This is a genomic window from Bizionia myxarmorum, assembly GCF_008086205.1.
Classification (GTDB): Bacteria; Bacteroidota; Bacteroidia; order Flavobacteriales; family Flavobacteriaceae; genus Algorimicrobium; species Algorimicrobium myxarmorum.
This window is the reverse complement of the sequence record NZ_VSKK01000006.1, coordinates 1-57,671: the sequence shown is the minus strand read 5'-3', so window position 1 is coordinate 57,671 and position 57,671 is coordinate 1. Positions and strand designations below refer to the sequence as shown.

General features: G+C 34.4%; 56 protein-coding genes and 4 pseudogenes (1 of these 60 running past the window's edge). 36 read left to right on the top strand and 24 right to left on the bottom strand.

Annotated features, from left to right (window positions below; genetic code table 11):
* Positions 1-195, bottom strand: partial view of an Hsp20/alpha crystallin family protein gene (locus tag ES674_RS14880; RefSeq protein WP_148405352.1) — the 5' end (the start) only. Its footprint begins 282 nt before the window's first position; the window shows 195 of its 477 coding nt (coding positions 1-195); it begins with the start codon at positions 193-195; the stop codon falls past the left edge of the window.
* A 556-nt stretch (positions 196-751) separates the two neighbouring features.
* Between ES674_RS14880 and ES674_RS14875 the strand changes: the two genes are divergently transcribed.
* The 3 genes from ES674_RS14875 (at position 752) to bilR (ending at position 4,045) form a co-directional block, all read left to right on the top strand.
* Positions 752-1,210: a GbsR/MarR family transcriptional regulator gene (locus ES674_RS14875; RefSeq protein WP_148405351.1), complete on the top strand. Its 459-nt coding sequence runs from the start codon at positions 752-754 to the stop codon at positions 1,208-1,210.
* A gap of 117 nt (positions 1,211-1,327) precedes the next feature.
* On the top strand, positions 1,328-2,041 hold the full coding sequence (locus ES674_RS14870; protein WP_148405349.1) for a GIN domain-containing protein: 714 nt from the start codon (positions 1,328-1,330) through the stop codon (positions 2,039-2,041).
* 81 nt (positions 2,042-2,122) lie between these two features.
* Positions 2,123-4,045, top strand: a complete 1,923-nt coding sequence (bilR, locus tag ES674_RS14865) for a bilirubin reductase, long form (RefSeq protein WP_246126080.1) — start codon at positions 2,123-2,125, stop codon at positions 4,043-4,045.
* Positions 4,046-4,269: 224 nt separating this feature from the next.
* On the opposite strand, the gene ES674_RS14860 is transcribed toward bilR, so the two are convergent.
* The gene (locus ES674_RS14860) at positions 4,270-4,734 is read right to left on the bottom strand and encodes a transposase (protein WP_148405347.1); all 465 of its coding nucleotides are present in this window, start codon (positions 4,732-4,734) and stop codon (positions 4,270-4,272) included.
* A gap of 374 nt (positions 4,735-5,108) precedes the next feature.
* Between ES674_RS14860 and ES674_RS14855 the strand changes: the two genes are divergently transcribed.
* Together ES674_RS14855 and ES674_RS15680 are read left to right on the top strand one after the other, a co-directional pair.
* Positions 5,109-6,578 (top strand): potassium/proton antiporter, encoded by a 1,470-nt coding sequence (locus tag ES674_RS14855; protein WP_148405345.1) that lies wholly within the window; start codon positions 5,109-5,111, stop codon positions 6,576-6,578.
* A gap of 121 nt (positions 6,579-6,699) precedes the next feature.
* Positions 6,700-6,849 carry a DoxX family membrane protein gene (locus tag ES674_RS15680; protein WP_262712266.1) on the top strand — a complete coding sequence of 50 codons (150 nt, stop codon included), beginning with the start codon at positions 6,700-6,702 and terminating at the stop codon, positions 6,847-6,849.
* 801 nt (positions 6,850-7,650) lie between these two features.
* Here the strand turns inward: ES674_RS15680 and ES674_RS14845 are convergent.
* From ES674_RS14845 to ES674_RS15500, 10 genes and pseudogenes are all read right to left on the bottom strand, one after another.
* A complete protein-coding gene (locus ES674_RS14845; RefSeq protein ID WP_148405343.1) occupies positions 7,651-8,625 on the bottom strand; it encodes a bile acid:sodium symporter family protein in 975 nt (324 codons plus the stop codon).
* Positions 8,609-11,025, bottom strand: a pseudogene (locus ES674_RS14840) (efflux RND transporter permease subunit). Before ES674_RS14840 ends, ES674_RS14845 begins: the two are co-directional and overlap by 17 nt.
* Before the next feature lie 25 nt (positions 11,026-11,050).
* On the bottom strand, positions 11,051-12,157 hold the full coding sequence (locus ES674_RS14835) for an efflux RND transporter periplasmic adaptor subunit (RefSeq protein WP_148405341.1): 1,107 nt from the start codon (positions 12,155-12,157) through the stop codon (positions 11,051-11,053).
* 20 nt (positions 12,158-12,177) lie between these two features.
* On the bottom strand, positions 12,178-12,813 hold the full coding sequence (locus ES674_RS14830; protein ID WP_148405339.1) for a TolC family protein: 636 nt from the start codon (positions 12,811-12,813) through the stop codon (positions 12,178-12,180).
* Positions 12,814-12,821: 8 nt separating this feature from the next.
* Complete coding sequence (locus tag ES674_RS14825) at positions 12,822-13,472, bottom strand: TolC family protein (protein WP_148405337.1); 651 nt, start codon at positions 13,470-13,472, stop codon at positions 12,822-12,824.
* 85 nt (positions 13,473-13,557) lie between these two features.
* The gene (locus ES674_RS15805; protein ID WP_394348527.1) at positions 13,558-13,746 is read right to left on the bottom strand and encodes a histidine kinase; all 189 of its coding nucleotides are present in this window, start codon (positions 13,744-13,746) and stop codon (positions 13,558-13,560) included.
* A gap of 44 nt (positions 13,747-13,790) precedes the next feature.
* Positions 13,791-14,231 (bottom strand): sensor histidine kinase, encoded by a 441-nt coding sequence (locus ES674_RS14815; protein ID WP_170234031.1) that lies wholly within the window; start codon positions 14,229-14,231, stop codon positions 13,791-13,793.
* Positions 14,232-14,367: 136 nt separating this feature from the next.
* Positions 14,368-14,928 carry a hypothetical protein gene (locus tag ES674_RS14810; protein WP_148405334.1) on the bottom strand — a complete coding sequence of 187 codons (561 nt, stop codon included), beginning with the start codon at positions 14,926-14,928 and terminating at the stop codon, positions 14,368-14,370.
* An 11-nt stretch (positions 14,929-14,939) separates the two neighbouring features.
* A complete protein-coding gene (locus tag ES674_RS15800; protein WP_211359307.1) occupies positions 14,940-15,170 on the bottom strand; it encodes a winged helix-turn-helix domain-containing protein in 231 nt (76 codons plus the stop codon).
* A gap of 3 nt (positions 15,171-15,173) precedes the next feature.
* On the bottom strand, positions 15,174-15,611 hold the full coding sequence (locus ES674_RS15500; protein ID WP_262712267.1) for a response regulator transcription factor: 438 nt from the start codon (positions 15,609-15,611) through the stop codon (positions 15,174-15,176).
* A gap of 580 nt (positions 15,612-16,191) precedes the next feature.
* Here ES674_RS15500 and ES674_RS14800 point away from each other — a divergent pair.
* The 17 genes and pseudogenes from ES674_RS14800 to ES674_RS14720 all read left to right on the top strand — a co-directional run bounded on the left by ES674_RS14800 (position 16,192) and on the right by ES674_RS14720 (position 28,396).
* Positions 16,192-16,728, top strand: coding sequence for a Crp/Fnr family transcriptional regulator (locus ES674_RS14800; RefSeq protein WP_148405332.1), 537 nt, complete (start codon positions 16,192-16,194; stop codon positions 16,726-16,728).
* Positions 16,725-17,903 (top strand): annotated as a pseudogene (locus tag ES674_RS14795) (winged helix-turn-helix domain-containing protein). Before ES674_RS14800 ends, ES674_RS14795 begins: the two are co-directional and overlap by 4 nt.
* 66 nt (positions 17,904-17,969) lie before the next feature.
* A complete protein-coding gene (locus ES674_RS14790) occupies positions 17,970-18,404 on the top strand; it encodes a hypothetical protein (RefSeq protein WP_148405330.1) in 435 nt (144 codons plus the stop codon).
* A gap of 2 nt (positions 18,405-18,406) precedes the next feature.
* On the top strand, positions 18,407-18,781 hold the full coding sequence (locus tag ES674_RS14785; RefSeq protein WP_148405328.1) for a TfoX/Sxy family protein: 375 nt from the start codon (positions 18,407-18,409) through the stop codon (positions 18,779-18,781).
* Positions 18,782-19,344: 563 nt separating this feature from the next.
* The gene (locus tag ES674_RS14780; protein WP_148405326.1) at positions 19,345-19,653 is read left to right on the top strand and encodes an ArsR/SmtB family transcription factor; all 309 of its coding nucleotides are present in this window, start codon (positions 19,345-19,347) and stop codon (positions 19,651-19,653) included.
* A 48-nt stretch (positions 19,654-19,701) separates the two neighbouring features.
* Complete coding sequence (locus tag ES674_RS14775) at positions 19,702-20,175, top strand: DUF6428 family protein (RefSeq protein WP_148405324.1); 474 nt, start codon at positions 19,702-19,704, stop codon at positions 20,173-20,175.
* A 17-nt stretch (positions 20,176-20,192) separates the two neighbouring features.
* Positions 20,193-20,822, top strand: a complete 630-nt coding sequence (locus ES674_RS14770; protein WP_170234030.1) for a low molecular weight phosphatase family protein — start codon at positions 20,193-20,195, stop codon at positions 20,820-20,822.
* A 7-nt stretch (positions 20,823-20,829) separates the two neighbouring features.
* Positions 20,830-21,875 (top strand): annotated as a pseudogene (gene arsB, locus ES674_RS14765) (ACR3 family arsenite efflux transporter).
* On the top strand, positions 21,862-22,908 hold the full coding sequence (locus tag ES674_RS14760; protein WP_148405322.1) for an ArsO family NAD(P)H-dependent flavin-containing monooxygenase: 1,047 nt from the start codon (positions 21,862-21,864) through the stop codon (positions 22,906-22,908). Before arsB ends, ES674_RS14760 begins: the two are co-directional and overlap by 14 nt.
* A gap of 55 nt (positions 22,909-22,963) precedes the next feature.
* The gene (locus tag ES674_RS14755) at positions 22,964-23,728 is read left to right on the top strand and encodes a peroxiredoxin-like family protein (RefSeq protein ID WP_148405320.1); all 765 of its coding nucleotides are present in this window, start codon (positions 22,964-22,966) and stop codon (positions 23,726-23,728) included.
* Between the two features lie 150 nt (positions 23,729-23,878).
* Positions 23,879-24,442 carry a TetR/AcrR family transcriptional regulator gene (locus ES674_RS14750; RefSeq protein ID WP_148405318.1) on the top strand — a complete coding sequence of 188 codons (564 nt, stop codon included), beginning with the start codon at positions 23,879-23,881 and terminating at the stop codon, positions 24,440-24,442.
* 70 nt (positions 24,443-24,512) lie between these two features.
* Positions 24,513-25,061, top strand: a complete 549-nt coding sequence (locus ES674_RS14745; protein ID WP_148405316.1) for a carboxymuconolactone decarboxylase family protein — start codon at positions 24,513-24,515, stop codon at positions 25,059-25,061.
* 84 nt (positions 25,062-25,145) lie between these two features.
* Entirely contained in the window at positions 25,146-25,460 is a 315-nt protein-coding gene (locus tag ES674_RS14740) for an EthD family reductase (RefSeq protein ID WP_148405314.1), read from the top strand.
* Between the two features lie 26 nt (positions 25,461-25,486).
* A complete protein-coding gene (locus ES674_RS14735; RefSeq protein ID WP_148405312.1) occupies positions 25,487-26,155 on the top strand; it encodes a hypothetical protein in 669 nt (222 codons plus the stop codon).
* Between the two features lie 45 nt (positions 26,156-26,200).
* On the top strand, positions 26,201-26,857 hold the full coding sequence (locus ES674_RS14730; protein ID WP_148405310.1) for a DsbA family oxidoreductase: 657 nt from the start codon (positions 26,201-26,203) through the stop codon (positions 26,855-26,857).
* 116 nt (positions 26,858-26,973) lie between these two features.
* A complete protein-coding gene (locus ES674_RS14725) occupies positions 26,974-27,768 on the top strand; it encodes a haloacid dehalogenase type II (RefSeq protein WP_170234029.1) in 795 nt (264 codons plus the stop codon).
* A gap of 367 nt (positions 27,769-28,135) precedes the next feature.
* Positions 28,136-28,396 carry a hypothetical protein gene (locus tag ES674_RS14720; protein WP_170234028.1) on the top strand — a complete coding sequence of 87 codons (261 nt, stop codon included), beginning with the start codon at positions 28,136-28,138 and terminating at the stop codon, positions 28,394-28,396.
* Between the two features lie 151 nt (positions 28,397-28,547).
* On the opposite strand, the pseudogene ES674_RS14715 reads toward ES674_RS14720, so the two are convergent.
* Positions 28,548-28,877, bottom strand: a pseudogene (locus ES674_RS14715) (IS1182 family transposase); the annotation flags it as partial.
* A gap of 472 nt (positions 28,878-29,349) precedes the next feature.
* Here ES674_RS14715 and ES674_RS14710 point away from each other — a divergent pair.
* On the top strand, positions 29,350-29,733 hold the full coding sequence (locus tag ES674_RS14710; RefSeq protein ID WP_148405306.1) for a cupredoxin domain-containing protein: 384 nt from the start codon (positions 29,350-29,352) through the stop codon (positions 29,731-29,733).
* 40 nt (positions 29,734-29,773) lie between these two features.
* Here ES674_RS14710 and ES674_RS14705 read toward each other — a convergent pair whose 3' ends face one another.
* Entirely contained in the window at positions 29,774-30,625 is an 852-nt protein-coding gene (locus ES674_RS14705; RefSeq protein ID WP_148405304.1) for an AraC family transcriptional regulator, read from the bottom strand.
* A 124-nt stretch (positions 30,626-30,749) separates the two neighbouring features.
* On the opposite strand from ES674_RS14705, the gene ES674_RS14700 reads away from it, so the two are divergent.
* The 7 genes from ES674_RS14700 (at position 30,750) to ES674_RS14670 (ending at position 37,002) form a co-directional block, all read left to right on the top strand.
* A complete protein-coding gene (locus ES674_RS14700) occupies positions 30,750-31,145 on the top strand; it encodes a DoxX family membrane protein (RefSeq protein ID WP_148405302.1) in 396 nt (131 codons plus the stop codon).
* A 390-nt stretch (positions 31,146-31,535) separates the two neighbouring features.
* Positions 31,536-31,910 carry a hypothetical protein gene (locus ES674_RS14695; RefSeq protein WP_148405300.1) on the top strand — a complete coding sequence of 125 codons (375 nt, stop codon included), beginning with the start codon at positions 31,536-31,538 and terminating at the stop codon, positions 31,908-31,910.
* A gap of 417 nt (positions 31,911-32,327) precedes the next feature.
* Positions 32,328-32,999 (top strand): sensor histidine kinase, encoded by a 672-nt coding sequence (locus tag ES674_RS14690; RefSeq protein WP_170234027.1) that lies wholly within the window; start codon positions 32,328-32,330, stop codon positions 32,997-32,999.
* Positions 32,996-33,559, top strand: a complete 564-nt coding sequence (locus ES674_RS14685; RefSeq protein ID WP_170234026.1) for a LytR/AlgR family response regulator transcription factor — start codon at positions 32,996-32,998, stop codon at positions 33,557-33,559. Before ES674_RS14690 ends, ES674_RS14685 begins: the two co-directional genes overlap by 4 nt.
* A 15-nt stretch (positions 33,560-33,574) precedes the next feature.
* Positions 33,575-33,763 (top strand): LytTR family DNA-binding domain-containing protein, encoded by a 189-nt coding sequence (locus tag ES674_RS15795; RefSeq protein WP_148405404.1) that lies wholly within the window; start codon positions 33,575-33,577, stop codon positions 33,761-33,763.
* A 986-nt stretch (positions 33,764-34,749) separates the two neighbouring features.
* Positions 34,750-36,345, top strand: a complete 1,596-nt coding sequence (locus tag ES674_RS14675) for an FMN-binding glutamate synthase family protein (RefSeq protein ID WP_148405294.1) — start codon at positions 34,750-34,752, stop codon at positions 36,343-36,345.
* An 87-nt stretch (positions 36,346-36,432) separates the two neighbouring features.
* Positions 36,433-37,002 carry an NUDIX domain-containing protein gene (locus ES674_RS14670; RefSeq protein ID WP_148405292.1) on the top strand — a complete coding sequence of 190 codons (570 nt, stop codon included), beginning with the start codon at positions 36,433-36,435 and terminating at the stop codon, positions 37,000-37,002.
* Between the two features lie 82 nt (positions 37,003-37,084).
* Here ES674_RS14670 and ES674_RS14665 read toward each other — a convergent pair whose 3' ends face one another.
* Complete coding sequence (locus ES674_RS14665) at positions 37,085-38,557, bottom strand: T9SS type A sorting domain-containing protein (protein ID WP_148405289.1); 1,473 nt, start codon at positions 38,555-38,557, stop codon at positions 37,085-37,087.
* A gap of 291 nt (positions 38,558-38,848) precedes the next feature.
* Here ES674_RS14665 and trhA point away from each other — a divergent pair, with 291 nt between their 5' ends.
* Positions 38,849-39,487, top strand: a complete 639-nt coding sequence (gene trhA, locus ES674_RS14660) for a PAQR family membrane homeostasis protein TrhA (protein ID WP_148405287.1) — start codon at positions 38,849-38,851, stop codon at positions 39,485-39,487.
* Between the two features lie 173 nt (positions 39,488-39,660).
* Here trhA and ES674_RS14655 read toward each other — a convergent pair whose 3' ends face one another.
* From ES674_RS14655 to ES674_RS14635, 5 genes are all read right to left on the bottom strand, one after another.
* Positions 39,661-40,497 (bottom strand): universal stress protein, encoded by an 837-nt coding sequence (locus tag ES674_RS14655; RefSeq protein ID WP_148405285.1) that lies wholly within the window; start codon positions 40,495-40,497, stop codon positions 39,661-39,663.
* Between the two features lie 66 nt (positions 40,498-40,563).
* Complete coding sequence (locus tag ES674_RS14650; RefSeq protein ID WP_148405283.1) at positions 40,564-41,397, bottom strand: universal stress protein; 834 nt, start codon at positions 41,395-41,397, stop codon at positions 40,564-40,566.
* A gap of 231 nt (positions 41,398-41,628) precedes the next feature.
* The gene (locus tag ES674_RS14645; protein WP_148405281.1) at positions 41,629-42,372 is read right to left on the bottom strand and encodes a succinate dehydrogenase/fumarate reductase iron-sulfur subunit; all 744 of its coding nucleotides are present in this window, start codon (positions 42,370-42,372) and stop codon (positions 41,629-41,631) included.
* Positions 42,373-42,381: 9 nt separating this feature from the next.
* A complete protein-coding gene (locus tag ES674_RS14640; protein ID WP_148405279.1) occupies positions 42,382-44,292 on the bottom strand; it encodes a fumarate reductase/succinate dehydrogenase flavoprotein subunit in 1,911 nt (636 codons plus the stop codon).
* 6 nt (positions 44,293-44,298) lie between these two features.
* Positions 44,299-44,958, bottom strand: coding sequence for a succinate dehydrogenase (locus ES674_RS14635; RefSeq protein ID WP_148405277.1), 660 nt, complete (start codon positions 44,956-44,958; stop codon positions 44,299-44,301).
* A 315-nt stretch (positions 44,959-45,273) separates the two neighbouring features.
* On the opposite strand from ES674_RS14635, the gene ES674_RS14630 reads away from it, so the two are divergent.
* Complete coding sequence (locus tag ES674_RS14630) at positions 45,274-47,418, top strand: M3 family metallopeptidase (RefSeq protein ID WP_148405275.1); 2,145 nt, start codon at positions 45,274-45,276, stop codon at positions 47,416-47,418.
* Positions 47,419-47,576: 158 nt separating this feature from the next.
* Entirely contained in the window at positions 47,577-48,200 is a 624-nt protein-coding gene (locus ES674_RS14625; protein ID WP_246126075.1) for a hypothetical protein, read from the top strand.
* Here ES674_RS14625 and ES674_RS14620 read toward each other — a convergent pair.
* Positions 48,184-49,710: a GH3 family domain-containing protein gene (locus ES674_RS14620; protein ID WP_148405273.1), complete on the bottom strand. Its 1,527-nt coding sequence runs from the start codon at positions 49,708-49,710 to the stop codon at positions 48,184-48,186. The genes ES674_RS14625 and ES674_RS14620 overlap by 17 nt on opposite strands.
* Before the next feature lie 165 nt (positions 49,711-49,875).
* Between ES674_RS14620 and ES674_RS14615 the strand changes: the two genes are divergently transcribed.
* Positions 49,876-50,466 carry a hypothetical protein gene (locus ES674_RS14615; protein WP_246126074.1) on the top strand — a complete coding sequence of 197 codons (591 nt, stop codon included), beginning with the start codon at positions 49,876-49,878 and terminating at the stop codon, positions 50,464-50,466.
* A gap of 175 nt (positions 50,467-50,641) precedes the next feature.
* Positions 50,642-51,568, top strand: coding sequence for an endonuclease/exonuclease/phosphatase family protein (locus tag ES674_RS14610; protein ID WP_148405271.1), 927 nt, complete (start codon positions 50,642-50,644; stop codon positions 51,566-51,568).
* Positions 51,569-51,664: 96 nt separating this feature from the next.
* Here the strand turns inward: ES674_RS14610 and ES674_RS15670 are convergent, their stop codons facing one another.
* From ES674_RS15670 to ES674_RS14590, 3 genes are all read right to left on the bottom strand, one after another.
* Complete coding sequence (locus ES674_RS15670) at positions 51,665-52,990, bottom strand: T9SS type A sorting domain-containing protein (RefSeq protein WP_246126073.1); 1,326 nt, start codon at positions 52,988-52,990, stop codon at positions 51,665-51,667.
* A gap of 322 nt (positions 52,991-53,312) precedes the next feature.
* On the bottom strand, positions 53,313-53,978 hold the full coding sequence (locus ES674_RS14595; protein ID WP_148405269.1) for a DUF5932 domain-containing protein: 666 nt from the start codon (positions 53,976-53,978) through the stop codon (positions 53,313-53,315).
* Between the two features lies 1 nt (position 53,979).
* Positions 53,980-55,647 (bottom strand): tetratricopeptide repeat-containing sensor histidine kinase, encoded by a 1,668-nt coding sequence (locus ES674_RS14590; RefSeq protein ID WP_148405267.1) that lies wholly within the window; start codon positions 55,645-55,647, stop codon positions 53,980-53,982.
* Between the two features lie 919 nt (positions 55,648-56,566).
* Between ES674_RS14590 and ES674_RS14585 the strand changes: the two genes are divergently transcribed.
* On the top strand, positions 56,567-57,671 hold a 1,105-nt coding region (locus ES674_RS14585; RefSeq protein WP_148405265.1), incomplete at its 3' end, for an immunoglobulin-like domain-containing protein.

Sequence of the window (57,671 nt, the reverse complement as noted above, 5' to 3'; positions counted from 1 at the left end):
TACCATAAAGGCATCAGCAGTTTCCTTAATATTTACTTTTGGTAACGTAATGCCCGTATTAAAATTTGCGGTAAATACTGATTGTAGGTCTCTGTTAAAGATATCTTCTAACCAGTTTGATACAGTTGGGAAGTTTTGATTTGAATTTCTGTTCGCTAAACTTCCACTTTTAGGAACAGTTGCTAAATTGCTCATAATTAAAAAATTTAAATTAAACATTATTTCAAGTCTTGAAATCTATCTCGATTTCATTTCAACTTAAACAAATTAAATACCAAAATCGCATAAAGGACTTTTGCTGGGGATTTTGTCTTTTATTCTATGAAATTTTGTCATAATTCTGAATAATTGTCATATTTACTCACAATAAAATGACATATTTACATTTGAACATATATTAAAAAATGGAAATTAGATGTGAAAAATAAAGCCTACCGAATCACAGCTTGGGATATACACTACACACGACAATATTTATATAAAATTGCTACAAAAGGCCTAATTCATTGGTTTCTTTATATATTTATGGTGTGTGCTACTCCGAAAGGTTCGAGGTTGCTTACACGCTACTTTTCAAAACCGTCGCTACCGTCAATAACAAAAAATGTACTATTCCAGAAATAAATTAACTAAAAACTAAACAGTTAGTTATAGACCATTTACGCGTAGCAAATTACCGATTATCCCGTTAGTTTAAAACATTATTGGTTCTGAAATTACAGAACTAAACAATTTTTAGTAGGTTTGCATTATGAATGATCAAGCACAGGTAAAAGCACTGAAGGAAAAGGTAGAAAAGTTAGGTGTATCCATAGAAAAGTATGGTAGAACACCCATTGAAGGGCGGGTATTTGCCTATTTGTTATTATCAGACCCACCCTATCGCAGCTTTGATGACATCGTAGGATTTTTAAGTGCTGGTAAAAGCTCGATTAGTAATGCCGTGAATATGTATTTGAAAGAAGGAACACTTACTTACCGAACCTTCAGTGGTGATAGGAAACGCTATTTTATGATAGATGTTGATGGTTGGAAAAAAGGATTTGAAAAAAGCATGGGCTCCTTCAATCTGCTTCTGGAAGATGTATTAGAATTTAGAGGGAAGTCCAATAGTAAAGAATTCAACGATGACTTAAGACAACTGCATGAATTTCAAACACATTTATCTAATGAAATTAGGAAAACAATAGATACATGGAATAAATCTTAATTTTTTTTTCCAAAGTTAGTTCTAAAAGTTCGAAACTAAATAATACTCATGATGTGCTATAAGTGGAATAATCGTCATTAGATATACTTTATATTTAATAATAAATAAATACAAAACATGAAAAAAGCAATTATTTTAATTACAGCGGTCTTTATACTATTCTCTCTGGTTTCCTGCAATGAGTCAAAGTCAGATTCGAATACCTTAAAGACTTATGATATTTCCGAATTTACAAATTTGAATTTAGAACTAATCGGAGACGTTATTTATGAACAATCCGATAGTGCCTATTTAAATGTTTCGGGTAGCTCCATTTTAATTGAAGCCTTAAAAGTATCAGATGACAAAGGAGAACTTTCTATTGAATTGAGAAATAAACGAAAGTTCACTGGTAAAAAGAAACTTGTTATAAAAGTAGGTTCTCCTCACCTAACTAAAGTAAACTTTGAAAGTATAGGTACCCTTCACATTAAGAATAATTTTATTGGTGACGAAGTAAACATTACTAACAAAGGGGTTGGAGAAATTATAATAGACAATTTCCAGGTAGAAAAATTTAACTTAATCTCTAAATCTATTGGCTCTATTAAAATAAAAGGAAGCTCAAATTGGACCTCTATTAATTCGGTAGGATTAGGAGAAATAAATGCTTCAGAATTTAAGTCTAAAAGGGTAAAAGTAGTTAGCGAAGGCATGGAGAATATGTCTGTTTATGCTGAAGATAGCATCGATATTACAATGAAAGGGTTAGGCAACATAAATTACTACGGCAACCCCACAGACGTAAAAACTGATATATCTACATTAGGGAAAGTCAATAGAATCAAATAACCCAATTCGACATTTCAATGATTATATAAAAGTCAGCGTATTACTTGACTTTTATGATTAATACAAAATACATAAAAAATCATGATGAAAATATTAGAACCGATCACCATTGGTGGCGTTACGTTCAAGAATCGGCTATTGCTTCCTCCGCTCACCACCGGCTATGAAGCTAAAGACGGAAGTATAAGCGCACAGAGTCGTGCTTTTTATACCCGACTTGCTCAGGGAGGTGTGGGTTATATCGTTCTAGGCGATGTAGCGCCTATCCGAAGTTTTGCCCCCACTCCAAAGCTGTTTGACGATAGCCAGATCGAGAGCTTTCGATTACTCGCAGATAGTGTGCATGCGTATGGCGCAAAGCTCGGTGTACAAATTTTTCATCCAGAATATGACGTCGATGCCCTCAACTTAATGTTTGCCAATGGTGAACAGGACAAAGTACGTGCGCGGTTACACCATGATATGGATAATTTCGTTAACGAAGTGACGGAGGAAGCTTTGATGGAAATTCTTAAAAAGATGTGCGCCTGTGCTGTACGCGCTCAAAAAGCGGGGATTGATGCCATTCAGGTGCATGGCGACAGACTTGTGGGCGCACTATGCAGCACGAAAATGAATTATCGAACTGACAAGTTTGGAGGCAGCCTAGAAAACAGAACCCGATTTGCATTAATGTTGGTAAAAGCGCTAAGAGAAGCTGTGCCAGAAATGATCATCGAATATAAATTACCTGTAGTAACTCCAACACTTGGAAAAGGCGGTATAGATGAGACTGATGCTCCGCAATTCGCCAGGTTGCTTGAAGAAGCTGGTGTACATATGCTGCATGTTGCTCAGGCGAATCATACCGGAAACTTGGCAGACACCATTCCTCCGATGGGTGTACAGCCCTACTGTTTCTTTGCGGACATTGCAGGTACAGTTAAGCAAGCAGTCACTATTCCTGTCAGCACCTCAGGACGAATCATCGATCCTGAGATGGCGGAAGAATTACTTGAAGCTGGCAGAGTTGACATGGTAGGCATTGGGCGTGCACTCTTGGCAGATCCTGACTGGATAAATAAGGCTGCCGCCGGAAAGGCAAAAAGTATTATTCGCTGTATTGGCTGCAACGAAGGATGCGTAGATGCGGTAATGAGCGGAGGGTTCATTGCTTGTGTTGTTAATGCCGAAAACGGCTTTGAAGAATCGCGTATCATCATTCAGACAAACGTAAAGAAAAAGGTGGTGGTTATCGGAGGCGGTCCCGCTGGGCTTGAAGCCGCACGGGTTGCTGCAATTAAAGGCCATCATGTAACGCTAATTGAAAAAGATACCAAGCTTGGTGGGCAATTGAACATCGCAGACAAACCTCCAAGGAAGAGTGAAATACGTCGTACAGTGGAAGATCTTGAGCACGCTATACTTTCCAATGGCGTAGTACTACGGTTGGGTGAAAAGGCAACCACCGAGCGTATTCTGGCAATGGCACCCGAAGCTGTGATTGTAGCGGTAGGCGCAACAAATTTTATTCCCCCAATCTCAGGCGTGAATGGTCCTAATGTGTGTGATGCCTGGAAGGTGCTCGCAGACGAGCAAAACGTGTCTGGCCGTGTGGCAGTTATAGGAGGCGGTATGGTAGGCTGTGAGACGGCTGAATACCTTGCCGAGCAAGGCTGTAAAGTATCTATAGTGGAAATGCGCGACAAGATTGCAGGCGAGATCGGCCCCACCGTTTTACCTACAATGCTCGAACTATTTAACAAGCATGGGGTGGCGCAGTTTACAGAACACAAAGTGACTAACATTACGGTGGGTGAATTAATCTGCGAAGAACCGAATGGTAAGGTTGTAAAAATTCCGTGCGACTATGTTGTGATGGCGAGTGGCTCGCATCCCGAGAAATTCGATACGACAGCTTTGAGCGACCACGGCATTTCGGTTGTTAAAGTAGGTGACTGTTCAAAGGTTTCCAATATTTCGCATGCTATCAAAACTGGATATGATGCAGCCAATGCACTTTAAAATAGTGATGATACTCGTAAGCCGATTGATGGAACTGATGTAATTGTAGCGGTATAAATAAGAATGGAGATCTTCCAACAACAAATACCGAATTAAAGAAATTAGAAAAGAAATGAAAATACTGGTGGTAATAAAGGTAACCGTTTCACAACGCTCTAAAAATTTATGACCAAAACACAATTAAGCCCTTTTTTAGGGCTTTTTTAATTTTCTTCAACTGCCATTTAATTAAATTTTGGTTGGTGGAAATTGAAGATTATTCCGTTTTGGAGTCCATTTATTTTAGAAAATATCAGGACAAGTGCTTTTGCCTTGGTTTTAGATAGTTTCTGTGTGAATTTCAAGTGTTTTTTAAGATTGTATGCTATGGCTGCTAAATACATGACCTTGTTTGTCTGGTTTATTCCTATGGTATTTATTTTCCTTAAACCCATAAATTGGGTTAAGGTTCCAAAAACGGGTTCTACCATACTTTGCCGTTTGCCTTTCTTATAGCTGCCTTGCGTACTATTTACACGTTTTATATTACGTTCATATTCTGCTTTGTAATAGGTGACAGAAAACTTTTTCTCTTTGGCAGTTTTACCCAAACAGCGCAACTTTATTGAGCAGTCCTTACATTGATGCGCTGTGCCGCGATATTCCTTTTTTAAGGTTCCAGAACCATAACCAAGGTAAAATGGCCTGATTCATTTATCAGACCTGAACACCGAGTAAATAAAAACGAATCGCATGTACTATTCTGTCTTTAGATTATTGCAGAAGTCCGTTACTATATAATAAATAATAAGCATGACTTCATAAAAGGCTTGTTATTGCTTGCGCACTTAAAATATTCTAATTAGCAATCAGATTTGGATGTTCGCTGTATCAATGAGTCGTTTGAGCAGTATAAGATTATAAAAGGCGTACATTAAAAATCAAAAATCCAATTAATACTCATGAAACAGTTCGAATCCAAGTCAAAATAAAATTTATTAAACCAAAAAACTAGATCACAATTATATCGACTTTTTATATCTATCATAGTATCTTCGCAACATAAAATCTAAACGTAAATAGAGTGAATTTAACCATTGAAAATATACTACTAGTCGGTTCTTTATTACTTCTTGTTAGTGTTTTTGCAGGTAAAACCTCATACAAATTTGGTGTTCCAACCTTATTATTATTCTTGGGAATTGGAATGCTGGCAGGTTCTGATGGTATCGGAGGAATCCGTTTTGATGATCCTCAACTTGCGCAATTCATTGGCATTGTTTCTTTAAATTTTATTTTATTTTCAGGTGGACTTGACACCAATTGGAAAGCCGTTAAACCCATTCTTCGCGAAGGCATTGCTTTATCAACATTAGGCGTTTTATTGACAGCGGTTTCTCTTGGAACCTTTGTATGGTTTATTACTGATTTTACTATTTATGAAAGTTTGTTACTGGGTTCTATTGTATCCTCCACAGATGCGGCTGCTGTATTTTCAATTTTACGCTCAAAAAGTCTGGCTTTAAAAACCAATTTAAGACCCACTTTAGAGATGGAAAGCGGAAGTAACGACCCAATGGCGTATGTGCTGACCATTGCCTTTTTAACTCTGGTAATCAATCAAGATCAAAGTTTTATTTCTATAATCCCCTTGTTTTTTCAACAAATGGTTTTGGGTGGTATTTTGGGAATTGGCTTTGGAGTATTGAGCAAATATATCATCAACAAAATTAAACTGGACTTTGAAGGACTTTATCCTGTTTTAGTGATAGCCTTAATGTTTATAACGTTTTCTGCCACCGATTTTGTAGGTGGTAATGGATTTCTTTCCATTTACATTTGTGCGGTATATTTAGGAAACCAAGAACTCATACATAAAAAGACCATTATGAAAATGTTTGATGGTTTGGCATGGCTCATGCAAATTGTACTTTTCCTAACGTTAGGCTTGCTTGTTTTTCCTTCACAAATCGTTCCTTACATGGGCATTGGCCTGCTAATTTCAGTATTCCTTATATTGGTGGCACGACCCATTGGAGTATTTATAAGTCTTATGTTTTTCAAAATGAAACTAAAAAGACGGTTTTACATCTCTTGGGTTGGATTGCGTGGTGCTGTTCCAATTGTGTTTGCTACATATCCGCTTTTAGCAGGAATTGAAAAAGCAAATATGATTTTTAACATTGTGTTTTTTATTTCGGTAACTTCAATTTTGATACAAGGAACGACACTCTCCATTGTTGCAAAATGGTTAAAAGTCGGATTGCCTGAAACACAAAAGAAATTGAATGCAACCGATTTGCTACTGGCTGAACATCCAAAAGCCAAAATGAAAGAACTCCTGATAACATCAAATTGCTATGCGGTGGATAAGAAAATCGTAGAATTAAGCTTTCCAAAAAACGCCATTATAGCAATGATTAAAAGGGATAATAGCTATATTATTCCAAACGGCTTAACAAAAATTGAAGCAAATGATACGCTAATTGTCCTTGCCGATCAATCTAAAATTTTTGATGCAGTTTATAAAACGCTAAAAAACAAGAAGATATAACGATTTAGGATTGTTTCTCTTAAGAATAACAATCGCAGCACTGATGCTATTTAAAGGTGTCGCTAAATTAAGTAATCTAGAAAGAATCAAAAATATGCCAACTTAATCGGGATTACCGGAAATGATAGCGTACGGTGTTTATATGACCGAATTAAATGCAGCATTACTTATTTTAATAGGTTTGAGAATACGCTTGGCTTCTGAAGTTTTTTTCTTTGAAATGATAACCACAATGTTTTTGGCACATTCAGAGAACATTTTCGCATTATAAAAATCCGAAGGTCTTGACATTGAATTAATTCTATTATTTGTGTTTGGTGCTTTCGTGCTCTTTTTCACTGGTGCAGGGCAATATGCATTTTCTACAACGAATAAATGGGATTAATTCAAAATAACAAAAAACTTTTATTTTCATTTGATATTTTATATGTCACTACCTTTATAATACCTAAACAATTACTCTTCCGAAATTGAGTCGCTGTTATTCCTATATTACGTTAAAAAAACTGAAAAAAATTAGCAATTTCATTAAAACCTAAAGAATAAGAGACTTCTCCTATAGATTTATCCAATTGATGTAACAATCTGTTTGCATATAAAATTTATAATTTATAATTAATTTTTTTGTGCACCCTTCCCTATTGCTTTTTTAACACATTTCGTTAAATATATTGAACTTATGTGCAATTTTGAAGTATATTCTTTTACCGATAAAAAATGATTATAATTCGAAAGTATGACTTGCTTAAATTTAGAGATAGTCGATTCATCGATACAATGCCGTGATTGTTTTGAGAAAATCTTTTTACCTTATATAGTAACATCAAAAGTTTGGATCTTTCAATTTTAAAATTATTTATTTTATAACTTCTTGTTCATCAGGTAATACTTCAACAGCACTTAAAATTTCTTTAAAATAAGTATCCGATAGTTGATAAGTAGGCATGGTATGAATTTAAATAAAGGAAATTCATTTTGAAGTCCATTAGACTGATTTAAATTCGTGAAAATGGTAGGATTAAAGCAAATATCATTTAAGCGTGTTTTCTCAAAATTAGCATACTAATCAAATTTAACTTTCCAGAACTTTCTCTCTACCTTTCTTAGAAGCTATAATGCTGATTATTAATATTTGTGTGGCATGAAATAACATAATTGGCAATAATATAATCCCAATAGACGCCATATTTCCAAATAGTATTTTGGAAAAAACGGTTCCGTGAACTAATGATTTTTTAGTTCCACAAAATTGCGCAGTTATCTGATCTTCATTATTAAGCTTTAATTTTCTAGAAATAAAACCTGTTAGCAAAAAAGCAATGCCAAACAATACGATGACTCCTATAAAAATGGCACCTAAATCTAAAAGAGAAACGGCAGTAAAAATATGTTCATTAAAAGATTCTGCGAAGCTCTTATAGATAATTAATAAGATAATAGACTTATCAAACAGTGTTAATTTACTACTATGTTTGTGAGCAAACTTCCCTAAAAAACGTTGTAATAAGAGGCCTAAAACTACAGGTAAAATAATTTGAACAATCAATTTTAGGTAGATATCTGTAAAATCAAAATCGGTCTGCGCATCATTTACAAACAAGCCCATCCAAAGTGGTGTAATTGCAATTCCTATAATTCCAGAAATACTTGCATTAAAAATAGCTGCAGGTATATTTCCTTTTGCCATAGATACCATAACAACAGACGATGATACTGTAGAGGGTAATGCTGCCAAGAAAAAGAAAGCCAACCAAATGGTTTCTTGTTCTTCATTCTGAATTAATGGTCTAAACAATAAAACCAATAACGGAAACATTAAAAAAGTAGCACTTTGTACTAAAAGATGTAATTTCCAATTTTTAAGTCCTGCTTTTAACTGTGTCGGATTTAATTTTAATCCGTAGAAAAAGAAGATAAGCGAAATTCCTATCGCACTAATCGTGTCGATAGGAATTTTACTTTCTTGTGCTCCCCATTGCGGGAAAAAATAAGCTATTAAAATAGTCCCAATAATACATAGGACAAATTTATCAATCTTTAACTTCATGTTTACTTTCTTTGTTTTTATATGCTAAATAAAACAGTTGAGGTAGCACAGTAAAAGATAATATCATACAAAATATTAATCCCCCTACAATCATAATGGCCAATGGTTTCTGAATTTCAGATTCCATTCCCGAAGACATAGCCGCAGGTAATAATCCCATAGAGCCCATTAAAGCAATCATAACAATAGGTCTAATTCTGCTTTTTACACCTTGAGAGATAGCATTTTTTATATGCATAATCCTCATATTCTCTTTCATAACGGCAATTAATATAATACTATTAATCGTGTTAACTCCAAACAGAATAATAAAGCCAATTCCTGCTGAAATTCCAAAGACTGTTTGCGTAATCACTAAAGATAAAAAACCACCTACAAAAGCAAAAGGAATAGCAGCAGCAGCAATCAACGTATCTTTTTTATTTCCAAAATTAAAATATAATAATAACAGGATAAGTAAAAGTACGGTAGGGACAATGGTTGCTAATTGCTTACCAGCTCTTTCTTTACTTTCAAATTCTCCAGCCCATGTCATTTTATTGGCTTTAGGTAATTTTACATCGCGTTATACATTTGCTTTCGCTTCTGCAATGGTACTTCCTAAATCGCGTCCTTCAATGCTAAATCCATCTGCAATATAACGACTGCTATTTTCTCTATAAATAAAGGTAGGCCCCGTTAAAAAGTCGATATCTGCAATTTCTCGTAAAGGTATTTTTTTACCGGCCATAGTTGGTATTAAAATTTCACCAATTTTATTCTGGTCGTCTCTATAGTCTTTTTCAAAACGGATACGCACATCAAACAGACGTTCTTCTTCATAAAAAGTAGTTGCTGCTCTACCACCAATGGCCATTTCTACAACAGCTTGAGCATCTGCCATAGCAACACCGTATTTACCCATTTTTTTCTCGTCGAGTTTAATACGTAATTCAGGTAAACCAATGTTTCTATAGACGTTTAAATTTTGAATGCCTTCTACATCTCTAATACTATTGGCTACTTGGTCTGCATATTTTTCTAGTTCAAATAAATCATAACCAAAAATCTTAACAACTAGCGAACTCTTTACACCCGCAACATATTCTTCTACATTATCTTGGATGGGCTGACTAAAACCAAACACCACGCCGGGATAAGAATTTAATTCGGCACGCATTTCTTCTATCAACCCTTCTTTATCAATATCTCTGTCCCATTCGCCATCTGGAAACAATTGAATATGAAATTCTATATTAAAAAATCCTGTTGGATCTGTACCATCATTTGGTCTACCTACTTGATTTAGCACAAACTTCACCTCTTTAAATTTTCGAAGTTTCGCTTTCATCTCTTTAGCTAATTTTGTCGATTCATCTAAATTAACACTATTAGGTAAAGTAGCTCTAACATATAAGGCACCTTCATTTAATTTAGGTATAAACTCGGATCCATAAAACATAAAAGAAACGCTACAACCAATAATTAAAGCTATAAAAGTGATAATGGTTGCCTTACGTCTGCGGTTACTCCATTGAAATAAGTTAAATAAATTTTCAGTAAAGAAGCGTGATATTTTATTCTCGCGTTCAACAATATTCTTTTTCAATAACACTTTACAAATAGCAGGAACAAAAGTGATACTTAAAATTAATGATCCTACCAGGGCATAACCCAATGTAAATGCTAAAGGTGTAAACATTTTACCTTCTACTTTCTGGAATGAAAAAATAGGAAATAGCGCCACAATTAAAATAATTTGAGCAAAAACGATATACGTTGCTACACTACCAGCACTCTTTTTTTTAATACCAAGTTTACTCATTTTATTAAACTTCTCCATGCCAACTTTTTGGGCTTTATGGTGCATGGCGACAAAGACGGTTTCCACAATAACGAGGGTTCATTCGAGGACTCACTACATCGGCAACACCAGGCACAGAAACAAGTTCACGCTGTATAACCCAATGTTGTATAGAAGCTATCTCTTTTATAGGTCGTTTACTTTTTATCATACCTAAATATCTCACGAGTGGCGCCATACGGCGGATCTATACTTGCTTCGGCACCCTCTGGAGAATCGATTCCTTGTAATCTATTAGACGGATATTGCTGCGCATAAAAATCGTCTACATCATCTTCAAAAATGACCGTTACTGCCGATAAGCCGAATAAAGAAATAGAACGTACTTCCGCTTTTTTGGGGATGGTATTCATCTGCTTCATTAACGGAAGTGTCACGAATTTCTCAACTTCTTCGGCACTTCTACTGGGCCATTGGGTAATAATACGGGCCCGTGTGTTTGTTACATCTGGAAAAGCTTCAATGGGTGTGTGTATATAACTTATAATTCCTGCAATAAATAATAATGCGGTCAGGAAAAATACAATAATGCTATTCTTGAGCGAAAAGCCTACAATACCTTGAACAAATTTTTCCTCTAAATTAGTTTTGAAAGTTTTTAAGTTGCTCATAGATAAGAAGCTGATTTTTTGAAATAATCTTGTCGTTTTCTTCTAATCCGCTAATTAAAAATGTTTCTTTTTTATTAAAATTAAGGATTTCTACTTTTTTTATTGCCATATCACAATCAGTCTTGTAAACCACTACAAAATTTTGATTTTGGTCAAAAACCAAAGCTTCTGTTGAAATACTTAAACCTACGCTATCAAATTCTTTTTCTGCTACAACATCTACCAACATACCTGGTTTTAGTTTTAAATCTTTATTATCTAAAACCACACGTGCCTTTAATACTTTAGCTTCATTATCTAAAACTTGAGAAATAGTTTTAATAGTACCTTTAAATAACTCATCAGGATAGGATAATGAAGAAATATTCACTTCAATTCCTGCTCTAATATTTTGGATATTAGTAGCGTAAACATTTACCAATACCCAAACTTCACTTAAATCTGAAATGTTAAATAATGGCTCTCCTTCTGCAGGTATTTGTGTACCCTTAGAAATAGAAGTATCTGTTATAATACCTGCTGCCGGTGCTTTTATAAGGAAAACACCTCGTTCTGGACTTGCGCTAAAAATATTTAAATTCGATTTTATTTTTTGACCTTCAGATTTTAAAATATCTAAATCGGTTTGTGCTTCTATCAATTCTTTTTGAGACGATATTTCATCTTTAAACATCGATTCTACCGAAAGTAATTTTATCTCGTCAACCTTTATTTGTGAATTTAAAGATTGAAATTCAGCATCCAAAGTACTTAATTCGGTACTGCTAATTTCTGCTAAAACTTGTTCCTTTTTTACGGTATCGCCTAAAGAGAAATAGGTGTTAGAAATTATTCCTCCAACTAAACTCACGAAGTGAATCACTTTATCGGGGTTGGTTTCTACAGAACCCGTTAATGAAATATTTTCTGTAAATTTCTTCATTATGGGTTGCTCAATGGCTACAGTCTTTTTAAAGGTTTCGTCTATACAATATTTAGTGTTTTCTGATGCATTTTCTGCAATATCTTTACTGGTATTTCCGCAACTATAAAAAGCGCTAAAAACCATAAATAAAACTATTTTGTGTGATGTATTCATGTATTATTTCTGATTATATATTAGTTAATTAAATCCCTACCAACGGTGTAATTATGGACTTCTGTTTTTTCATTCACTTCTTTACTTGCTTCTAGAATAATGGCTTTGTTGGTGAGGTAAGCTTCCATGAAATCTAAAAATTCTAAAATGCTTATATTCTTCTCTTTGAAATTTTGAGTATAGCTATGTAGCATTTTATCTAGAGTGCTCTCGTAGTTTGACTCTATATTTTCAGAGAATGCAATAGCATTTTGTAGGTCTTTATAGGCGACTGCGATTTCATTTTCTAAAGTCAGTTCTAGTTGTTGGGAAAGAAGTTTAGATTGTTCTAATTCAAACTCGGCATGTTTTATGTTTCCTTTGTTTCTATCAAATACAGGTAAATCGAATGATAATCCAAAACCTATAATATTGTACATAAAATTCCCGCCTCGATCATAATTTACTTTAAAAGTAAGATCAGGAACACGCTGTGCCTTCTCGTATTTTAACTGTATTAAAGCAGAAGCCTCATGAAGTGAGGCTATTTTATAATCTGGACGATTTGCTTTAGCTTCCGTAGTTAAACCAGGAATTGAAAGCATCATAAAAGCATCCGAATCCTTAATAAAACCATCATCTGTTACCACTAAATTTGTGTTAGCAGATAATCGCATTAATACATTTAATTCTTTTTGAACTGCGTTAATTTCAGGTTTAATAACATTCGTTTTTTCGCCATTTCAAGCTCCAAAGCTTTTAATCTTATATATTCACTATTAGAAATATGCCCTAATTCTACTTGGCGTTGATAAGCAGTAGTTAGCTGTTTTAATGACACTAATTCTTCCTCGTACATGGTTTTACTAAACAGAAGATATTGTAGTTCTGTAAGTTGATTTCTGAATTCAACTTTAAGACTTCTTAAGATATCCTGGAAATACTCTTTAGATTGTTCTAGAGTTATGTCTTCTAACGCAATACGTTTTTTACGTTTCCCAGCTGTTCTAATAAGTTGTTCTAATGAAACTCCTATTTGCTGTTTTGTACCAAATGTGTTACCGCTTTTAAATGGCGGCAATCCTTCGGTGTCAAAAGCATCTAACTGTCCTTGGGTAGCCCAAAGGTTTACTTGATCTATAGTTAAACTGGGATTGGGCCAAAGCTTGGCTTGAAGTACCATAGCTTCTGCTTGCGAGATTTCTAATTGTTCAGCTAGAAGTTGTAAATTTTCTTTTAGGAATATGGTCTGACAATCGGCTCGACTTAAAACTAATTGTTCCTGTGCTTTTGCAGATAAGGATAACCCAACAGGACTAAAAAGGTCATCTTGCATGTTTTGAATCTCATAAAATGCTCTTTTATTTATGGGAGCTAAATTGATGCGATTGACCTTAAAATAACCTTAATGCAAATAAAGTTTAGCTTAAAGGGAACTTGACTTCAAAACTGTTGAGATTGTTTTTCGAACTTCTATAGCTAATAGTAGCATGGTTTACTTTAAGTATTTTTTTAGTTAAAACAAGCCCTAAACCAAAGCCCATTTTCGCTTTACTATTGATGCCTCTAAAAAAATAATTGAAGAGATATTTTTCTTCTAATTTGGAGATGATATTTCCTGTATTTGTTATTCTAATGGATAAATTATTGCCATCTACAATATCAGAAATAACAGTAGATTGATTCGTACTACCGTAGCTATCGCATTAGATAATAAGTTTTGAAAAGCCTGTTTTACAAGCATTTCATTAGCGTTAATCATTAAAACCTGTTCATCTATAAGTGCTGAATTGTAATTAATATCGAATATGAAATCCGGATGAATCGTATTGAGTTCGGAAATAATATCAAAGATTAAATCGTCTATTCGGAGTGATTCTTTTTTTATGGTTTGACCAGATTCAAATTTGGAAAGCTCTAAAAGGATATTAGTAATATCTCCCAAAGATTTTGCTGATTGAATTTGGATATTTAAAACAGGTTTTAAGCTGTCCAAATCTGTATATGTGAGTAAGGTTTCAAGCTGGGAAACTAAAATGGTTATTGGTGTTTTTAACTCGTGAGAGATATGATTTATAGTATGTTTTTGAAACAAAAAAGCTTCATTTGTTTTTTTAAACAATTGATTAAAACGTTCGGTAAGGTGTTTTAGCTCGTAAGAAGATTCGTTAATTGGTAATTCTTCTGTATTGGTATTACTTAAATCAAACTTGTTTAATCTTTCGGAAAGTTCAGTAATAGGTTTGGCAATTTTTTTTGCAAAGATATAAGGAGATTATGATAACAATTAGCGAAATCAAGATAAAAATTCCAATAAGAATATTTCCAAGAAAGTAAATTTTCGAATAACCAGATTCATCAAATGCTTTACTAATAGCGTAGTAACCAATAGTATCATGTTCAATATAAACACCAACAATATCATAGTTACCAACTTTGGTTTCTATCCATCTATTAGCAGGTGAGAGTTCATTTAAAATGATACCGTAATTTGAGATGGAAAGATCGTCTATACTACTAAAAATTAAATCTTTTTGTGTGTCGAAAATCAGCATTTTCTCGTCATAGAAATCATGAATGGTTAACTCGTCCATAATACCCGCTAACTCCTTGCTATAATCTTCAAATTGCGTGAGTTGAGAAAGTGTTTGTAAAATTTTAGTGTTTTGTTTTTGCTGAAATTCTTCTTCTCTATATTCTGAAAATATAATAAAAATAGCACCCAACGATAGGCCGAGAAGCACAATTATAGTGGTGGAAAAATAAATAAGTATTTTATTTCTAATTTTCACAAAACCTGATTTTAATTGAAATCGATATAATAGCCGTAGCCTACTTTTGTTTTTATGGTGTTTTTCCCAAAAGGTTTATCCAGCTTATTTCTTATAAAACTAATGTAGACTTCAATCGTATTCGTGTTAAAATCGAAAGAACCACCCCAGATTTCTGTAACTAAAACTTGTTTAGATACAAATTCTCCTTTTTGCTCTAGTAATTTTACTAATATTTGATACGCTCTAAGTGTTAGATTAATTTCTTACTTCTGCCCGAATACTTTTTTTCTTTTCGTATCTGCAGAAATATCTGCAGCGGTGAGTATGGTTGTCTCTTGGTCTGCATTAATATCTGCAGTAGTTCTTTTAATAAGTGAGTTTACTCTTAAAATAAGTTCTCGCATAAAAAAGGGTTTTGTTAGGTAATCATCGGCACCACAATCGTAGCCTTTAATTTTGTCTTCAAGTTCACTAAATGCTGTTAGCATAATCACAGGAGTTTGAGTATTGTAAATTCTGAAATCTTTACAAAGATCAAAACCTGTTTTTCCAGATAAGTTAATGTCCATGATCACACAACTTAAATCCTGCGTTTTTAGAATTCGTTCTGCTAAAGTGCCATCAAAAACACGTTCTAAAAGAAAACCTTCTGAAGTCATGGCATCCGCAATATTTTTATTTAAAATGGGGTCATCTTCAATAATCTATATTTTCATTTATAGTTTTTTTTAAGTGCTTGCTGTGTTTAAAACTTGATTACCGTTGAAAGTATGCCTTGTAGTTTTTTAGACTTTAATAGCGCCAAATTAATATATTTTGATTTGACTTTTCAGTTTTTAAAACTAGATTAAAAATTTCGGTGTTTCTGTTAATACAATACTATTCTTAAGGAAATCGATTTAATAACTATTTTTTGATCTATCACCAGCAATGTCTTATACCTATAAAACTTATTTTTTAAAGATTTAATTCATAAATACTAATTTCATGAAAGAACTCATCTACAACATTTTCAATAACTTAAAAACGAGATCTCAAGTCTCAAAGAACTGTAAAAAATAAGAGTAGAAAAGAGAGGGGATTCTCAAGAAATACGAGATCAAGTCTCTATACACAAAATAACCTTAATCCTCTTTTTTTGTTCTTTCTGTTTATATACTTAAATTTATAACTTCAACACTAAAAGCTAACTTAAGATATACATAAACTTTAGCTTTCATCAAAAAAACACGACATATTACAATGAATAATTACGTAAAGCATCTTGTTAAATCATTGGGAATGCTTATAGAAGATGCAGAACTATTTATTTCTGGCTTTGAGAAGGTTGAATATCTAAAAAACGATTTCCTATATAAAAATGGAGATAAATCTAATATTGTTAAGATAATTCTAGAAGGTTGTGCAAGGGGTTTCTATATTAAAGATGGAAAAGAATGTACAACCAATTTTTACTTTGAAAATGACCATAGTTATGATTATGTAAATTATTTACAAAACAAACCTTCTCAAATAACTATTAAAGCGCTAAGTCCAATCAAAACAATAGAGATGACCATTGAAGCGCTAGAATTTTTGAATTCAGAAATTATTGGTTTTCACCGAATGAGTTTTCAATTGTTCAAAATTAATTTTATCAAAGTAGAAGAACAACGGCAATCTTTTATTATAAAAACGCCAAAAGAACGGTATTTAGACCTTCTAAAAAATAATAAACAAATTATTTCGAGAGTTCCACAACATCAAATTGCATCTTTTATAGGTGTTTCAGCGGAACATTTAAGTCGTATTCGAAAAGAAATATGTGATACAGCATGAAAGAAATACTTTCCCCAATTGAAGCACAAAAGCTCGTATTGCTTTCTCAACGCGTTTTTCCGGATATAGTAAACGGAAGGGCGATCGATAATACACTGGCAAGTATTGAACATCTTGGTTATGTACAAATAGATACAATTTCGGCTATTCAACGTGCCCATCACCATACGTTATGGAATAGAAATCCTGAATACGAACTTTCTCATATAAATACCTTAATTGAATCTAAACAACTATTCGAATATTGGTCGCATGCTGCAGCATATCTGGCCATGCGCGATTATAAGTATTCGCTTCCCCGTAAAGAGGCTATTTTAAAAAACGAACAAAGCCATTGGTTTCAGAAAGATGTCAAACTTATGGATACAATACTAAAACGCATAGAAAACGAATGTCCTCTAATGGCAAAAGACTTTGAACATAAGGCTAAACTAGGAGAATGGCAAAGCAAACCCGCAAAACAAGCATTAGAGAATTTGTTTATGCAAGGGGATTTGATGATTTCGAGTCGGAAGAATTTTCATAAAGTGTATAACCTAACGGAACGTGTTCTGCCAGACAACATTGATACAAACTGCCCTACTCCGCAGGAACATATTCGATTTTTAATTACAAGCTATCTAAGAGCGAATGGTATTGGCCAAGCAAGTGAAATGGCCTATTTACTTAAAAACACCAAAAACCGTATTACCTCAGAATTAAAGGAGATGCATTCAAACAATGAATTGGTTCAAGTAAGCGTAAACTGACAACTATATTACGCCTTTCCTGATACTTTGAATTTATTGAATACCCCTATTCATAGTCAACTAAAAATTCTTTCTCCTTTTGATAATTTATTGATTCAGCGTAAACGCATGGAGCACTTATTTGATTTTGAATACAAAATTGAATGTTATACTCCAGCAGCGAAACGTAAATACGGCTATTTTTCATTACCCATTCTTTGGGATGGTAAATTACTGGCCAGAATGGATTGTAAAGCGGATAAAAAGAGTTCTACACTTCATATCAATCATATATTTTTTGAAGAAGACTTTTCTTTTAATGATGATTTTGAAGCTGCTTTCACAAAAGAGATAGCAGCATTCAAATCCTTTAATGATTGCTCAGATGTGAAAATTCACAAAACGACACCAAGCTCATTATTAAAGACAATTAAATCCATTTCTTAGCAAATATCAACGGTTATTTTCTACCATTTGATCCATCTTTGTAGCAAATTTAAATACAGCATCACCATGGAAAATAAAGTTTTTAATTTGAAACAATTTATTATTATCACCTTAATAACAAGCGTTTGGATACATATTGCAGAAGTAGCAAGAGCTTTGTTTGTTGCCTTCCCGTTGATGGAAAAATTCTTTGCAGGCAGAATCCCAATTGGTGCTATGGAATTGAGTAATGCCTTGATATGGGGATTATGGGATACCTTGCTGTCTGCAGTTTTAGTATTTATATTTTGGCTTTGTTCCGTTGCATTTGGGAATAACTTAAAGTCAATTATCATTTCTGGCACTACTACGGCTTTAGCAACCATTGGAGTTTTCTGGATTGCTAGTGTAAATACAGGTTTGGGAGCGTGGAGTTCGGCTGCTATTATATTTCCTATCGCGTGGGCTGAGATGATTATTGGAGCTTGGATAGCGGCAAAACTTTATTCAAAAAACAAATAGAAATGGCTGTTTCAAACGATTTTACACAGTTTGTTCTCGACCAACTATCGGGTTGGGGTAATGTGTCTATCAAAAAAATGTTTGGTTGTGTTGCATTGTATCAGGATCATTTAGCTTTTGGAATGATTGCAAACGATGTGGTTTATCTGAAAGTAGATGATAGCAATAAGGCTAAATTTATTGAATCAGGTTCGGTTCCATTAAAACCCTTTAAAAGTAATGCAACCGTGCTTTCATTTTACAATATCCCTGCTGATATATTAGAAGATTCTGATACGTTTATTAGATGGGCAAAAGAATCATTGGAAATTCAAAAAAAAAACGAAACAAATAAAGTCGAAAAATATGGAGAGATTTTATATAATATAGACAAGTAAGGATAAAGATACCTCTATGTTTATGGTAGCGATGTATGCCAGTAATTCAATTAAAAGTTCTGCGTGGGACGAAGTGAATATTATTATTTAGGGAGGTTCTAACCTTCTTACAGGAGAAGATAAAGAAGCGCAAAACGAATTAAAAGTTAATAAAAATGGTGTTACTGTTAAAGCGTACCTATGCTAAAAAACGAACTTTAAAATTTAAACTTGATAAAATAATGAATAAAAACAAAACATAAAAATTCGGCTTGTGTATAATCCGAAAGGACTGGATCTATTTGCACGTTACGTTTTATATACGAGCCGTTGTAAACCATTTAATGACTGTAGTTTCCTGAAATAATCGGAATCGCTCTAATCATTGCAGGTATCTTAATTATGAATTACTTTTCTAAATCGGCGGTACATTAATATACCCCCCTTTAATTTAATCAAGTATGTAAAGCGGTATTCCACTCCAAATACTCTCACAATGAAATATTCAAGAAATATTAATAAATATTTTCCTGTTTCAATCATTCATCGTAATATTACAATGAAGTAATTAATAGCTTATAATTATGTACACAGAACAACAAAACGACATCGCTTTATTCGCTAAGGTCTTCGGGCATCCGGCGAGAGTGGCTATTCTTCAAAGGTTGTTTGAAATAGACGCTTGCTATTGCGGGGATTTATCTGAAGAAATTGGACTTGCCCAACCTACCATTTCCCAGCATTTGAAAGAATTGAAATCAGTAGGACTGATTAAAGGAACCGTGGAGGGCGTTAAAGTTTGCTACTGCATAGACCCTAAAAACTGGGCTAAAATGAAAAAACTGATGCACCAATTTTTAAATCAAGACCTTCCTAAAGCAGACTGCTGCTAAAAAAATTTAACACAATCAATCGTATAATCGCAATAAACAAATATAGATATGAAGCTATCAGAAGTTAAAAACAAATTAAATCAATTGGATAACATCCCTTTTCAATTACCTAATGGCGAACTGGTTCCTAACCACTTTCACGTCACAGAAGTTGGCAAAATCACCAAACATTTTATCGATTGTGGCGGCACAGTTCGTAATGAAGAAGTCGTGAATTTCCAACTATGGAATGCCGATGATTATGACCACCGCTTACATCCAGAAAAATTACTGCATATTATTGAACTTTCAGAAAAAACCTTGGGCATTGGCGATTTAGATATTGAAGTGGAATACCAAGGAAATACCATTGGGAAATTCGGATTGGACTTTGACGGGAAAAACTTTCTTTTAACCAATAAAGAGACCGATTGTTTGGCAAAAGATAAATGCGGAATTCCGGAAGAAAAATTAAAACCACAATTAACTGCAGTTGGAACACAAGAGGAATCTGCTTGTACCCCAGGCGGTAGCTGTTGCTAAATAACACCTTCAGAAAAATGAAATCAAAACAAGCAAAGATGTTTTCAGAAATTGACATGAGTATTAAAGCCTTAAAACCAGAAACGATTTCGGAGGAACGTAAAGCGGTTTTACAGCCCTTAACGGATTTTATTCAGCTAAAAGTTTCAAAGAATCAAGCGGTTAATATCAATTTTATCTGCACACACAATTCGCGAAGAAGTCATTTGTCGCAAGTTTGGGCGCAAACAATGGCTTACCATTTCCATCTTAAAAATGTGTTTTGTTATTCTGGTGGCACGGAAAGCACTGCCCTTTTTCCGGTGGTTACAGAAACTTTGCGAAATTCAGGTTTTCAGATAAAAATGATTTCAAAAAACGAGAATCCCATTTACAGTATTAAATTTTCTGAAAATGACCATCCAATAATCGGATTTTCAAAAAAGTTGGACGACGACTTCAACCCAAAATCTGAATTTGCAGCCGTGATGACTTGCGATTCAGCAAATGAAGCCTGTCCGTTTGTCCCAGGTGCCGAAAAACGTATTGCAATCACTTTTGAAGACCCAAAAATATTCGACAATACGCCACAACAAGCAGCAAAATATCAGGAAAGAAGTCTGCAAATTGCAACCGAATTACTTTACGTTTTCTCTCAAATAAAATGACCACAATATGGCTTCAAAAAAATTAAGTTTTCTCAATTCTTACCTAACCCTTTGGATATTCATCGCTATGCTTTTAGGCGTAGGCATTGGATATTTTTTCCCATCCTTCCCCAGTATTATCGATTCGTTTAGTAGCGGAACTACAAACATTCCGATAGCCATAGGATTGATTTTAATGATGTATCCGCCACTGGCCAAGGTGAACTACGCACTCTTGCCTAAAGTGTTTAAAAACACCAAAATCCTCTCTGTTTCATTAATTTTGAATTGGATTATTGGCCCCGTTCTTATGTTCTTTTTGGCTATTACATTTTTACGCGATTATCCAGAATATATGGTCGGGGTGATTTTGATTGGTTTGGCGCGCTGTATCGCAATGGTGTTGGTTTGGAACGACCTGGCCGAAGGTGATAGCGAATATGGAGCAGGTTTGGTGGCATTAAACGTGTTTTTCAGGTGTTTGCCTATAGTTTCTACGCGTGGATTTTTATAACTATTCTTCCCCCTTATTTTGGTTTTGAAGGAGCTATTATCGACATTTCTATTGCAACGGTTGCTGAAAGTGTAGCTATTTATTTAGGCATTCCGTTTTTATTGGGAATTTTAAGTCGGGTTATCTTGGTCAGGCTAAAAGGAGAAAAGTGGTACACGGAAAAATTTATTCCCACCATATCACCAATGACCCTAATCGCCTTATTGTTTACCATCGTCATTATGTTCTCGCTTAAAGGGGAATTGATTGTTGAAATCCCGATGGATGTTTTAATCATAGCAGTTCCATTGATTATTTACTTTAGTGCAATGTTCATTATCAGCTTCTTCTTTAGCAAAGCCATAGGCGCTTCGTATAAAGAAAATGCAGCCGTTTCATTTACAGCGGCGGGTAATAATTTTGAATTGGCGATTGCCGTGGCTATAGCCGTTTTCGGACTCAATTCCGGACAGGCTTTTGCAGGCGTAATCGGGCCATTAGTAGAAGTGCCGGTGCTCATCTTTTTAGTTCGCGTTTCCTTTTGGTTGAAGAAGAAATATTACAGCAATGAAAGTATATGACGTTATTATAATCGGTGGTGGACAAGCAGGATTGTCTGTCGCCTATTTTTTAAGAAGAAGTGCTTTGGAATATCTGATTTTGGACGATCATAAAGAAGCTGGAGGAGCTTGGTTGGAAACTTGGGATGATTTAAAATTATTCTCTCCTAGCGAATATAGTTCCTTATCGGGTTGGGCGATGCCTAAAAGCAATGAAGAATATCCTACCAAAGCGGAATTCATAAAATACTTATCGGCTTATGAAAACCGTTATGACTTTCCTATTCAAAGACCAGTTAAGGTTTTTCAAGTGGAGAAAGAAAATGGACTTTTCATAACCAAAACAGATAAGGGTGATTTTTATTCGAAAACCTTAGTAAGTGCAACAGGCACCGCAAACAAACCTTTTATTCCGAAATATCCGAACGCTACTCACTTTTCTGGAACGCAAATTCATTCCGTCAATTACAGCAATTCCGACAAGTTTAAAGACAAAAATGTTCTTATTGTTGGCGGAGGGAATTCTGGCGCACAAATATTAGCAGAAGTGTCCAAAGTAGCCCATACCAAATGGGTGACTTCAAATGAACCTACTTTTCTTCCTGATGATATCGACGGGCGTTACCTATTCAACGAAGCCACTCAAAAATATTTAGGAAAAACGATTAAGCATTCCAAAGACCATAGTGTTTCCTTGGCTAATATTGTTATGGTGAAAAGTGTAAAAGAAGCCCGAAGCAGAGATGTGTTAAACGCCGTTCGTCCTTTCAAAGAGTTTTATGAACACGGAGTAATTTGGAACGACGGTACGAAGGAGCAATTTGACGCTGTGATTTGGTGCACGGGTTTTCGAGCTAACCTAAATCATTTGGAATCCTTAAACCTTACTGAAAACAACAAAATAAATACGGAAGGTACACGTTCAATAAAAGAATCCAATTTATGGCTTGTTGGCTATGGCAATTGGACAGGGTTTGCGTCTGCCACAATTTACGGTGTGGGTAAAACGGCTCGGGAAACCGTTAAGGAGATTACCGCTCTATTAAAAAGGTAGTATTTTTTTTTATGTATATTCGACCCTTATCACTATTAAAAAAACATAAATAAATATGAGAATTAAAGTATTAACTGCCATTTTTGCTAGTTGTCTGATCGTATCTTGCCATAATGGAAAACAAACACAACAAGAAGAGAATAACGATAAAGCACAGGATATGAAAAAAGAAAAGTCTACTTCACTGAAATCAAAACTGGAAGATAAAAAAACGAACTTTACACTAAAAGCAGACGATACTAAAAAAAGAGCGTACCGAGAAGGTATTGAATCTGTAGAAAAAAGCGGCATCGTAAAATCTGCGAAACAAATTGGAGATAAAGCCCCAGATTTCACTCTAAACAATGCTTTGGGCGAACCTGTTAGTTTATCTGAGTATTTAAAAGAAGGAAAAGTTGTTTTAACGTGGTATCGCGGCGGATGGTGTCCTTATTGCAATTTGACTCTGAATGCATTACAAGAAGAATTATCAAATTTTAAAGCACAAGGCGCTAATTTAATCGCTTTAACCCCTGAATTGCCCGATGAATCCATTAGCACTTCAGAAAAAAACGACTTAGCTTTTGAAGTTTTAAGTGATGTTGGGAATAAAATTGCCAAGGAATATGGAATCGTATTTGAGCTGACTGATGAAGTCGCGGGAATGTACAACCAATCTTTTGAGTTAAATGCTCATAATGGCGATGCATCTAATCAACTGCCCTTGGCAGCAACGTATATCATTGACGAAAATGGCGAAATAATTTATGCTTTTTTAGATGCAGACTATCGCAACAGAGCAGAGCCTTCAGAATTAACAAGCGTCTTAAAAAACCACTAGAAACTTAAGTAGATACTAGACTTCACTACGAATCTTACCATGTAGTGAAGCTTGTATCAATTTCCGCAATACTTCTTCAAATTAAAAAGAAAAGTTAAATAGTTGCATATTACTAACCATTCGTTTAGTTTTGTGCTGTAGTTAGAAATAATGGCAAGAAAAAAAGAATATATAGAAGAGGAAGTTGTTGAAAAAGCAATGCATTTGTTTTGGCAAAAGGGTTATGAAGGGACTTCTATGCAAATGCTTGAAAAGGAAATGGGCATTAATAAGTTTTCTATATACTCAAGTTTTGGCAGCAAACACGGTTTGTTTCTGGAAAGCTTAAAGCAATACAAACGTAAAGTGAATGGTCTTTTAGAAACATTCAGAAAAGGCACAAATGGTGTTGCTGATATTAAACAGTTTTTTTATGATTCTGTAAGTTCAAATTTTAAAGACGATAATTTAAAAGGATGTTTTTTAACAAATACCTATAACGAGTTTTCTGAAAAAGAAGATGAATTAATTCAAGAACATATGAATGCTTTTATGCATAATTTAAAATCCATCATCATAGAAAAATTACAAATAGATACATCTAAAGATGAACAAACCATAATTAAACAAGCCAATTATTTGTTATTAGCAAAACACGGTTTAGCTGCCGCAGCACGCGTTAACACCAAACAAGAAATTGAAGATTATATTGAAATGACCTTCAAAAATTTATAAACCTTTTTTTTACACAATAACTAAACAAACGTTTAGCTTAATATTAACTTTAATAATAAAAAGAAAAACTATGACAACATTAAAAATTCACAACATCGAAACAGCGCCGGAAGGAAGCAAAACTTTATTAGAGCAATCTCAAAAAGCGTATGGGATGATTCCAGGATTACACGGGGTATTAGCAGGAGCGCCAAAAATTTTAGAGGCGTACCAAACCTTACACCAATTGTTTACAGAGTCATCACTTAACGATGAAGAATTAACCGTTGTGTGGCAAACCATCAACGTAGAACACGAATGCCATTACTGTGTCCCTGCACATACAGGAATTGCAAAAATGATGAAAGTAAACGATAACATCACAGAAGCATTGCGCAACAAAACACCATTGGAAAACGCAAAATTAGAAGCCTTAAGAACAATGACATTAAGCATCGTTCGTAATCGCGGAAACGTTTCACAAGAAGATTTAGACGCTTTTTATGCAGCGGGTTATGGCGAAGCACAAGTGTTGGAAATCATCTTGGGATTGTCTCAAAAAACAATTAGTAATTATGTAAACCATATTGCAAACACCCCTGTAGATAAGGGTTTCGAAAAATTTGCTTGGAAAAAATAAAAATGTAATTCATAAACTACTGGTTAATAGTTGTAAACCTTCTGTTAATTTTGCAGAAGGTTTACTAATTTAATAAAAAAAAGTATGATAAAAGTATCCGTAATGTATCCAAACGCGAAAGATGTACAGTTTGATGCCGAATATTACAAAAATACGCACTTGCCAATGGTTTCGAAATTAGTTGGTAGTGCTTTAAAAGATTTAGAATTAGATTTAGGTATCGCTAGCCGAGTTCCTGGCGAACCTGCACCTTATGTAGCCATAGCTCATTTAAAATTTGATAGTATAGCCTCGTTTCAGGAGTCTTTCGGGCCTCATCAAGAAACCCTCGCCGGAGATTTGAAAAACTATAGTAACGTAAAAGCTGAACTGCAAATTAGCGAACTCATAACATTTTAAAACAGAAAATTGAAAGGTAATTTAGGATGATGGAAGTTAAAAACGAAACAATAAAACAACTAGCAGAAAAGAGCTTCAATACAGTTTTTAGAACGACCACGGAAGCGCCTGGTTTTATGCTTCTTGTTTTTAGTGAAGAACTTACACCGTATCAATTTAGGTCCATATTGACAGATCTAAAGAAAGAATTATCGGCTCTTACGGTTTCAAAGTTCAATAAAAAGCTAGACTATCATTGGTTAGTTCGTTTTGATCAGCAGGAAAACACCCCTTTTCACGTCGATAATGCAGCAGATCAATCTATATTGATGTTAGGGTACGAACCTAGTGAGATTAAAAGTGAATTGCAGATTGCAGATTACCACGCTTACGCCGAAACCTATAAAACACCTGAAGATTATTACAGTACATTTTCACCTGTTTTTAAAGCGGAAGACGATTTATTAAAACCTTTCACTTCTAAAATAAGTACTGCTAACAAGAATAAATATTCCATTGTTATACTGAATAATAGCAGCCCAAAACCGAATGTAGCTACTTTAGGTGTTTTTCATAAAGCACGTATTCTAAATAAAGATTTAAGCAAAAGCAGAATAGTTAATTCTATGGTTTTAAATGTTGTTGCAGCAGATAAAATTACTGAAGATCAAAAAAAAGAAAACCACTTTCTAAACAATAATCTAATTAGTAAATAACACGATTAGTGTTGTAGAAAAAATAAAATTATAAAAAATAAAATTATGACTGATAAATTAAAAATTGATATAGTTTCAGATGTTGTATGTCCTTGGTGTACCATTGGCTACAAACGCTTGGAAAAAGCCATTTCAGAATTGGGAATTGAAGACCAAGTAGAAATAGAATGGCAACCCTTTGAGCTCAATCCAAATATGCCAGCCGAAGGTCAAAACGTCATCGAGCATATTTCAGAAAAATATGGTTCGACTTTAGACCAACAAAAACAATCGCAACAGCAAATGACGGAAGCTGGTGCAGAATTAGGTTTTAAATTCGATTATTTTGACGAAATGCGTATGGCAAACACCTTTGACGCCCACATTTTATTGGAATATGCTAAAGATTTCAACAAGCAAACCGAATTAAAAATGGCATTGACTAAAGCCTTTTTTAGCGACAGAAAAGATGTGTCTAAAAGAAACATTTTAAAAGAAGCACTTTTAAGCGTTGGCTTAAATGCCGAAGAAGGAGTAGCCAGATTAGACAATGACGAGGCCCAAGCCGAAGTACGCACAAAACAAGAGTATTGGAAAAATTTAGGTGTCAACTCGGTGCCGACCATTGTGTTTAACAGAAAAAGTGCCGTAACAGGCGCACAACCCGTAGATACTTTTAAGCAAGTATTAACGGAGTTATTAAACGAACAACAACCAACTTGATTTCCCTTTAATTTTTTTGCTGAATACTTCAATTACAATTCAAACAGTAGTTGCGCGGATTCGTTAAGTTTAATCAACTCTTTTCAGTTAAAAAATTTTAGAAAAACCAAACAATAATGAAAAGTAACAGAAGAAAATTTATAAAAAACCTAGGTTTAATGGGAACAACAGGGCTACTCGTGCCAAATCTAGTATTAGGAAATTCACCAGAAAAAACAGCGATTATGACAAATAAAACAAGACCGAAAGTAATATTTTTTGATGTGAATGAAACCTTGCTGGATCTTACCGATATGAAACAAGTAGTAAGTGAGGCTTTAAATGGCAGAGACGATTTACTGTCCTTATGGTTTACAACGATGTTACAATATTCTTTGGTAACCACAGCAAGTGGACAATACGAGCATTTTGGAAATATTGGCGCAGCAGCTTTACAAATGGTAGCCGCAAACAATGGTATAGAAATGTCTGAAGACGATGCCCGCAAAACAGTGGTGAATTCGTTACGTGGCTTACCAGCGCATCCAGAAGTAAAAGAAGCTTTAGCGCAATTAAAAAGTGATGGATACACCTTAGTTTCCTTCACAAATTCATCAAACGAAGGCGTAAAAAAGCAATTTGAAAGCGCAGGTTTAACCGAGTATTTTGATGAACGTTTAAGCGTTGAAGACGTTGGAAAATTCAAGCCCTTTAGAGAAACCTATGAATGGGCAGCACGTAAAATGGGAATACAACCTAATGAAGCAATGCTAGTTGCGGCTCACGGATGGGATGTAGCTGGTGCACTTTGGGCAGGCTGGAGAGCGGCATTTATAAACAGACCGGGACAACAAATATTCCCATTAGCACCGCAGACAGAAATTAATGAAATAGATTTGAAAAAAATCGCTAATATATTGGTTAAGTATTGATATTTAACTGTATATGTGTTTTATATTATTAGAGACAGCAGGGTTTGTATAGCGTTAAACCAGTTTTTTAGACAAGAATTGTACTGTCATACCAAACACGTTAAAATCAAACCTTTTTGGAACCCTAATAAGTAAAGACTTGAATTGAACCGTGTGAGCCTCAAATGGTATAAATTAGTGCCCGTTGCCAATAAAGATGATATAAAAAATAGGCGATTTAGTGCTGTGTTTAACCCGTGTGACTAGCATCAAACTTTTTCTAAGATCGAAAGTTTCGTGATTCGTAATCGTCTACTTGCGACAAACGACAGAACAATAAATAAAAGCAGAACTCGAAATAAAAGATCAAACTGAATTCAGTGAACATTTGAATTCTGACCATTTCAAAGCGTTTATGGTAAAGGAAATGTTTGATTTTGTTAATGGATATCAATGTGAAAAATATAAAGCCAGTTGCCAGCAAAATACTGCGGTAAAAACCTATATCACTACGAATGGACAAGTCAAAACAACTAAATTTAAGGCTCATTTTTTCACTTTTCCACTTCTTTCAATCCCCTTAGCTGTAGGGACAGTTTTAGCTGGCAACTATATTTCAGGACAAAGCATTCAAAATAATCGTTTTTAAAAACATTCCCGACATAGAATTTAAAAGCGCTCAAAAAGATAAAGAAATTGAGTTTCTAAACTTATCGGAACTCTTTGTAAGAAATAAAAAAGAACCCACTCATAACCCGCGAAAACTTCATCGATTAAATTCCTATACCCTATTGGTTGTCACTAATGCGTGCATCTGGGTCTGTAGGACTGTAATGGGTTTTATTGCTTGTGTATTTACTGCCTTTATTTTCTTTGCTTTTTCGTAATGGGTTTTCTTTATCCATCGCACTAATATGCCGTATTTTATGTAAATGTGTGGCAAGATCTTTCTCTGGCACTTTAAGTTCCAGTCTGTACATCGAGACGTTGGCTTTTATAGGCGCAGAGTCTATGGCTTGCGTATGCCCGCTCACCATACCTTTTTCAATACACATGTGCAGTACATTGGCGAAAAATTCTTCAAATATATTCTCTGGAAAGAGTTGGCGTGTTCGACTAATGGTAGAATATCAAGGTAATTCTCTTGATATATAAATTCTTATTGATTATTAACAAGTTAATGATTTCTATTGCAGACTTATAACTATTGCTGAGTCTGTGCTCAACTGGAAAATCCATACGGAATTTTCACGTAGAATTATACTTGGAATGGTTCATTCTTTAATACGCTACCGTCCATACACACAAACGTTAAGTGCAAGGCTAAAAAAAGCAACTCACGAAAGGCAGAATTGTTTTTTTTCAAAACGCGCCACCAACTTCTTAAAAAAACAAAAGAGCTTTTTGCCAACGTATCATCGAAATTGAATATTTTGACTCACTAACTAACTTTTTTAATCAATAATAATAATAATCACGCTCGGGAACAATATATAAACTTATGGGATAAAGATATAATATGATGTTTCTCAAAAAACCAAATCTTTGTAGTGTTCAAAAGAACATAACAAACAAATTATTTGAAAATAAAAATAAATTTTTATGAAAGCAATTACAACAGTCCTATTAATGAGCCTTTTTGTCCTTAGTTCTTGTGGTCAAGACAAAAATGAAGGCAAAGAAAACGGTGTACAAACCATTTCTTTAGAACAAACAGATGGTGAGTTTAAACAAAAAACATTAACCCTAAAAGAAGGTACTTATGTTTTTGAAATCGCAAATAAAGATGTAGCCCACGAAGTAGGTTTCGTGCTTGCTCCAAAGGGAAATACTGATGAAGCAAACCACATAAAAGCAGCTTATGTAACTGAACCTGTGAAAACCGGAAGCACTTCAAAAACAAAGGAAGTGACTTTAAAAAAAGGCGAATATGTTTACTTCTGCCCATTAAACCCAACACCAGAATATACACTTTTAGTTAATTAAGTTTATAAAACTTTTCTTTGTTAAACCGTCTAAAAATAATTTAGACGGTTTTTCTTTTCTCTGGATTGCTCTCTCTAAATTCTACAGGTGGCAAATCACAATGTGATTTAAAGAATTTTGAGAAATGCCCCCCTTCTTTATATCCTAATTCGTAAGAAATCTGCTCTGCTGTTTTATCTGAAAATAACAACAACCGTTTTGCCTCTAATATTATACGTTCATTAATTACGGTCAACGGCGAAGGATAACCAGCTTTATTAAAAACATTTGAAATAGTCTTGGGCGACTTGAACAATAGTTCAGCATAATCTGTTACTTTATGCTTTTCCCTAAAATGTTGCTCTACGAGAATATGGAATTTTCGCAACAATTCCATTTGAGAGCTTGGTAAATCTTGTATGCCTTGGATATCTCTAACCAATCGGGTTGATTTAATAAGTAAGCGCTTCAACATTACACGTAGCATTTCCCCTTGGATATGATCACACGTTTCAAATTCTTCTTGAAAAACTGAAAAAATTGTTTCAAAACTTTTTACCTCTTTTTCAGAAAGCGTAATTACAGGTGGTTGTGAAGAACCAAAGAACAACATTCCATTACAAGAAACCTCGTGGTCGTGATCTCTAATGCAGTAAAATTCTCGGTTAAAAGCGATGGCTATAATTCCAGATTTCTTTGGGATATCAAGAATATTTAAAGTAGTGCTAAAAAGGATTTGGTGCTTTTTTAAAAGAAAACTGTAACCATCCACTGTAATGGAACAGTCATTTTCTCTAGCCCAAATTATTTTATACAATCCTTTGTTTTCCAGTAATTGTTGCGCTGGCGCACAATTAAAGTTGGTCAAAATAAATGAGCTATCTTCGATGACACCTTGATATTCTAATTTCATATTGTAAATTAACGAAATTTTAAACAAAATATCGGTGTTATATACAATACGCTGGGAATTATCTATAGAGACTAAACTACAGACCAATACTATCTTTGTATGGTAACATTTAAACTACATAAATATGAAAACAGGAATAGGAAATTTAATTATCCGAATAGGGTTTGCACTACTTTTTATTTGGGGTGGATTGGAAAAATTTATTGAAGGCTTTTTGGGTGGCGTTGGTTTGCAGAATATGGCAGACTTCTTAAAAGAAAGCGGACTTACCTTTCTAGGCGATACAGGAACTTATGCACTTGGAGCATTATTGGCATTACTTGAGCTTATTGCGGGTATTTTATTGCTAATTAACAAACAAACTTTTTTTGCATATACTTTTCTGGCATTCGTAATGCTTATGGCTTTAGTATTAGTTCATATTCCATCTGGAAATTGGATGAATATTATGATACACGTCGCATTAACTACAACACTTGCTGGTCTTGCCATGCAAGAAAAACAAAGCGTTACAATTTAAATTATATCAGTAATTATAAAAAGAATAAATTATGAATAATACAAAACAGAAAAAACTTAAAATACATTCATAGTATTTTAGAAAATGAGGCTTTATTGAAGCAAATGTAAAAGCCTAAAATAGGAAAAGATGCTTGCTTGACTGCCGAACACGATTTAATTAATAATCATTTAGAAGAATTTATTCGCAATGAAATTTGAGATTATGCGATTCAAGGCAATCATAGTTTTTATAATGCAATAATGTCACTTAAAATGAAGGATAGAAATACAATGGTTTCTGAACAATTGGTAGCAACCGAATGGAAATATTTATGACGGCCAAAAAAATAAAAACGGTCACAGTTCGGTACTATCACTAACATATGACCACTATGATGGCGACCAAGTAATGCAATTATTGACCCAAGATTATCAAAAAGATGACAGACGATTTGTGAGCAGTAGCTTATCGTTTAATGACCGTCCAAGTAAAGAATCTCAAATGAAAACATCTGAAATAATGAAGGAATTGGATGAGCTTGGTAAGAAAGACCCAAAAGCTATGCATAATAAACAAAAGGAATATGAAGAACAAGGGTTAATAGGTGGTGTACCAAGTGTAATGCTGGGAAAAACAAGAAGTCAAAATAACGGTTTGTTTCTTTTTGATGATAAAGGAAGCCCAAAGGCTATGTTTTATGTAGATAAAGACAACAACGCTAAACTCGACTTCTTTGACGAGAAAGGAAATACCATTGCATCTTTCCCAGAAAAAGTTAAATAATATATTTACAAAAATAGCACTGTAGTAATATAGTGCTATTTCTACATTTTGTAACAAATGAAAAAACTGCTAAATACTGTATATTCTCATCGACACTTTTTGGTGTTCATTTTAATGTTTGCCTATTTACAATCCGTTTATACGCGTATTGTAGTAAGACGCGTAATTAATGCATACATATTTACCCCAGAATCAGCTTTTGCTACTCTTATTTCAGTATGTATTCTTTTTTTAATCCTACTCCTATTTATCAGAATCTAGCAAAAGTCTGGTGTTTTTGGAATAAATGAGTTGTTGAAAATATTTGGTGCTTCACTTTTTATTTTTCTAATTACCATGTAAACAATTGGATTTATAATTGCTTTTGCATTTGGTAATATTGAACGAAACTTCAATCAGCAAACCCTTATTTTGTCTGTGTTTTCAAATCTATTAGATGACTTTATATATGGTAGTTTTTTTTTGGTATATTATTATTATCAGCAAAATATTAAAAAACAGAAGCTTCTAAATATTTATAACCAAGCACTTTCAGAAAGTAAAATCAATCAAATTAAAACCCAACTTAACCCTCATTTTCTCTTTAATAATCTGAATGTTTTGGATCTACTGATATATGAAGATAAAAACAAAGCATCTTATTTTTTGAATGAATTTGCAGATATTTACAGATATGTTTTGCAAGCAACAGATAAGAAATTTATTACTATTGAAGAAGAGTCCATTTTTGCTGAACACTATTTCAAATTGATTCAGCATAAATATGGAAACGCCTATCAATTAGTTATTGAAAACCATAATAGCGATGGCTTTATCATACCGCTTACCCTCCAATTATTAATTGAAAATGCCGTTCAACATAATATAGGAACTTCAAAAAAACCCGTTTATATTCGCATTTACATAGACAAAAACATCAAGATAACAAACAATTGTATTGCCAAACGAAATGTAAAACAAACTTCAGGCAGAGCCTTAAATAACTTACATGAGCAATATAAATTTTTAACCAAGAATGTTATTGAAATTCAAAACACTGATAGCACATTTTCTGTAACCATTCCTAAAATTAATATATTAAGCCCGTGATACAAATACTCATTATTGAAGACGAAATCCCTGCAAGAAAGAAGTTAAATAGATTTCTAGAAGCATTAGACAGCAAAACCGAAGTTGTTGCAGAGATTGATACTGTAGTAGGAGCGATTGAATTTCTTAATCATACCCATGTAGATGTGATTTTTTCAGATATTGAATTGTTAGACGGTAATGCTTTTGAAATTTATAGGAGGGTTCAAGTGTCTTGCCCTATTATTTTCACAACTGCGTATGATCAGTTTTTAATGAATGCCTTTGAAAGCAACGGTATTGCCTATTTATTAAAACCATTTTCTCAAGAACGTTTTCAAGCAGCTTGGGATAAGTTTCTGCTATTTCGAAATTCCTCTTATAAAGAACATGAACAACTGAACAATCTTACAAAACTTATTCAACAGAACTTCAAAAAAAAAGTTTTTAAAAAACGCTTTTCTATTAACACGCATCAAGGAATTTACTTTATTGACGCCGAAAACATTACTTTTTTTGAAGCCTGTGAGAGTGTTATTTTTGCGTTTGATATAACAGGCAAGAAACATTTACTTAATTAACTCACTTAAAAACAGATAGAACAACAGGTAAATCCTGTGTATTTTTTCAGAATAAACCGCAGTACAATCATAAATAAACAACACGTAGAAAAAATAGAGCGTTACACAAAAAACAGTTTAGCTATAAAAATAAAAGCTGGTAAAAACTACCTTAAAACCAGTCAAAGTCATACGAGCTCTTTTCGCGAATGGATCGAAAAGTAAGAGTTATTGTATAATATTAGGTATCAGAAATTGCTTGCTGTTGTCTACTATTTTAAAGACTTGCCGTTTTCCAGTTCGGTTTAGGCTAGCAAAATTAACATTCCTATGGTATTAATTTTTAAAATAGTCAGCATTCATTTTACCGCGAAGGGTGTTGGCAATATTCCAGAGTAGGGTTTGTAGATGTTGGGTTTGTAGTTGTTGGGTTAGTTCGGTCATGTAGTTTTTACATTGAAAGCTTAAAAACAGGATTATTATTGATTTTACGCTAATTAGAACGGCATTTTGTCGGCATTTGTAATAACCAGCAATTTATAAACAAATACTACCCTTAATTTTAGTTGTAAAATAAAATTATAAAGTTTTATTCGCGATCTATCAATTTTAAAAATTTCAGAATCTCTTTTCTTAATGAATCCCGTAAAACCACAAGCAAAAAACCTTAAATTATAAATCTAAAATCGTGTTCACTCTATCCAGCACTTTTAAATGGTTACAAATTATCAAAACAATGTAATAGCTAAAGTCAGCATTCACTTAAGTACATAAACATTTTAAAACATCATCCCCACTCCTATTCAGTCTCTGAATAATTTTATGTAATTTTATATATTGGCGTAATTCATCATTTGCATTAGGACTCATAATGAACGTTCCCAACATTTTTAAAACGCCATTTTTAGATACAGTTACCGTTTTTAAAGTTAAATTAATGGCAAAGGCTCAAACCATAGGTCCAAAATATCTATCCGTGTAAGCGCTTATTTAGATCATCATAAAAGGACGGGCTATTTTAAAAATACAAGGTGAAGACATTGCTCTAATAGTTAGCCATACCAGCATGATACCGGTCGGCCTAGAACATTTTTTAGAAATTATAAAAGATACTGAAGCGATACACATTATGTCCGTTTCTAATTTAATAACTTTGCTGGCTGAATAACATAAAAATTCTACCCAAATAATTACTTTATAAAATTTCAATTATGCGTACTCAATTTTATATCATTTCTACTATTTCATTATTAGTATCTCTCGCGCTAGGCATGTTTTTAAATTCCAGTTGGTATGTGCTTTTTGCTCTTGTGCTAGGCTTTACTATTTTGGGCTATTACGATGTGTTTCAAACGAAACATACCATCATGAGAAATTATCCTGTATTAGGTAGACTGCGCTTTGTTTTAGAAGATCTGCGACCAAAAATGTACCAGTATTTCATTGAATCGGATATTGATGGGCGTCCATTTAACCGTGTAGATCGTTCTACGGTGTACCAAAGAGCAAAAGGTGTGCGTGATACCATTCCTTTTGGAACACAATTAGATGTGTATGCCGAAGGTTATGAATGGATTTGCCACTCTATTGCACCCAAGGAATTTGATACTTTAGATAGTGATCCGCGGATACTGATTGGTAATAAGGATTGTAAGCAGCCATATTCTGCTAGTATATTGAATATTTCAGCTATGAGTTTTGGATCTCTAAGTTCGGCTGCTGTTGAAGCTTTAAATGCCGGTGCTAAAATTGGAAACTTTGCACATAACACCGGAGAAGGTGGTTTGAGTGATTATCATTTAATGCATGGGGGCGATATCATTTGGCAAATTGGAACGGGTTATTTTGGCTGTCGCACGGAAGACGGGAAGTTCAATCCGGAGCTCTTTGCCGAAAAGTCCAAACATCCGCATGTAAAAATGATTGAACTTAAAATTTCACAAGGTGCCAAACCTGGACACGGTGGTATATTACCAGCAGAAAAAAATTCGGAAGAAATTGCTAGAATTCGTCACATTCAACCACACACTAAGGTTATATCTCCTCCCTATCATTCTGCTTTTGATACGCCAATGGCCATGGTAAAATTCATTCAAGAATTACGGGTTTTATCTGGAGGAAAACCTGTTGGATTTAAATTATGTATTGGTTATAAAAGTGAATTTATTTCCATTTGTCAGGCTATGGTAGAACTGGACATTTATCCAGACTATATTGCCGTAGATGGTGGTGAAGGTGGAACTGGAGCGGCACCACCTGAATTTAGTAATTATGTGGGTGCCCCTTTAATTGACGGTTTAGATTTTGTTCATAATATTCTGGTTGGCATGGGAATTAGACAACATATTAAAATTATTGCTTCAGGTAAAATTTCATCTGCTTTTCATATTGCACGCGCCGTTGCTTTGGGTGCGGATGCATGTTATCAGGCCCGCGCCATGATGTTATCATTAGGATGTATTCAAGCGCTACTTTGTAACACCAACAAATGCCCTACCGGTATTACCACGCAAGATCCAAAATTAACGAAAGGTTTGGTTCCTGAAGATAAAAAAGTCCGCGTTGCTAAATATCACGAATTAACTATTAAAAACTTTGTGGAGCTTTTAGGCGCTACTGGTTTAGATGAAACGAAAAACTTAACTCGTATGCACATTTATCGTCGTATTTCCTTTAATGATATGATTACGTATGAAGAGCTTTTCCCCTCTATAAAACCTGGATCTATGGTTAATGGCGAAATCCCAGAGAAATATAAACTGGATTTCCTATTTGCTGATAAAACACGTTGGGGCATTCATCCATAAAGGGCTTTTGATGTCGTTTAATTTTGGTTTATAATAAGAAATTACCTGTTTGAACTTAAATTTGAATACGCTGAAATTTCAAAAAATATGAAATATCAAATCTTAAAAGAAGACATACTATTTGATGATTTCTTCCAAATAAAAAAGGCGAAAATTACTCACGACTTATTTAACGGTGATACGGTAGACGTGGAACGGTTTTGTTTTGAAAGAGGGGATTCTGTAGCTATTCTACTTTATGAAAAAGACACGGATTCTTTACTGTTTACCAAGCAATTCAGATATCCAACCATTAAAGAAACCGATGGTTGGATATTGGAATTAACCGCAGGTTCTATAGAACCTAACGAAGAACCCGAACATAGAGTACTTAAGGAAGTTGAAGAAGAAATTGGTTATCAGGTAAACAACATTGAATTTATAAGTTCCTTTTTTGTTTCCCCTGGTGGAACTTCTGAACGTATTTTTCTTTATTATTCCGAAGTTACTGCTTCTAACAAGGTTTTTGAAGGTAGCGGCATGATAAACGAAAAAGAAGATATTCAGTTAGTTAAAATAAAAACGCAAGAAGTGTTTGATTTGACTAAAAAGAATCACTTTCAAGATGCTAAAACCCTAATTGGTATTCAGTGGTTTATGGCGAATAAAATTTCATAAAAAATAAATTTATTCATAAGAAAAACTAACAAAAAAGCTTCACCCAAAAGGTAGAGCTTTCAATTAGTACCTATTCAAAATATTATTTAATTACCAATTTCTTAATAGTTCTAGCATTTCGGCCATTCAATTCTAAAATATAAATACCAGAATTCAGATCCAAGAACATGTCTGATCCACCTAATTGAAGTGTTTTTTGCATAATAAGTTTTCCGTCTATGCTGTAAACATTCATTTGATTAAATACCGTATTATTAGATAGATTAAATTGACCATCTGTTGGATTCGGATAAATCATTATAGTAGCTAATTGTTGTTCATCTACACTTAAAAAACTACAATTTACAGGATCAAAAGTTACCAATCCTAAATTAGCATCATCGGTTTGATGAAAAATAACGGCTTCCGCATCCGCAAGCGTGTTGGGTAAATTACTTTCATCCCAACAGTTATTCATAGCCATCACGGGATTAGGCGTGTTATTGTAAAGCGCATAGGTAAGACCTCCGTTTCCATTTTCAGAAAAAACATTCTGCCCTGGATTCGCGGCTCCATCTCCTAAATTGATGGAGGCCTGGCCGATTAACGTAATTCCCCAAAGATTGCCACTAATTGTGTTTCCGCTAGCAATAACTTCCATTCCTGCAGCAGACGTATTTAATGAAATGCCACTTCCACCCACGTTTGGACTACCTTGAGTATCATTGTTTTCAATGACATTATTTCTAATATAAGCAAATGAGTTATTCCCCACGATGGTTAATCCGTAGCGGTGGTCTATTATAATATTGTCATCAATTATGGCGTTAATGGTTCCGCCCACAAAATTTGATATGGCAATACCGCCTACTTTGTCCAAAGTACGATCGCCTTTAATCGTGTTTTGTATAATTTGAATCGGGTTTGCAGCCATAGTCGTTCCCATATTTATTTGCGGTCGGTTGGAATTTGCAATGTTATTACCCTCTATATAATTATTAAATATATAAGGTGAAACCGCACTATTAGCACCCGAACTAATGGCGGGCGTTTGATTAAATGTGATGGTATTATTGGTAATTTGAGCCATGCCTCGGGACAAAGTAATAACACCACTAGATGCCACACCAGAACCATTATTGGTAATTATACAGTTATTGATAGTAAACGTTTCTGTAAGCACGCGCAAACCACCACCATATTCTATGGTCGCATTTTGAATGTTGATATCTGAAAATTCTTCAAATCGAAAGCCATCAAAGGGAGCCGCTGGATCAATAGCGGTAAAAACAACGTTTGTGGCATTTACAATAAAAGTTCCAAATACGGTAATGCGTATGTCTTCTCCTATTTCTAAAGTGACATCTGAATCTATCAAAAACGTATCTGATGCCGAAATAGTCAGCGCATCCGTAAGCGTATAGGTAGTTCCGGAAACTGAAATTGTAGCCGGACTCGCTGTCACCAAATCATTTAAAGTAAATACCGTTCCTGTATTGGGTGTGGTATAGCCTTGTGCCGATACCATGCTTATAATACCGATGGTGGCAATAAAATTTAGAAGTAGTTGTTTCATAATGGGTTGGTTTTAATTTTCTTAAATTTAGAAAATATTGCTGGGAATTACTATTAAAACTGTTTATTGTATCCTGATAGTATTTTTTATAAAGGCCATAACTGACATGGAAACAGCTTGTTTTAAATTTTAGGAATTAGTAAATTATAGTTTTAAACGTATTAGGATACCATGAGCCGTTATTGAATTTTATGTACCTTTATCATGAGAATCATTTTAAATTATTAGGATAAAATATCATGTGGTTTTATGAAAATGTCAATCCTAAATGCTTACTAAAAATCTATTATCATGCAAGCTCCAAATCGCCCTATTAAAATACAGCAAGAACTCGTAAATAGCATTATACATGGCTTCGGAATAATTTTCGGAATTGTAGGCATTCCTATCCTGATAGCATTTGCCATAAAAAGCGATAACACGCCTGGGGTTATTGGTGCCGCCATTTACGGATTTTGCTTTTTGCAACTTTTCACCTCTTCCACACTCTACCACGGTTTTCAGCATGCCGAGGCTAAACGGGTTTTTGAAATCCTGGATCACATTAGTATTTATTTCCTGATAGCTGGCACCTATACCCCGTTTCTATTGATTTATATGAACAATAGTTTTGGTATTTCACTACTGACGGTGCTTTGGAGTATGACCGCTATTGGCATTATTTTTAAAATATTCTTTACGGGTAAATGGAATATTATTTCTACCCTAGCTTATATAGCCATGGGAGGCATTATGCTTGTTGGCGGACGTACGTTCTTTTCCGCCATTCCCTTTGGCGTTATGGTCATGATTCTTATTGGCAGTGTTCTTTACCTTTTAGGTGTTATTTTTTACCTTTGGGAAAAATATCCCTACAACCATGCTGTATGGCATTTCTTTGTTTTGGCAGCGGCAGTTTGCCATTATGTGGCCATATTAATGGCGGTGTAAAGGCATTTTTTCTGAATATAATTTACGGGTTTTCTACTTTTATTATTTATACTCCTAATAATTATGGTTTCCAAAATATGTGAAATCAAAAAACCCAATTAGATTTACTAGTTGGGTTTTTGTTTAATTTGATTCAATTAATTATTCTCTTTTGAAATATTATAACTCAAAATCTAATCCACTCGTGGTATTACCAAAAATGGAATTATAGCATGAAATCCCATTTTCTTTATAATGGGTTCTTTAATGATATTTTCCACAAAACTATGCTTATAGTTAATCATAGTAAGGATATTCATTTTATTTTCGGTAATAAAACTGGTTATTGCTTGTTCTTTTTTACCTGAATTTGGCATCCAGTTAAAATGATGGTCATAATTCTTAAAATAGGTTTTTAGCATCAGAAAATTAGCATTCTGATTGTCGTTTAACGTTTCCTTTTTCTTAATATGCAGTATTTCAATTTTCGATTTGTGCAGATCTGCTAGATGCTTAATTGCTTTTAATTCTTCACCAAAGAATCTATTAAAATCCGTAGGAAAAACAATGTTGCTTGGTGTTTCAAATTCAAAATTACTTGGCACTAATAAAATAGGCCGAAGTCTCATTTTATTAATAACCGTAACGGTATTACTTCCAAAAAGAAATTCTTGCGTTCCTGTGACACCTTTTGTGCCCATAACTACGAGGTTTATGTCGTGTTTAGCAATAGCAAATTCTATGGAGTCCATTAAAGAACCCATACCGAAAATAGTTTCAAATGTATGATCTCTATCTTTGCTCTCTAATTCAGCACGCTCTTGGAGTTCTACGAGTTTTTCTTTTGCTTGAATTTTAAGCGGCTCTATATAACTCTCCGAAATGTGTGTTCTGGCACCCGAATTTAAAAAGGTCCAGGCATGTGAAAAATAAAACGTGCAAGACTCTTGAGCATATAAATTTAAAGCGTAAACAGCGGCACTCCATGCATTAGCTGAAAAATCAGTAGGTAATAAAATGTGATGTCTCATAATATTTTAAATTTGGTATTCTCTGACAAAATTAAAGATTCAATTTCAAGTATAAGATGACTTTAATCAGTTTAAACATGGAATAACCAAAAATGGAAGCGTTGGCTGAAACCCTAATTTTTTAATTACAGGTTCATTCATAATACTTTCTATAAAACTATGCTGATAATTTATCATAACCAGCATATCCATATCAAACTGATCAATAAAATCTTTGATACCCTGTTCTATTTTTCCGTGATTTGGCATCCAATGAAATGTATGTGGGTATTTTTCTAAAGAAATTTTAAGTTGATCTAAATTATAATCTTGCGCTTCTGTAATGTCATCTTCCTTATTTACATGAACCACCGTAATTGTTGAATTGTAAAGTTTCGATACGTCCTTTAATGGCTTTAATTCATCACCATAATTACGGTTGAAATCGGTTGGAAACGCAATTTGTTTGGGTTCTCTAAATTCATAATCATCTGGAATGGCTAAAACAGGACAGGTTTTTAAGCTTTTCATGGTGTTAATGGTATTACTTCCAAAAACAATTCCCTTGGCTTTGGTAGTACCTTTTGTACCCATAATAACCATATTAATTTCTTGCTGTTCTGCAACGCCTTCCATAGCATCTTTTAAATCGAAAGTGCTTAAAATAATTTCGAACCTGTGATTTTCAAGTTTATTAATGCTTTCTGCTTTTTGCTTTAAGCTAGTAAGATCATTCAAGGCATTTTCAGATATAACACGGGACAATTTACTAGACATGTTAGTCATAGAAGACGCTTTTAATTTAGATGAATGCAAAAAGTAAAACGTGCAAGGTTCTGATTCATATAATTTTAATGCATATAAGGCCGCAGTCCAAGCATTGTCTGAAAAATCGGTGGGTAAAAGAATGTTTTTTCTCATGTAGTATATCTTAAATTAATAGGGTAAGTTAAAGATCATAATTTTCTATTTCTATGATAAAAATCATTTGTTGCATGTATTGAACAAAATAAGGGATTTCAATAAAAAAGACAAATTATAATGTAAAGCACCTAATATATTGAATATATTTTAAATTTATCTATATCTTCTGTTAAGACCTGTTTTATGACTGATGATATGTTATTGAAAATTTTTAAATACGCTAAAAAACTATCCAAAAAACTTGGCCTTAATATAACGTGCATTCATTTCGGCAATACTGCTAATGGAAATTTCTGCTGGACATTCCATCTCGCAAGCTGCCGTAAACGTGCAACTACCAAAATTTTCCAGTTCCATTTGTGTGGTCATTTCCAATAAGCGTTTATGCCCTTCTGGTTGACCTTGTGGTAATTTGTTCAGGTGATTTATCTTTGCTGAAACAAATAAGGCCGCCGAGGCATTTTTGCATGTTGCTACACAAGCGCCGCAGCCTATACAAGCCGCAACATCCATGGAGGAATCCGCTACTTCCTTGGGAATTAAAATAGCATTGGCTTCTGCTGCCGTTCCCGTTTTTGCGGTAATATAGGCGCCTTGTTCTATAATTCTATCAAATGCAGACCGATCTACCACCAAATCTTTTACAATAGGAAATGCGCCTGCTCGCCACGGTTCTACCACAATGGTATCGCCATCTTTAAAGCTGCGCATGTGCACTTGGCAAGTGGCCATATTATCATGCGGGCCATGTGCGCGGCCATTTATAAAAACGCCGCAAGAACCACAAATACCTTCCCGACAATCGGATTCAAAAGCAATCACTTTTTCGTTTTTTAAAACCAGTGATTCATTCAGAAAATCCAAAGCTTCTAAAAAGGACATGTCTTCTGAAAGTCCATCTATTTCATATGATTTGAGTGCTCCTTTTGCATCGGATTGTTCTTGTCTCCAAATTTTAAATGTTACTTTCATGATTTTGTGTTATTTATAACTTCTAACGGTTGGCTTCACATATTCAAATTCCAACATTTCTTTGTGTAATTTAAAATCACCTGCATGGTATTCCCAAACAGAAACAAAGTTGAAATCGGCATCATTACGAACAGCTTCCCCATCTTCCGTTTGATATTCTTCTCTGAAATGGGCACCACAAGATTCGTCGCGTTGCAAAGCATCTGTGCACATCAGAATCGCTAATTCTATAAAATCCGCCAAACGCAGCGCTTTTTCTAATTCAGGATTCATTTCGGTATCAGTTCCCGTGACTTTTATATCGTTCCAAAATTGTTCTTTAATTTCCTTTATTTGAAGAATGGCAAGTTCAAGACCTTGCTTATTTCGGCTCATGGCACATTCTTGCCACATGACTTTACCTAATTCCCGATGAAAATCGTCGGTTGTTCTATTGCCGTTAATGTGTAATATTTTTTTGATGTGCGCTTTGACTTCATTCTCCACATGCGCAAATTCGGGATGTTCAACTCCTGGATGCTTCTCGCCTATTTCGCCTTCCAAATAATTATTAATGGTATTTGGTAAAATAAAATAACCATCAATACTAGTTTGTAGTAAGGAATTAGCGCCTAAACGATTAGCCCCATGATCCGAATAATTGCATTCGCCTATAGCATATAAGCCTAGAATAGTGGTCATTAGTTCATAATCCACCCACAATCCGCCCATAGAGAAATGCGCTGCTGGCGAAATTTTCATGGGTTCTTGATAAGCATTTATGCCTGTTATTTTTTCATACATGGTAAACAGATTCCCATATTTATCTTCAATAGCCGCTTTCCCTAATTTAGTGATGGCATGTTTAAAATCGAGATACACGGCATTTTTTAGTTGCCCCACACCATGACCTGCATCAATGCGTTCTTTTGCCGCTCGGGATGCAATATCTCGAGGTGCCAAATTTCCAAAACTTGGATAGCGCCTTTCTAAATAATAATCGCGTTCATCTTCTGGAATGTCTATAGGTTTTCTTTTATCATCTTTTTTCTTCGGTACCCATATTCGCCCGTCATTACGCAAAGATTCCGACATTAAGGTCAGTTTTGATTGGGCATCACTGGTTTGTGGCAAAGCCGTTGGATGAATTTGCGTAAAACTAGGTGCGGCAAAAAAAGCACCGCGTTTATGCGCCTTCCAAATAGCGCTTCCATTACAATTAATGGCCAAAGTGGACAATCTGAATACGCGAGAATAACCACCTGTTGCTAAAACAACCGCGTCAGCAGCAAAGCGTTTGATTTGGCCCGTTGAAAGTTCACGGACAATGACGCCTTTAGCTTTCCCGTTAATCACCACAATATCCAAAACTTCATGTCTGGGTAACATGGCCACTTTTTTAGCCCGAATCATTTTGGATAATTGCGAATAGGCTGCCAATAACAACTGTTGACCCGTTTGACCACGAGCATAAAAAGTACGCTGCACTTGTACGCCGCCAAAACTTCGGTTTGCCAAAACACCTCCATATTCCCGAGCAAAAGGAACTCCTTGTTGCACGAAATGGTCAATTAATGGCGCTGATAATTCTGCTAATCGGTAGGTATTGGCTTCACGGCTTCTAAAATCGCCACCTTTTAAAGTATCATAAAACATGCGCCAAACGCTATCACCATCATGCTGATAATTCTTTGCCGCATTTATGCCACCTTGAGCCGCCACGGAATGTGCACGTCGTGCTGAATCTTGATAGCAAAAACATTGAACTTGGTAGCCGAGTTCTGCCAAAGTCGCCGCCGCTCCAGCACCCGCTAATCCAGAACCAACCACAATAATATTGAGGTTCTTTTTATTGGCCGGATTGATTAATCGGGATTCTGATTGATAATTACGCCACTTATCTTCTAATTTCCCTTCTGGTATTTTTGAATTTAATGTCATGTTTTTCTATTTGAAGTAAACGATTATAGGAATAATCCCGAAGCCGACGCTTAAAATAAGAGCATAAATTAGAGAGATTTTAGCCAAAACGCTCAATCCCTTTTTATGATAAAAACCCAATGTTTTAAAAGCCGATTTGAGACCATGGTGCAAATGAAATCCGAGTGGCAACATTAAAATGGAATAAAAAAGCACGTAATATGGATTGTGAAATAATGTAAACGTGACTTCATAAACATCGATGTTTCCGGCCATATCTGTACCAACAGTTTCACCAATTCCTAATTTCACTCTAGCCCAAAAATTGACCAGATGAATAATTATAAAAATCAAAATAAGCATGCCTAAAACACCCATATTTTGAGACGCCCAAGAACTGTTTTCTTTATTATGATTTATTGTATTTTGAACACCTTTAGAATTGCGGTTTTTATAGGTGATAATTCCCGCATAAACCACATGAAAAATAATAGAAAGATAAAGCAAATAGGCAACTATAGAAATCAGCATACTTTCTCTTAAAGTAGTGGAATAGGCATTATATAAACTTCTGGCTGTGGCTTCTGGAAATACTAAAATGATATTGGCAGATACATGAACCATCAGAAAAATACACAGGAATAATCCCGTAGCGGCGACGATACTTTTTCTAAAAAACAGATTCATAATTCGGCATTTTATTCATGTTAGAAACTTTGATATTCACTTTAAAATAGTAGCGACAAATTAAAAAATAATTTACTATAATTCTCTTGAAATTATGTTGAAACCCTTTAAAGATTAACGAATATAAAGCTTTTCTAAACGAAATTGGTTTTGCTGAAATTTATAACATACTTCCATGGTATTTAAAACTTGCCTAGATAATTCTCAAAAGCACTAATTCCGTATTCATATAATTGTGATTTCGCTTCATGATAATTTCAGTATCTTGTAGCTTTGTTGAAAACACCATATTTTAAACACTTTAAACACCTATAAATGATAAACAAAACCATTAAAGCAACTGTTTTATGCAGTATTGTTCTATTTGCAAGTTGTAAAGATGACACTAAAAAACCTGATAAAATAATGAGTGAAAATATACTTACTCAAGAATGGACGGGCCCTTATGAAGGCGTTCCAGCTTTTGATAAAATGTCTGTAGATTCCATTAAAACGGCGGTATTAGAAGGCATGAAATTGCATCTTGCTGAAATTGATAGCATTGCTAATAACACCGAAGCTCCTACTTTTGAAAACACGATTGTAGCTATGGAAAGCGCTGGTAAAACGCTTGATCGTGTGTTTGCCTATTACGGCATTATGGGTAGCAATGTATCGTCTCCTGAATTTAGAGATGTACAAGCCGAATTGGCACCAAAGCTATCAGAATATAGCTCTAAAATTTCGCAAAACGAAAAATTATTCCAACGCATCAAATCGGTTTATGATGCCTCTCAAACAGCACCTTTAGAGCCACAAGCGCAACGTGTAGTTGATTTAACGTATAAGCAATTTGAAATGAATGGCGCCAATTTGGATGCTGATCAGAAAAAGCGTTATGCCGCAATTAATAAAGAATTGTCTACGCTTTATAACGATTTCGCCAATAACGTGCTGCATGATGAAGAAAACTATATCACCTATTTAAATGAAGATCAAATTGGTGGTTTGGCTGACGGCTTTGTGAAATCGGCCGCCAAAATAGCCACAGATAAAAAAGAAGACGGAAAATATGCTATTACCAATACCCGATCCTCTATTGATCCATTCCTTACCTACTCGACTGAACGCGAGCTGCGCAAGCAAGTTTGGGAAAATTATTATTCCAGAGGTGATAATGGTGATAAATTTGATAACAATAAAATTATTGCCGAAATTTTAAAACTTCGTAAAGAGCGCGTCGGTTTAATGGGTTATGACAATTATGCGGAATGGCGTTTGCAAGATCGTATGGCGAAAACACCCGAAAACGCTATGGATTTAATGCTTAAAGTTTGGCCAGCAGCTATAGCACGTGTTAAAGAAGAAGTTGCCGATATGCAAACGGTAGCAAATGAATTGGGCGATAACATTACCATTGAACCGTGGGATTACCGCTATTATGCTGAAAAGGTTAGAAAGAAAAAATATGATTTGGATAGTGATGAAGTGAAGCAATATTTACAATTAGACAAACTAACGGAAGCCATGTTTTTTACCGCTGGCGAATTGTTTAATTTCAAATTCACACCCGTTGCAGAAGGTTCTGTTCCGGTATTTCATGAAGATGTCAAGGTTTGGGAAGTAACGGACAAAGATTCTGGTAAACATATTGGTTTATGGTATTTAGATCCTTATGCGCGTGAAGGCAAACGTTCTGGAGCTTGGGCTACAACTTATAGAAGTGCAACTTCTTTTGAAGGTGAAACGAATGTATTGGCATCTAACAATTCCAACTTTGTAAAACCGGCACCAGGAGAAGCTGTTCTCGTTTCTTGGGATGATGCAACGACGTTTTTTCATGAATTTGGACATGCGCTGCACTTCTTTTCTGCAGATGTGAAATATCCGACTTTAAATGGTGGTGTTAGAGATTACACGGAGTTTCAATCGCAATTATTAGAACGTTGGTTATCCACGGATAAAGTTATTAATCAGTTTTTAGTGCATTATAAAACGGGAGAACCCATTCCTGCAGAGTTGGTTAAAAAAATCAAGAAAGCATCGACCTTTAATCAAGGATTTGGAACCACTGAATATTTAGCATCTGCTTTAATTGATATGAAATTACATTTAGCAGATCCTACAGATATAGACATTGATACATTTGAACGTGAAACGCTTGACGAATTAGGTATGCCTAAAGAATTGCCAATGCGTCATAGAACGCCTCAATTTGGACATGTGTTTTCTGGTGAAGGTTACGCCACCGCTTACTATGGTTATATGTGGGCAGATGTTTTAACAGCTGATGCTTCTGAAGCTTTCAGAGATGCACCCGATGGTTTTTATGATAAAGCCATGGCCGATAAATTAGTAAAATATTTATTTGCACCACGTAATGCTATGGATCCAGCTGAAGCCTATAGAAAATTTAGAGGACGCGATGCGAAGATTGAAGCCTTGATGCGCGATCGTGGTTTTCCGGTACCGAAGGGATAAATTGATTTATCTTCAAATTACATGAATTTAATTACAACGAGGGACAAGTCGCAACTTGTCCCTCGTTTTTTATTATAGAAAATAATCCAAGTTTGGAATGTTAATGTTATTCCAATTTCTAATACAGTTTAATTTTTTTTTATTATACTGTATCAACTATGAAACGAATCATACTATTAATTTTATTGATAAGCTCTATGAACGATTACGCACAGGTACAATTTCCAAATGCTCTTGAAAAGGAAGTAAAAACCGCATTAGATTTTTATCCGGCACTGCGTGATGTTGCTATTGAAATTAAGTTTAAGAAAAACATTAAGAAATCCACCATGCAGGCCCAACCTAAATTTGGGAGTTTCTTTAAACCCAAAGAATATCGGGAATATGTCATTTTAATTAGTGAGAAATTTAAGATTTCAGATAAAGAGTTTTCTACTAAAGATATTCCGTCAGATATTTTAATTGGATGGATTGGTCATGAATTAGGCCACATTATGGATTATCAAAATCGCAGTAATTTGAATTTGATATGGTTTGGACTTAAATATGTCTTGTCAGATAAGCATATTGTAGAAGCCGAACGCGCTGCCGATACTTTTGCGGTATCTCATGGTATGGAATCCTATATCTTGAAAACTAAAGATTTTATTCTGAACAATGCTGAAATAACCCCTTCTTATAAAATGCGTATTGTAAAATACTATTTATCACCAGAAGAAATAATGGATATTGTTAACAAACGGGATGGTGAAGTGCCCGAATCGGCTACTTCTGTGAATTAACAAAATCTTCCCAAACTTGAAATTTTTCTTCATTCATAACCCGTTCCATTTTAACTTGTCCACCTTTTTTCTTGCTGGCCGCACTCCATTCGTGAAATACTGCGGGTGGAATTAATTGAACGCGAACACCTTTTAAGGCTTTGCTCCTAGCGACTTCATAATTGTGATTGGCTTCCTTTAAAAATCCATCAAGTGCTTGAGCAATGTCTTCAGAATCTAAATTGTCTTCATTTCCAATATACCAGCAATGGTAAAATTCACCATCCTCGCAACGCTTGGCGCAAATAGTATATTCTGGTATTTTAGTTGAAAATTTTTCTTCTAACTTCTGCATGGCATCGTCCATTTTATTTACAGACAATTGCGATCCTACCGTATTTAGAAAAAACTTGGTGCGACCTGTTATTTTAATTTCAGCACGCTCCACATCTGTAAAAGCTACGGTATCGCCAATTTCATAGCGCCACGCGCCACTTACCGTACTAATTAACAACACATAATCTTGATTTAATTGCACATCTTTTAAAGATACCGAAGGCGCATCAGTAACCAATGAACCATCTTCTCTTATATACTCCGGTTTAAACGGTACAAATTCAAAATAAATACCATTATCCGTAACCAATTGCATGGCATCCGTTTCTGGTCTGGCTTGAAATGCCATAAAACCTTCAGAGGCCAAATAGGTATCAATAATCGTAATTGGGTGACCTAATAGGGCATTAAAACTCTTTTCATACGGACTAAAAGCAACGCCTCCAGAGGTGAAAACTTGAAGATTTGGCCAAATTTCATGAATGTGATTTAAGTCATGATGGGCAATTACTTTTTGTAACATTAATTCAATCCAAGATGGAATACCACTTAAAGCGCCAATATCCCAATTGCGGGCATTTTCGGCAATATGTTGAACGCGCTCATCCCAATCATCAATTTTCGCAATTTCTTCACCTGGCTTATAATAACTACGAAACCAAAACGGGATATTACTAGCTGTAATTCCGCTAATTTCTCCTTCTAAATGCTCATTATTTTTTTGTAAATTGGTAGAACTGCCAAGCATCATGATTTCTTTTTCAAAAAAATCAGCTTCAAAATTAAAATGCGTCAAAGCCAAAACCTGATTAATTCCCGCTTGTTTTATAGCTTCAATCATTTCATCAGTCACCGGAATACGTTTACTACTCGTTCCTGTTGTTCCAGAACTTAAGGCGAAATATTTTGGATGTCCCGGCCAAGTCAGATTTTCGGCACCATCTTGAAGGCGATGCCACCACTCTTTATTTATTTTATTATAATCGAAATAAGGTACTTCCTCTGAAAAGGCTTTTGCTACGTTATCTGCTTCTAAAATATTTTCAAAATTGTAATGTAGTCCGAATTCAGTGTCTTTGGCTTTATCTAACAATTTTTTCAAAACTTCCTGTTGTGCTTCAACTGGATTTAGTTCAGATGAGAAAGAATCCGTAATATCAATAACGCCTTTAATAATATTTCCGAGTATAGCCATAATATGAAATCAGAGGTTTTTTAAATAATATTTCCACCGCAAATTAGAATAAAGTTCATAAAGTGAAAACCAAATTAACATAATAATTTTAAAATCTCAAAATTCCATTATTCTTTCTTTCCTTATAAATTACGTACCTTATGCTATCATTTTAAACCTGTAATTATGAAAACTTTATTTTTAGTATCAGCCATCATTTGTATGTCTTCGGCTATGGGTCAGTCCAAAATTCCATCTGCTGAAAGTCAAATTAATACAAGCCTTTTAGCTTGTCCAGAAATGTATCAAGAACATGCCAAGGTTTTAGGTTATAACCAGAAAGGCGAACTTATTACCTTACGTGAAGGAACAAACGAAATCATCTGTTTGTCAGATAATCCCAATAAAGACGGCATAAGCGTATCGTGTTATAGCGATAAGTTAGAAGCGTATATGGCCAGAGGTCGGGAACTGCTTGCTGAAGGAAAAACGGAATTAGAAAAACGTGAGATTCGTAAACAAGAAATTGATGCCGGAACCTTGTCAATGACTAAAGTACCAGCCGCCGTTTATGTATTGACTGCTGCACAAGACGATCTTGATTTTGAAACGGGCGCGCTTAAAAACAGTAATATTCGTTATGTGTTATACAAACCTTATATGACGGCTGCAGAAACCGGATTGCCAACCCAACCAGGATTGCCAGGCATGCCTTGGTTAATGGATGCTGATACACACCGATCTCATGTTATGATTAGTCCGCCAAAAGCAAAATAATAATTACTGAAAACTTTTAGAAAGCGGATTTTAAAAAATGTTTCTTTTATTGACACTTCTTAATTTTATGAATATGTCATTTCATGTATTGAAAGGATTCTTACATTAGCGAAACTTAAATACCTGTTTTAATAGTAATTTTTATACACTTATTTTTCGCTTCCTATCTTGTGCAATGAATAAATTTTACAGTTTTTTTTACGTCTTTCTGGCTTTAGTATTTTCTTGTAATTCCAGTTTTAATCAGGCTAATCTATTTAACGAAAAATCTGATGTAAAGAATGAGATAGCTATTGTTGAAATGCCCCAAATGAATGGGGATTTAAAAGCAAATAGTTCCGAAAACTTAAAACTGATTTCTTGGAATAACCGCCATTTAGGACGAACCAAATCAGCTGAAACGCTTTATGACATTGCATCTATTTTAAGAGATTATGACATCGTTGCTATTCAAGAAGTTGTGGCTAAAGATCCCGCTGGCGCACAGGCCGTAGCTAAAATTGCGGATGAATTAAATAGAATGGGTTCAAAATGGGATTACCAAATTAGTAATCCCACTAAAAGCCCATCCGTTTACATGAGCGAACGCTATGCTTTTCTTTGGAAAACGGCCAAAGTCAATATAGTTGGGCGCGCTTATTTGGACGCCCATTTGGAAGAACTTTGCTATCGTGAACCTTTTGTTGCCACTTTTAAATTGAAGGGTAAATCAGATCCATTCTATGTCGTAAATTACCATTCCCGAAAGTTTAATGATAATCCGCATGAAGAAATTATACATTTTATTGATTTTCCCGAACGTTTAAATTCTAATCGGATTTTAATTGCGGGCGATTTCAATTTGAATGAAAAACATGCCGTTTGGAAACCATTTTATAAAAAAGGCTTTAAAAGCGCTTTGGAAAATGAGCGCACCACATTAAAAACGATTTGCAAACATGGTGATTACCGGAGCCATGCCATCGATAATATTTATTTTACGTCTGACATTGAGAAATTACAAGCAAAACCAATCGATTTTGTTGGTAACTGTGAAAATCTAGAAGTAGCCCGAAAAATTTCAGACCATTTGCCCGTTTTACTAGAATTCAAACTTAAATAATAATAATAATAATAATAATAGATTCTTTTGAACAAAAAAACTGAACGCACCATAGGGTTGTTCAGTTTTTTTGATTTAAGATTATTTATTCTATTCTTAATTTTTCAGAATACGCATAGTATGTTCAATTCCTTCAGAAACTAATTTAATAATATAAGCTCCAGAAGCTAATTCCGATACATCAAGTTGCAAATTATTAGAATGGCTGTTTTTTGCAAGCACTTCTTGACCTAATACATTGTAGATTTTTACAGAAGATATTGATGATTTATAATTTATATGCAACACATCATGTGCTGGAACTGGATAAACAGATAAGGCATTCAACTGAAAAGTATCCACGCTTAAAGGTGCTATACTTAATGTAAAATCTAAAGCTTGTCCATAACTAGCATAACTACCTTGTCCAAAAGCATCAAATGTAATTCCGCAAGCATTTACATCCGCAGGAGAATCTTCATCCGTATAGGTTTTCGTAATTCTAATGCGCGTTGTTCCTAAAACCGCATCTGTAGGTACGGTGATATCTAATGTTACAGATACGCCATCGGTTCCGTCTGTATCGCTAAGAGGTCCAAGTTCGTAAATTTCACCCGCATCATCTAAAGTATCGTTCTGATTCCAATCAATAAAAGCTACAATATTAGTATCAAAAGGTCCAGCTGTATTTCCTTCTACAACTAAAGCGTAGGTTTCACCTGCCGCTACATTAACAACTGTAGTAGTTTCATCAATTAAAACAGTAGCTATGTCCGTATTGGTAATACTTGTTCCTGCAAATGTAACGGCAGTAATTTCTTCAACAGACACATCTGCTGCATCTGCAATATCACAATAAGGTTCTGGGAAATTTACAATAGGCATTGGCTCTATATCTAAAGTAAAATCTAGAGCTTGACCAAATCCTGGATAAAATCCTTGTCCAAAAGCATCAAATGTAATTCCGCAGGCATCTATTTCTGCCGGAGAATCTTCATCTGTATAGGTTTTTGTAATTCTGATACGTGTTAATCCTATAACAGCATCAGCAGGCACCGTAATATCTAGTGTAACCGATACGCCGTCGGTTCCATCGGAATTGGTAAGTGTACCAACTTCGTAAATTTCACCGGCATCATCTAAGGTATTGTTATTATTCCAATCTATAAACGCTACAATATTGGTATCAAATGGTCCATAAGTATTGCCTTCTACAACTAAAGCGTAGGTTTCACCTGCCGCTACATTAGCAACAGTAGCCGTTTCATTGATTAAAACAGTATCTATATCTGTATTGGTAATACTTGTTCCCCCAAAAGTAACTACAGTAATTTCTTCAACAGATACATCGGCAACATCTGTAATATTGCAATAGGGATTTGGAAAAGTTTGGGCTTGCATACCAAAAGTAAGCAATACTAAAGCTAAAGTAATTTTTTTCATATTTATATGGGTTTGTTTAACTACCAAGTTATAAAATTTAATTGGAAAGCTATCATAAAATATGGAGTCCTGTGAAAATAAGAGTATTGCCAAAGTTTTTTTAATATTTGAGACGTGTTAAAGATTTTTCGTTTTATGACTTGGAATCACTATTGATTTAATGCTGTGGAAATCCTTTCAAATAGTGTTAAAATAAAAAAAGCGCACAGAATTCTGTACGCTTTAAAAAACTCACCCGTTTTTATCTCAATAAATAGCTATACAAACATAAGATGCCTTTATCATACTTCCTTACTGTTTCCCGTAAAGGCATGAAATAAATTTAAATTAGCCCTAAATCTTTTACTATGGCCACCAAATGAATGGCATTTTTAGCTTTAAATTGAATACGGAGTTTATTGAGTCGCTTTTCAATAGAACTTAAACTATTAGGCGACATATTTTTATCTTTACACAACTGACTGATTTGATCTTGGGACATGCCTAAAGACACATGCTTCAATAATAAAATATCATAATCATCTATCTCTAAATTCGCCTTTTTGTGAAGTGCTTGTGCCACGCCATCAGACACATAAATTTCATCATTATGAACTGCTAATATACCTTTATGTAAATCAATGAGTCCACGCCGTCCTTTACAAACATAGCCTTTAATGCCAAATTCATTTAACAATCGCTTTACAGCTTGAATACGATCTTCAATGGAATAAACCATTATTTTCAAGTCTGGGTACTTAAGGTGCAGCTCCTGAATAAGATCTTCGCCACCTTGATATTTTTGCTCGCGATGGTCCTTTTTAAAAGACAAATCCGTTATAAACAACTCAAAAGGTTCGCCATCTTGAGCTGCCTTTTGAATTCTTAAATGAGCATCGTCACAGTATTGAACTGAGGTGACGTTCGAAATCTGCAAACCGTCCAATACGGTTAGCATACCTAGATTAATACTGGTTAAATCGTCTGAAACTATTACTTTCTTAAACATCTTAAATTTGCATTAAGGCACTAAAGCCTTCGTTAATTTCCGATTTAAAAGTAATTGAACCATTTATAGTTTTTATACGGTTTTCCGCATTTTGCAAACCATTCTGTTTTTTAATCTCGCAACCTGAACCATTATCTTTATATTGAATGGCTAATTTTTGACCATTCTGAATAAAATCTAAAACGACCAAAGTTGCCGAACTGTGTTTTTTCATATTCGTCATTAATTCCTGAAGAACCCTATAAATAGCGACTTTATTAATTTTAGAAAAACTATCCCAATTGATTTTAGACAGGCCTTTTATAATAATATTGGTATCTTCACTTTGATAATTAGATATGAAATCGGCTAAGGTTTCACTGTAATTTGTATCCACATCAATATCATTATATTCACGAGAAATATTTCGTGTTTTTTCATAAACATCCTCCAAATCATCTAAAATAGCATTTCTATCAATGGTTTTTTGCTGTAATTTATTCATTAAATTATAAACATCATTCGCTACTTCATCATGTACTTTTTTTGAAATCCGCAATTCGGTATTATAAACTTCCAACTGCTTCTGCTTTTTATGGCGATGCCGAATAATAAAATACCATACCACGCCGATAAACAGAATTAAAATAGCCGTGTATCCATAAATTAATTTAAGGTTTTTTTCCTTTTCGGCTTGCAATAAATTATCATTTGCTATTTTTTCTTGTCCATCTAAATCATACTTTTTGGCAGCATATTTCCCTTCTTCCAAAAGATTTCCTCTTTTAATACTGTCCTGAAGATGCTTGTAAGCTAAAACATCCGCATCTTCCTTTAAACCTACTACATGACCCAAGGCTTCCGCAATAATGTGAGGGCTTTTATTAACGACAGCCAAACTATAGGCCTTTTGCGCATACATTTCAGCATTTTCCGTTTGGCCTTTAAATTTATAATAGTCAGACATGTCTAGATAACTGCCAATTATATCTATGGTTCTATTAAGTTCCTTTCGGATTTTCAAGGCTTGATTAAAATAATCTTCAGCATCTGGCCGGCCCAGTTTCCCTTTAACCATGCCGAAATTATGAAGAATGCGTGCTACTTCTTTTTGATCTAAAATGTTAGGGATTTCTTGATATAAGGATTCATAAACGGTAAGTGCCTGATCCAATTTGCCAGCTTTAATAAGCGCAAAACCAATATTATTTTTTAAAATAATTTGATGAGAGACATCTGTTACCAAAGCCAATGCTTTTTCATAATAATCTAGCGCTTTTTCAAAATCTAATAAATTGCGATAGATTATTCCTAAATGGTTATAGATACCAATTCGGCATTCCCGAGAAAAGTCTGTTTCCGGTAAGTTATCTACTAGTTTTAAAGCTTCGATAGCAGATTCTTCACTATCGTAATAAAAACCTAATTTATTTTGTATGATAGCAATTTGTCTCAGGTTGTAAATGGCTTGTTGGAAATTAGATGCTTTGAGATTCTCATCTTTAATTTTTCTAAAAAAGGCAAAAGCGGAAATATAATCATCCTTAGTCTGAGCTTCACTGAGCTTTAAGGTATAATATTTAGTACTATCATTAAGTTTCTCCTTTTTTTGAATAGGGTAGAAATTGGCAGCTTGCACAGAAAAACAAGTTATAAATAGTAGGAAAAGTAGCGGGTTTTTAAAAGTCATACAGGTTATAAACTAGAAATTCGCTTTAAAAAACATAGGATGTCTTTAGTCATGTTAGAAATAACATATATCATGAAATAATACTATTTATTTTAAGAGTTGCAAGTAAAATTGTTGTTAAATAAATCAATCAAAGCATGTTAATGCAATTATTGAAAGCCATGTTATACCTTTAAAAAACATGATTTGGCAATAATATTATGCGCCATTTTAACTTTTAATTCTAGGGCTTGCATTATGTTAATTTTTTCTAAATATATGAAAATAATAAAAGGTAGATTCCTTATAAATTCTATTTTTTAAATATTTAATTTATGGTCTTTTTTATTCATTTTTGATATAAAATAAGCATGACTGAAAATTAATTAATCTTTTAATTTTTAAGTCTTTCATTTTTATATTGGTCTTTCACTTGTACCATGAGCACATTCTCTAATAATTAGCTTTTTAACTGACAAAGACATAAGATTTTTAAAATCCGTTAACGCAAAAACCTTTGTCTGCACGGACTAAATTAAAGCGCTCCTAATAAAGGTGTATTGGAAATAGCATTTTTCAACATTATAAATACATACAAAGCACCTAATATGCATTTCATCGGACTTTTCATAACGTTGTTCGTTTAGTATCATAGAATTGGTAACAGCAAAAAGCAACACACTAGACGGAAATACACAAAACACTGATTAAATGATGGTTACCAAGATTTTAAGCCTCTAATTACATCAAAAATTAAATACAAAGAGTAATTTAACCGTTTACCGAATAAATTTCTTGACTGCATTTTCAAAGACTATTTTTGACCATCCCTCAATTTACATTCTTAATTAATAGCAAATTAAAGTTTACAGAGGTCATTTTTTTCTCAAGGAATGATTTAGGCACGCTTGATAATTAATTGTTGAAATTAACCATCATTATGAAAAAAATTACTTTCTATTCGCTATTACTAATTGTTCTTTCAGTAAGTATTATTGGTTTTGCAAAAACCTTGAGTACCGAAGCTTTTTCCACCAACTACAACAGCGATGCTTTTTCGAGTAATCCATTGCGGGACTATGTGTCTTTGAGACCGGGTTTTGAGGAGAGTCGGATAGCAACATGTAACAATATAACGGTCTATTTAGATGCCCTAGGAAACGCAAGCATCACACCTGTCGACATTGATGCTGCGAATACGGGTACAAATTTCGCATTGGATATTGATATTTTTGATTGCTCAAATATTGGTACACCAGTTATGGTTACTGTTACAGATAGTAGCGATCCTACCAACCCATGTATATCTACAGTAACAGTTGAGGATAATTTAGATCCTATTATAACACTTATTGGTGCTAACCCCCTAACTATTGAAGCTTGTGGTACGTACACTGAATTAAATGCAGTTGCAAAAGATAACTGCTCTGGCGATATTTCTACAAGTATCCTAATCGATGCATCAGCCGTTAATATGAATGTAGTTGGCTCTTATGTTGTAACATATAATGTAACAGATGCTCATACCAATGCGGCAGTTGAAGTTCAGCGTACAATAATTGTTGAAGATAATACGACTCCAACTATTACTTTAAATGGTGCTGCAACTATAACGGTTGAAGCTTGTGGTACATATACGGAATTAGGTGCAACGGCTAATGATGGTTGTTTAGCCCTTGGTGCTGTTATTATTGGTGGTGATACAGTCGATACCAATACCGTTGGTGTGTACACAATTACTTATAACATAAACGATGCGGAAGGAAATTCAGCTGCTCAAGTTATTAGAACAGTTACCGTTCAAGATACAACGGATCCAACTATTACTTTAAATGGTGCTGCAACTATAACGGTTGAAGCTTGTGGTACATATACGGAATTAGGTGCAACGGCTAATGATGGTTGTTTAGCCCTTGGCGCTGTTATTATTGGTGGTGATACAGTCGATACCAATACCGTTGGTGTCTACACAATTACTTATAACATAAACGATGCGGAAGGAAATTCAGCTGCTCAAGTTATTAGAACAGTTACCGTTCAGGATA

What these genes read in the sequence shown, in the direction of transcription:
- ES674_RS14875 (WP_148405351.1), top strand. Translation starts at nt 752, where the DNA reads ATGAATGATCAAGCACAGGTAAAAGCACTGAAGGAAAAGGTAGAAAAG.
- ES674_RS14870 (WP_148405349.1), top strand. Translation starts at nt 1,328, where the DNA reads ATGAAAAAAGCAATTATTTTAATTACAGCGGTCTTTATACTATTCTCT.
- bilR (WP_246126080.1), top strand. Translation starts at nt 2,123, where the DNA reads ATGATGAAAATATTAGAACCGATCACCATTGGTGGCGTTACGTTCAAG.
- ES674_RS15680 (WP_262712266.1), top strand. Translation starts at nt 6,700, where the DNA reads ATGATAGCGTACGGTGTTTATATGACCGAATTAAATGCAGCATTACTT.
- ES674_RS14845 (WP_148405343.1), bottom strand. Translation starts at nt 8,625, where the DNA reads ATGAAGTTAAAGATTGATAAATTTGTCCTATGTATTATTGGGACTATT.
- ES674_RS14835 (WP_148405341.1), bottom strand. Translation starts at nt 12,157, where the DNA reads ATGAATACATCACACAAAATAGTTTTATTTATGGTTTTTAGCGCTTTT.
- ES674_RS14830 (WP_148405339.1), bottom strand. Translation starts at nt 12,813, where the DNA reads ATGCGATTATCTGCTAACACAAATTTAGTGGTAACAGATGATGGTTTT.
- ES674_RS14825 (WP_148405337.1), bottom strand. Translation starts at nt 13,472, where the DNA reads ATGCAAGATGACCTTTTTAGTCCTGTTGGGTTATCCTTATCTGCAAAA.
- ES674_RS14800 (WP_148405332.1), top strand. Translation starts at nt 16,192, where the DNA reads ATGCTTATAGAAGATGCAGAACTATTTATTTCTGGCTTTGAGAAGGTT.
- ES674_RS14790 (WP_148405330.1), top strand. Translation starts at nt 17,970, where the DNA reads ATGGAAAATAAAGTTTTTAATTTGAAACAATTTATTATTATCACCTTA.
- ES674_RS14785 (WP_148405328.1), top strand. Translation starts at nt 18,407, where the DNA reads ATGGCTGTTTCAAACGATTTTACACAGTTTGTTCTCGACCAACTATCG.
- ES674_RS14780 (WP_148405326.1), top strand. Translation starts at nt 19,345, where the DNA reads ATGTACACAGAACAACAAAACGACATCGCTTTATTCGCTAAGGTCTTC.
- ES674_RS14775 (WP_148405324.1), top strand. Translation starts at nt 19,702, where the DNA reads ATGAAGCTATCAGAAGTTAAAAACAAATTAAATCAATTGGATAACATC.
- ES674_RS14770 (WP_170234030.1), top strand. Translation starts at nt 20,193, where the DNA reads ATGAAATCAAAACAAGCAAAGATGTTTTCAGAAATTGACATGAGTATT.
- ES674_RS14760 (WP_148405322.1), top strand. Translation starts at nt 21,862, where the DNA reads ATGAAAGTATATGACGTTATTATAATCGGTGGTGGACAAGCAGGATTG.
- ES674_RS14755 (WP_148405320.1), top strand. Translation starts at nt 22,964, where the DNA reads ATGAGAATTAAAGTATTAACTGCCATTTTTGCTAGTTGTCTGATCGTA.
- ES674_RS14750 (WP_148405318.1), top strand. Translation starts at nt 23,879, where the DNA reads ATGGCAAGAAAAAAAGAATATATAGAAGAGGAAGTTGTTGAAAAAGCA.
- ES674_RS14745 (WP_148405316.1), top strand. Translation starts at nt 24,513, where the DNA reads ATGACAACATTAAAAATTCACAACATCGAAACAGCGCCGGAAGGAAGC.
- ES674_RS14740 (WP_148405314.1), top strand. Translation starts at nt 25,146, where the DNA reads ATGATAAAAGTATCCGTAATGTATCCAAACGCGAAAGATGTACAGTTT.
- ES674_RS14735 (WP_148405312.1), top strand. Translation starts at nt 25,487, where the DNA reads ATGATGGAAGTTAAAAACGAAACAATAAAACAACTAGCAGAAAAGAGC.
- ES674_RS14730 (WP_148405310.1), top strand. Translation starts at nt 26,201, where the DNA reads ATGACTGATAAATTAAAAATTGATATAGTTTCAGATGTTGTATGTCCT.
- ES674_RS14725 (WP_170234029.1), top strand. Translation starts at nt 26,974, where the DNA reads ATGAAAAGTAACAGAAGAAAATTTATAAAAAACCTAGGTTTAATGGGA.
- ES674_RS14710 (WP_148405306.1), top strand. Translation starts at nt 29,350, where the DNA reads ATGAAAGCAATTACAACAGTCCTATTAATGAGCCTTTTTGTCCTTAGT.
- ES674_RS14705 (WP_148405304.1), bottom strand. Translation starts at nt 30,625, where the DNA reads ATGAAATTAGAATATCAAGGTGTCATCGAAGATAGCTCATTTATTTTG.
- ES674_RS14700 (WP_148405302.1), top strand. Translation starts at nt 30,750, where the DNA reads ATGAAAACAGGAATAGGAAATTTAATTATCCGAATAGGGTTTGCACTA.
- ES674_RS14695 (WP_148405300.1), top strand. Translation starts at nt 31,536, where the DNA reads ATGCAATTATTGACCCAAGATTATCAAAAAGATGACAGACGATTTGTG.
- ES674_RS14675 (WP_148405294.1), top strand. Translation starts at nt 34,750, where the DNA reads ATGCGTACTCAATTTTATATCATTTCTACTATTTCATTATTAGTATCT.
- ES674_RS14670 (WP_148405292.1), top strand. Translation starts at nt 36,433, where the DNA reads ATGAAATATCAAATCTTAAAAGAAGACATACTATTTGATGATTTCTTC.
- ES674_RS14665 (WP_148405289.1), bottom strand. Translation starts at nt 38,557, where the DNA reads ATGAAACAACTACTTCTAAATTTTATTGCCACCATCGGTATTATAAGC.
- trhA (WP_148405287.1), top strand. Translation starts at nt 38,849, where the DNA reads ATGCAAGCTCCAAATCGCCCTATTAAAATACAGCAAGAACTCGTAAAT.
- ES674_RS14655 (WP_148405285.1), bottom strand. Translation starts at nt 40,497, where the DNA reads ATGAGACATCACATTTTATTACCTACTGATTTTTCAGCTAATGCATGG.
- ES674_RS14650 (WP_148405283.1), bottom strand. Translation starts at nt 41,397, where the DNA reads ATGAGAAAAAACATTCTTTTACCCACCGATTTTTCAGACAATGCTTGG.
- ES674_RS14645 (WP_148405281.1), bottom strand. Translation starts at nt 42,372, where the DNA reads ATGAAAGTAACATTTAAAATTTGGAGACAAGAACAATCCGATGCAAAA.
- ES674_RS14640 (WP_148405279.1), bottom strand. Translation starts at nt 44,292, where the DNA reads ATGACATTAAATTCAAAAATACCAGAAGGGAAATTAGAAGATAAGTGG.
- ES674_RS14635 (WP_148405277.1), bottom strand. Translation starts at nt 44,958, where the DNA reads ATGAATCTGTTTTTTAGAAAAAGTATCGTCGCCGCTACGGGATTATTC.
- ES674_RS14630 (WP_148405275.1), top strand. Translation starts at nt 45,274, where the DNA reads ATGATAAACAAAACCATTAAAGCAACTGTTTTATGCAGTATTGTTCTA.
- ES674_RS14625 (WP_246126075.1), top strand. Translation starts at nt 47,577, where the DNA reads ATGAAACGAATCATACTATTAATTTTATTGATAAGCTCTATGAACGAT.
- ES674_RS14620 (WP_148405273.1), bottom strand. Translation starts at nt 49,710, where the DNA reads ATGGCTATACTCGGAAATATTATTAAAGGCGTTATTGATATTACGGAT.
- ES674_RS14615 (WP_246126074.1), top strand. Translation starts at nt 49,876, where the DNA reads ATGAAAACTTTATTTTTAGTATCAGCCATCATTTGTATGTCTTCGGCT.
- ES674_RS14610 (WP_148405271.1), top strand. Translation starts at nt 50,642, where the DNA reads ATGAATAAATTTTACAGTTTTTTTTACGTCTTTCTGGCTTTAGTATTT.
- ES674_RS15670 (WP_246126073.1), bottom strand. Translation starts at nt 52,990, where the DNA reads ATGAAAAAAATTACTTTAGCTTTAGTATTGCTTACTTTTGGTATGCAA.
- ES674_RS14595 (WP_148405269.1), bottom strand. Translation starts at nt 53,978, where the DNA reads ATGTTTAAGAAAGTAATAGTTTCAGACGATTTAACCAGTATTAATCTA.
- ES674_RS14590 (WP_148405267.1), bottom strand. Translation starts at nt 55,647, where the DNA reads ATGACTTTTAAAAACCCGCTACTTTTCCTACTATTTATAACTTGTTTT.